The organism is Sphingopyxis sp. (genome assembly GCF_019459305.1).
GTDB lineage: Bacteria > Pseudomonadota > Alphaproteobacteria > Sphingomonadales > Sphingomonadaceae > Sphingopyxis.
Map to the genome: position 1 here is coordinate 1 of NZ_JAIBES010000153.1, position 57,671 is coordinate 57,671.

A 57,671-nucleotide genomic window follows, 5' to 3' on the forward strand; every position below is an offset into this window, starting at 1 on the left:
ACATGACCCTTGAGAGCGTCTCGGGATTAAGCGATAATGCCATCATCACGTTGCCCGCGATGGCAGCATGATCAACCCGGCTTGGCCGGAGATCGCTAAGGCTGCGCCGGCGAACCTACACCATCAAATGGGACACGACCCCGTGCAGATCAGTATTCCTATGAGGCAGGGACGGTCCTTTTGACCTCCATCGATGACACAAATTGCATTTCTCCTGAATTTCGAATTGGCGGACTGCGGGAGCAGCTCACCCGTCGATTCCGTTTTGGCGGCCCTGACACGAAAAGGTTCGTTGCCGACCGCGAGCGTATATATCTCGATCGCTCCTGGAATGGGCTCTCGGCCAAGCCATTGTGGAGCGCCGACCCGCTGCGCCAATGCGCGCCATAAAGGCTCTATGCGAAATTCCGCCTCCCGCCGAGTGTTCAACGCGTACCGCACGCACAGTCTCCGGAGCGTAATTTGACCGACCTGAAACTGCCGAAGCTGCCGTAGGGAACCCCGATCAAGGTTGCGATCAGCGCGATGCGGATCGTCGCCGCGCTCCTGATCGTCAGCGGTCTTGTGCTGAAATGGTCGTCACCGGCCTGAGCGGCCGAGCGTCGTGATCGTCGGCCAGGCACCGCCGGTTTCGACGCGCGCGTCGATGCCATAGACGGCCCGCAGCCGGTCTGCGGTGAGGACGGCGGCGGGTTCGCCGTCGGCCACCACACGACCTTGGTCGATCAGCAGCAGCCGGTCGCAATAGCGCGCCGCGAGCGTCAGGTCGTGGAGCACTGCGATCACCGTACCGCCCGCTGCAGCTTCGGCGCGGAGCAGGTCCATGACGTCGATCTGGTGGCCGGGGTCGAGGCTGGCGAGCGGTTCGTCGACGATCAGGGCCGGTGCCTCGACCGCGAGCGCGCGCGCGAACAGGGCGCGGGCGCGTTCGCCGCCCGACAATTCGGTCGCGATCCGGTCCCGCAGATCGAGCACATCGGCGCGCGTCATCGCGCGTTCGATTGCGGCGGTGTCGGCGGCACTGATCCGAGACATCGGCGAGAGGTGCGGCAGGCGGCCCAGCCCGACCAGCCGCTCGACGCTGAGGGGCCAGTGCAGCGTCTGGCCCTGCGGGACATAGGCGACGCGCCGCGCGAGTTCAGCGCGCGGCATCGCGGCGACGTCGGCGCCATCGATGCGGACGTGGCCGCAGATCGGGACGAGCGCGAGCAGCGCGCGCGCGAGGGTGGATTTGCCCGCGCCATTGGGGCCGACAATCGCCGTCAGCGTACCGGGCGCGAACGCCGCATCGACGTCGTGGAGCACGGAGCGTCGGCCCAGCGTCACGCCGACCTGTTGGGCGACGATCATCACCACAGTCGCCGCTCCCGCATCAGGTGGAGCAGGAAGACGGGGACGCCGAGAAAGGCGGTGACGACGCCGAGCTTAAGTTCGCTGGTGGTCGGGATCAGGCGCACGCCAAGGTCGGCGAGGGTCAGCAGCGCGGCGCCGCCAATTGCGGAGGGAAGAAGGATTGCCGAAGGACTGCGGTCGGTCAGCGGGCGGATCAGGTGCGGCACGATCAACCCGACAAAGCCGATCGCGCCCGCCACCGCCACCGCGCCGCCGACGCCGATGGCGGTGCCGAGCAGCAGGCGCAGCCGCGTGCGTTTCAGGTTGGTGCCGAGCGCCTGCGCGGCGTCCTCTCCCAGGGTTAGCGCGTCGAGCGCGCGGCCGTTCCATAGCAGCAGCGCACCGCCGACGACGATACAGGGCAGGGCGATCCACAGATGGTCGAACGAGCGGTTTTCCAGGCTGCCAAGCAGCCAGGTCATGATCTCCATGGCTGCAAACGGGTTGGGCGACAGGTTTAGCGCCAGACTGATCCCCGCGCCCGCCAGCGTTGCGACGGCAAGCCCGGCCAGGATGAGAGTGAGCGGGCTTTCGGCATCGCCGGTGAGCAGGAACAGCAGGCCAAGCGAGAGCAAGGCGCAGCCGATGGCAAGCAGCGGCAATACCGCCGGATGGATCTGCGCGAGGCCGAAATAAAGCGCTGCCACAGCTCCCAAGGCCGCGGCGTTCGATGTGCCGAGCACCGAGGGTTCGGCGAGCGGGTTGCGCAAATAGCCCTGCAATGCCGCGCCCGCGAGGCCGAGGATTGCACCGACGGCAAGGGCAAGCAGCGCGCGCGGCAGCCGCAGGTCGAACAGGATGATCGACGCAGTGCGGTCGCCGTCGCCGGTCGCGGCAGCGAATAGCCGTAAAAGCGACAGGTCGACGGAGCCGAACAACAGCGAAGCGATCGCTGCGATGAGTGCGAGCATCGCGAGGACGCCGATCAGCAGGGGGCGAGAGACCGGGCGATTCATCGTGCCGTCCCGTCGTGGCGCGCGATCTGCGCCGCGAGGCTGCGCGCCGCCTTGGTATAGGCAGGGCTGCCGCACACCGTCCAGGCTTCGGGGACCACAATCCGCGGGACGCCGGACAGGGCAGGGTGATGGAGCATTTCGCTCCCCTGATCGTCGATGATCGCGGTTGCGCGTTCGACGATCAGGAAATCGGGGCGGGCGGCGACCATTTCCTCGAGGCTCAATTGCGACAGCGGCGGCTTGCCAAGCTTGCCCGCCAGATTGACCAGCCCGACGCGCGTCATCATGTCGTCGACGAGCGTTCCGGTGCCGGTCATGTAGCCGCGCCGTTGATAATAAGCAGCGACGCGGCCACGGCCCGGCCGGGGCAAGTCGGCAATATCCTGTTTCATCCGCGCGATGAGCGCCGCGCCGCGCGCGGGATGGCCGACAGCGGCAGCGGTCTGGCCGATGGTGCGATAGATTTGGTCGAGCCGGTTCGCGTTTTCCAGATCGAGCAGCGGATAACGATCGGGAGCAACCGCCAGTGCCGCGCTGCCGCTGGCCGGCATGCCGACAATCAGATCGGGATCGATGCTCAATATCTGTTCGGCCGAGTTGCTGAGCAGGGGCAGGCCGCGCGCCGCTGGGGCTTCGTCAGACATCCCGGGATCGACCGCGTTGAGCGTCAGTCCCGCGATCTGCTGACGGTCGGCGAGCGCGAGCACGAGCTGGTCGGAGCAAAGGTTCATCGACACGATGCGCTGGGGCGTGGCGGGCGGCGCCGGCGTGCGGCTGGTCGAGGCAGCGGACAGCGCGCCTGCGACCGCCACCGACGCCGCCGCCGCACTGACAAAAAGGCGGGCCGACGCTATCAACGCGGCGCTGCCCGGGGGATCGCGCGGGAATCGATTTGCGTAACGGTCATGCCTTGCCTCCCGTCCAGACGGCGCTGCCGATCTGCACCGGCAGCGCCCCCGTCATTAGAAACGCGCCCGAACCCCGCCATAGGCGGCGCGGCCATAGGTGCCATAGTTGAATGCCGTGGCATAATCGGCGTCGAACAGATTATCGACGCGCCCGTACACTTCGACCCGCTCGGTTATGGCGAAGGACGCGCGCACCCCGGCGATGGCATAACCGTCTAGCCGCACCGTGTTCGCCGCATTGTCGAAACTGTCGCCGACCATCGTGATCGTCGCGCCGGTCGACAGCCCGAACGACCAGTCATAGTCTGCCGACAGGCTGACCGCCTGTTTGGCGCGGCGCGGCAGGCGCTTGCCGTCGAACGCCGGGCGGCCCGACCGGTCGCGCGCGTCGATATAGCTGTACGACGCGGTGACGTTCAGCGCATCGACGGGGCGCAGCGCCAGCGCCGCCTCGACCCCCTTGGCGCGGGTGCGGTCGATATTGCCATAGGTGAAGGTTGCATTGTCGTAATTGATCTGGTTGACGGTGTTGCGCAGAAACGCCGTTACCGAGATCAACGCCCGCCCGTCGGCGAGGCTCTGGTCGATGCCGACGTCATAGCTTTTCGACTCTTCGGGGCGCAGCGCCGCATTGCCGCTGAAGCTGTCGTAAAGCTGGTAGAGCGACGGCGCCTTGAAGCCTTCGCCATAGCTCAGCCGAACATTGGTCGCGCCGTTGTTGGGCGAATAATTGGCGTTGGCGCCCAGGGTGGTCGCGCCGCCAAACTGACTGTGGTCGTCATGGCGAACCCCGCCGGTCAGCGACAGCCCGGTCACCGGCTGGAGAAGAGCCAGTGCATAGACGCTGTCGATATTGGCGCGCTGGCTGTCGGTCGAACCAAAACCGAAGAAATCATAATCGGGGCGTTCATGCTCGTAGCCGAACACAAGCTTGGCGGTGTCGGCGGGGGCCACGACGCCCTGATATTCGAAGCGCAGGTTCGTACCCTTATAGCCATAGTCGGGGGCGGTCCCGCGCACGAAAAAATAGTCGCGCTCGTTGCGCATCCACGTCACCGCGGCGCGGCTGGTGAAACGGCCGTCGAACAGCCCGAGATTGAGTCCCGCATAGCCGACATATTGGTCGAGCTTTGCGACGTCTCCGCTGTCGGCCGGGGCGCCGAAAAAGCTGTCATAATCGAGGTCGGCGTTGATGTAGTAGCCGCGCAGGTCAAGGCTGAGCGCGTCGCTGAACGCGATCTTCAGCCGCGCATTGCCCGCGAAATTCTTGTAGCCGTCCTTCTCGGTGCCGATCGCCGCCGACGAAATGCCGTCGGTGCGGAAATAGGCGCCGCCGATGCCGCCCGACACGCCCCCGGCGGTGCCCGACAGATCGGCCTTGACGTTCACCGTATCGCTATAGCCATAGTCGGCCGACGCGCGGCCGGCAAAGCCCGCTTCGGGGGCTGCGGACATCACATTGACCACGCCGCCGATCGCCTGGCTACCATGGACGACCGAGTTCGATCCGCGCAGCACCTCGATGCGGCTGATGTTGCCGGTCAGCAAATGGCCGAAATCATAGCCGTCGCCGATGCCGCTCGGGTCGTTGACCTTGACCCCGTCGATCAGCACCAAAGTCTGCGTCGTTTCGGCGCCGCGGATTGAGATGCCCGCCACCGACCCGGTGCTGCCGGTGCGATTGAAGCGGATGCTGGGGGTGGTCGCGAGCAGGTCGACGACATCGGTCGCCTGGCGTTTTTCGATCGTGTCGGCATCGATGACGGTGATCGCCTGGCCAACCTCATCGCGCGATTGTTCGATGCCCGATGCGGTGACGACGATGTCGCCGAAACGGGAGTTTTCCTGCGCGGCGACGGGTGTCGCGGCGACAAGGGCGAGAAGAGAAATGCTCGAATATTTCAACATGGGAGACTCCCGCACGCCAGCAACGAAGGCGGAGCCTGCCGAAACGCGCACGCGATCGACCGATGCTGGTGTCGCAAGCGGCGTAAATGCCTGCGGCCCCGGCACCGAAGCGGTTCCACCGCTTGGTCGTCGCTCGACGGAATCGTCCGTGCCGCGGCCTTTCCCTGGGCCTTGGCAGTGAGCGACCCACGCCGGCAGGTCTCCTGGCTCGCGGGTCAAGGCTTGATGCACGCCTTCCCAGGTTGCCCCAGTGGCTGATCCGAAAGCTTCGGATCGGTGCATCTTGCTCGCCGCTTACAGTTGCAGGGACAGCCTCGGCTTCGGGGGTTCAGGACGAACTCCCTTACCGCGTTCCCATTTTAAGCCCTTTCGGGCACCGGCGCGATCTGCGCGGGGCAAGCCCCGCACGCGCCGCCCATAGCGGAGTGACGGTTTTGCGCAATCGGGATTTGTATCAATGATCCTCCCTGTCGCGAAGCGATGGGGAAGGGGACCGCGCCCGATGATCGTCGTGGAGGGGCGGCAACGTCGCGGCAAGGCCCCTCGCCAGCGCTTCGCGCTGCCTCCTCCCCACCGCTTCGCGGCAGGGAGAATTTTCAGGTGACCCGCTCGACCACCATCGCCGCGCCAACCCCCATCGCGCCGGTCAGCACGACCAGCCCGCACCGTCCACCACACGCATCGAGCGCGTCGAGCAAGGTCGAGGTCAGGATCGCACCGCTCGCCCCCATCGGATGCCCCTTGGCCAGATGCCCGCCCGATACATTGACCCGCGCCGGATCGACGTCGCGGTCGCGCAGGAATTTGGCGATGGTGACGGCGAACGCCTCCATGAACTCAATCCGATCGAAATCTGCGAGCGTCAGTCCGGTGCGCGCCAGAACCTTGTCCATCGCGGCGAAACCGGCGGTCAGCGATGCGGCGGGATCGCCGCCGCTTTCGGCAAAAGCCACCACGCGGGCGCGTGGGTGAGGGCCAAGATCTGCACCGCCGACGAGCGCCAAACCCGCGCCGTCGCATATCGGCGGGGCGTGCGCGATGCTGTGCAGCGGGGCAAAAGTCGCGCCTTCGAGCGCGCCCGCATATTGCTGTTGCAGTTCGCCGAACGCAGGCGAGGCGGCGGCGAGCGACTCTGCCGAGGTTTGCGGCCGGATGCATTCCTCGCCGGTGAGCGGTCCGGCGGCGATGCGCGATTGCTGGAGCGCGGCGTCGGCCTCCGTCGTCGCCGCCTTTTGCTGCGAGGCGAGAGCGACCGCGTCGAGTTCGGCGCGCGTGATTCCCTCGGCGTTGGCGAGCCGGTCGGCGGCGAGCACCGGCGGCACGAAGCGTGCGCGGGGCGGCAGTTCGTCATTGACATAGAACGCCGCGCCGTCGCCCAAAAAGGGCGTGCCGCTCATGGACTCGACGCCGCCCGCAAGAACACAGCTGGCTTCGCCGCTAGCGACCTTCGCTACCGCCTGTCCGATCGCGGACAGGCCCGAGGCGCAGTAATTGTTGATGCTGTGCGCGGCCATGGTGTCGGGCAGACCCGCATGCAGCTTGGCCAGCATCGCGATATGCCCGCCCTGCGCGCCGCTCTGCGTGACGCAGCCGAGCAACAGCGCATCGGGGATTGCGGCCATATCGCCGCATCGCGCCGCGAGCGCCGCCGCCTGCTGGCGCACCAATTCCTGCGGGCTCAGTCCGGCGAGCCCGCCGTCGGGCCGCGCCTTGCCGCGCGGGGTGCGAACGGCGTCGTAAAGATAGACGTCGGCCAAATCAGGTGCCGACGACGAAGCTGACCGCGGTCGTCGCGCTGCCGCCGACGTTGAAGGTCGCGAAATTCTTGGCGCCCTCGACCTGATAGTCACCCGCATTGCCGGTGACCTGCCGCCAGCTGTCGAGCAGCATCCGCACGCCCGTAGCGCCGACCGGATGACCGAGCCCGATCAGCCCGCCCGACGGATTGACCGGCAGCTTGCCGCCGAGCGCGATCGTGCCGTCTTCGATCGCGCGCCAGCTTTCGCCCGGCGGCGTGATGCCGAAATGGTCGATCGCCATATATTCGGTGATCGAGAAACAATCATGCACCTCGACCCCATCGCAGGCATAGACGTCGGGCATTTCCGCGCGGCGCAGCGCGTCCATCATCGCCGTGCGCACGCTGGGGAAGACATAGGGCTCGCCGCGGCTGCCCGCGACCTTGGTCGAATAGAGCAGGGGGGCGGTCGAATGGCCCCAACCCTTGATGCGCGGGATGGCGTCGAAAGGGATCCCGCGGCGTTTGGCATAAGCCTCGGCAACCTCGCGTGAGGCGAGGAAGATGGCCGCGGCGCCGTCGGTGACCTGTCCACAATCGGACTTGCGCAAGGAGCCTTCGATTCTAGGATTGACCTCGTCATTCTCGCCCAGATGGTCGTCGGTCACCGCCCAGGCGCGCGTCTGCGAATTGGGGTTTTTCTTTGCATTGGCGAAGTTGTTCGCCGAAATCGCGCGCAGATGCGCGCGATCGAGCCCGAAGCGTTCGTCATATTCTTCGGCAACGCGCGCAAACATCCACGGCCACAGATAGCGCGCTTCCTGCGCCTCGCGCCCCGCCCAGGCAGCGGCGCCGAGATATTCGGCGGCGCGCTGGCCGGGGACGTTGCGCATCAGCTCGATCCCGAGGACCAGCGCAAGTCCGTAGCGTTCGGCCTCGATTTCCGCCGCCGCCGCGAGAACAGCTATGCTGCCTGAGGCGCAGGCGGCTTCATGGCGCGAGGCGGGAACGCCCGCGAGGTCGGGGTGAACATGGCCAAAAAAGCCGCCGAGCTGGCCTTGTCCGGCAAATAATTCGCCGACGAAATTGCCGACATGCGCGGTCTCGACCTGTTTGGGTTCGATCCCGGTTGCTGCGAAAGCCGCTTCGGCAACATCACGGAACAGCTCGAACAGCCCGCCCCCCTCGCGCTCCATGTTGCGCGCAAAATCGCTCTGCGCGCCGCCGAGGATGAAGACGTCTTTCGCCATGTCAGGCTTCCTTTTCGAGAGTGGCGAGCGCCTGTTCGCGCACTTCGCTGCGCATCACCTTGTTGGTGACGTTGCGCGGCAAAGCGTCGAAGCGGAACAGGCGTTCGGGCAGTTTGAACACCGCGAGGTCGTGTCCGCGCAGATAATCGGCGACATCGGGCAAGCCGACATCTTCATTACCGCGAGGGACATAGGCCAGGCCGATGCGCTCGCCCATTGTCGGGTCGGGGAGCGAGAAAACGCACGCCTCGGCTAGCAGCGGGTGGCCGCCGAGAAGCTGGTCGATCTCTTCGGGCGAGATATTCACCCCGCCGCGAATGATGAGGTCTTTGCAGCGCCCGACAAAGCGGTAAAAGTCGCCGCCCTCGGCGATTTCGAACAGGTCGCCGGTGCGGAACCAGCCGTCGTCGGTGAAGGCGGCGGCGGTTTGTTCGGGAGCGTTGTGATAACCCTCGAACAGGCTCGGGCCGCGGATCTGCAATTCGCCTGACACGCCATCGGCTTCGATCGGATCGCCCCCGCCCGGCGACACGAGGCGGCTTTCGATATTGGGCGCGCGGCCCTCGCCATAGGGCGGCGGATACTGGCCGCGGCGCGGGAACAGGCTCGCGCGCTTGTCGGGGTCGGGCATGTCGCCCTCGCCGGTGATGAAACTCATTCCCTCGTTCGATCCGAAGACATTGACGATGATGATGCCGAGCTTTTCCTGAAAGCCCCTCACCATCGCGGGCGCGAGCGGCGCCGAGCCCGAGGCGATGACGCGCAGGCTGGAGATATCCACCGACGCCAGCAGCGCTTCGTTCTGGAGCAGCATGTTGAGCACCGCGGGCGGGGCGATCGTCAGGCTCGGCCGTTCGGTCGCGATCTGTTTCAAATAGATGCCGGGATCGAAGGGATGATGCAGCACCATCGTGCCCGCGCTGGTCAGCCAGCACATCGTGATACCGCCGATGCTTGCCATGTTGATCAGCGGGAAGGGGTTGAGCAGCACGTCGCCCGGCCCGACCTTCATCGCCTCGTAACCCGCGGCGGCGACCGCGATCCAGTGGTTGTGGCTGCGCGGAACGCCCTTCGGGACGCCGGTGGTGCCCGAGGTCCAGCAGATGGTGAAAATGTCGTCGGCATCGACCGGGTTCGCGGCGACGTGGGCAGCAAGAGCGTCGGCGTCTCCTGCTGCGATCGAGAGGTCGAGCGCATGGGCGGGAGCATCGGGGCCGAACGTCATCAGCGCGATGTCGCCCAGCAGGGGAGCCGCGACGCCGATATGGTCGCAGCCCTTGACCTTGGTCGCGCAGACAAAAGCCTTGGGTTCGACAACGCCGATCATGCCCTTCACTTCGTGGCTGCGATATTGCACCGCCGCGGGGCTGACGATGGCGCCGATCTTTGCCGCCGCGAAATAGAGTGCAACGAATTCGCTGAGGTTGGGAAGCTGGACCAGCAGCACATCGTCCTTGCCGATCCCGGCGGTGATGAGCGCGCCCGCGATGCGGTCGATCTCCGCCGCCAGTTCGGCATAGGTCAGCCGCTGCGGCTCGCCGAACGCGAAGTCGCTGCGGTTCGGGGCATCGACCAGTGCAAGCCGTTCGGGATGCGCTGCCGCATTGGCCGCGAACAGGTCGGCAAAGGTCTGGTCGCCCCACCAGCCGCTTGTCCGATGTTGCCGCCGCTTGCCCTCTCCCGCGACGATCATCTCAGGCGGCCAGCACGCTGTTGTCGCCCATCCCGATATCGTCGCCGCTTGCCCACACGCTGTGGGTGCCCGAACAGATGCGCTCGGGCAGGATGATCCGGCACACCGGCCCTGCGGCGATATTCTTGGCGTCGATCAGCACACATTCGGATTTGTCGGTTTCGAGGTCGGCGATGAACGAGACGAGATAGCCATCATCTTCGTCCTTCGCGTTGATCCGCGGCGCAAAGGGCGCCTCGCTGCCAAAGCGGCCGGGCCCGAACTCATATTGCTCGCTCGTCCGCGCATTGAGGTCGTGTTTGACCAGCCCGCGGAACAGGAACCATCCCGGCTCGGGGATCGCGCTATAGGCGTAGCGATAAGGTTTGCCCGCATAGCGCTGGTTAAACATGCCAAATTCGAGGTCACGCTCGTCGAGGCGCTCTTCCTTGGTCTCGCCCGTAACGAGATTGAAGCGCCAGCGGTGGAGACGCGGTTTGAGCAGCCCTTGGTCAAGATAGGCCATCATCCGCTCCAGCCCTTCGGGCGCATTGGGATAGGATTTGGGCATCGGCTCCTCCTGATAATAGCCGTCGAGAATGATCTCGTCGCCTTCCTCCCATGCGTTCAGCCAATGCAGCGTGTAGGTCGGTTCGGCCTCGAACCAGCGGATGTCCTCGGGCTGGCCGTGGCGCGGGATGATTGCAAAGCGCGTTTTCTGGTCGGGATGAAATTGCACGACATGCAGCCGCTTTTCGAGCAGCTCCTCGTTCCAATAGAGCGGCATATCGTTAAGGATCGTGTAGTTGTCGGTGAATGCCATGTCGTGCGGCAGCCGCGGTCCGGGCAGCGGCACGGGGATATAATGTTTGAGCTTATTGTCCGGCCCGACGACGCCATAATGCATATAAGGTGCGTGCTTCGAGTAATTGAAAAACATCAATTCTCCGGTCGCAAGATCGACCTTGCAATGCGCCGAAATGCCGTCGAGCGGCACCCAGCTTTCGGTGCCGAACTGTTCGAGCGTGAACGGGTCGAGCCGGTACGCTTCACCGCACTGATAGAAGGTCGAGATGATCTTGCCCGCGTGGATCGCGACATCTGTCGAGCTGCTATCCTTGAGCCACTCCTGCGCCCCCCACCCATGGCGCGTCGATTTGTGCGGCGGTTCCATGAGGCCCGCCCATAGCGAGCGGCCCGCTTCCTTTTCCGCCGCGAAGCCCTTCGTCCGCACGAAACGGCTGCGATAGCTCGCACGGCCGTCCTTGAACGAGATCGAATGGATAAAGCCGTCACCGTCAAACGGGTGATACCGCCCGATGGGTTCGTGGATCTGGTTCTCGCCGGTGCGGACGTAGACCCCGTCGATGTCGGTCGGGATATTACCGATCACTTCGGCATCGCCATTGGCGAAGATCGCGTTCCACTCGTTGTACGTGGGTCGCCACGCACCCTTCATATAGGGATGGTCGTTCGGCTGGATCGTCGTCTCGATCGTCTCGACAAGCTGGGCGGTCATGCGAAGGCTCCTTCGGTAGCAGCAAAGCGCGGGCGCGTTACGGCCGCATCATATTGTTTTACAAGGCGGTCGACGATCGTCGCCACCGGCTCGACGCCGCGTACCGCGCCGACGCCTTGTCCGGCGGACCAGACATTCTTCCACGCCTTCGCGTCGTCCTGCGCGTCGGAAAAATTGGGTCGCTTGTCCTCGGGCATGTTGGCGGGGTCGTAACCCGCGGCGATCAGGCTCGGTTTCAGCCAGTTGGCGGTGACCCCGGTGATGCCCTTCGACGGCACAATATCTTCGGCGCCTGCCGCGACGATCATGTCCTTGTAGCCCGGCACCGCCATGCTCTCGGCGCAGGCGATCAGCGACGTTCCGAGATACGCGAGGTCGGCGCCCAAAATCTCGGCAGCGCGCACTGCATGGCCGGTAGAGATCGCGCCGCCGAGCACCAGCGGCCCGTCCCAGAACTGCCGCACCTCCTCGACAAAAGCAAAGCCAGCGGTGGCGCCGGTATGCCCGCCCGCGCCCGCGGCGACGAGCACCAGCCCATCGACCCCCGCGGCGGCGGCCTTGCGGGCAAAGCCGACCGAATTGACGTCGGCGAACACCAGCCCGCCATAGCCATGGATTTCTTCGACCACCCTTGCCGGGCTGCCGAGCGCGGTGATCACCAGCGGCACCTTGTGGCGCACGACGCAGGCGACGTCCTCGGCAAGACGGCTGTTCGACGGATGGACGACTAGATTGACTGCCCATGCGGCAGCATCGGGATCGTGCGACAGCGCCGCGTCGATGCGGCTCACCCAATCCTCCAGATCGGCCGAGGTGCGCGCATTGGGGGCAGGGAAGCTGCCAATCACGCCCGCGCGCGATGCGGCAATCACCATCTCCGGTCCCGAAACAAGGAACATCGGCGCGGCAATCGCGGGCAGGCGCAAATTGCGCGTGAGCGCGGGGGGAAGGCCGTGTCCCGGCAACATCATTCCTCTCTCAAATTATCTGACTTGCATAACGATACTTAAAGCCGTTATGAGTCGCAAGGCAAGAAAAACATCGCGGGCGGTGGTCGCCAAGACGATGGTGCGTGGGAGGATCCTTATGAAGAGCTATTTTGTTGCGCTGCTCGCTGCATCGGCGCTTGCGAGCCCCGGTATGGCTTTTGCGCAGGACGCGGCCCCGGCTGACGATCAGGGCGGGCTCGAGGAAATCATCGTCACCGCGCAGAAGCGCGCCGAAGGGTTGTCGGACGTGCCGATTTCGATTTCGGCGATCAGCGGCAAGCAGGTCGAAAACTATGGCCAGACCAACCTCGAACAGATTTCATCGTCGGTCCCCAACCTGAAAATCACCCAGACCGCGATTGCCAACCGCATCGCGATCCGCGGCATCGCGTCGGGCGACAACAAGGGCTTCGAACAGTCGGTCGCGATGTTCGTCGACGGCGTCTATTATGGCCGCGACCAGCTGTCGCGCCTGCCGCTCGTCGACATGGAACGCGTCGAGGTGCTGCGTGGGCCGCAGCCGACGCTGTTCGGCAAAAATGCGATTGCGGGCGCGGTCAATATCACGACGCGTAGCCCGACCGATGAATTCGAAGGGTCGGTGAGCGGCCTCTATGAATTCAACCACAAGGAATTACAGCTGACCGGGGTGCTGTCCGGCCCGCTGAGCGAAGGCGTCGAGGCACGCGTTGTCGGCTATTATCGCAAGATGGACGGCTATTTTTACAACGCGAAGCTCGACCGCGACGAGCCGAACGTCGATGAGAAATATTTCCGCGGCAAGCTCGAGTTCGATCGCGGCGGGCCGTTCGCGGCCGAGCTCAAGCTCGAATATGCCGACTTCGAAATGAAGGGTCAGCCGCGCGACGTGTTCGGGGCGGTCGGCAATTACAACACGGTCTTCCAGGGCCCGTTTTTTGTCAGCACCGACCCCGATTATGTCCGCGAGGACAATGGCTATGAAAGCCGTAACAAGGTGTTCGGCGCGACGCTCAACGCCGATCTGGAAATTGGCGAGCATACGCTGACGTCGGTCAGCTCGCTGCTCGACTACAAGACGCGCGAGATTGTCGATGTCGATTTCTCGGGCATCAGCTTTCTCGACGGCACCAATTTGCAGGAAGATTATCGGCAGTTCTCGCAAGAGTTGCGGCTGGCGTCACCGGGCGGTGAGGCGTTCAACTATATCGCCGGTGCCTATTATCAGCACGCCAAGCTCGATGTTGATGATCAAGTCCTGTTCAACTCGACCTTTCTGGCCCTGGGGCCGCCGTTCAACGCGCTCGGCGACACCCGCAATGATCGCGTCTATTCGCAGAAATCGGACCTGATTTCTGTATTCGCGCAGGGCGAGCTGGCGTTGAGCGAGCGGTTCAGGATTACGGCTGGGGCGCGCTTCAACCATGAGAAGAAAAGCGGCAGCCGCGACCTGCGGATCGTCCAGGGCCCGCTAAACACCTTCAACCCGCTCGTCGTTGCCGGAACCTTCCGCGCGCTCAATATCGAAGCCCACAGCATATCGGGCAAGCTCAGCGAAGACAGCTTCAACCCGATGGTCAACGTCCAGTTCGACGCCACCGACGACCTGATGCTCTATGCTTCGTTCGCGCGCGGCACCAAGGCGGGCGGCTTCGACATCCGCTCGAACTCGCTGCCCGGATCGACCACCGTCGCAAAGCCCGGCGCTTTCGAGTTCGAGGACGAAAGCGCCGACAATTTCGAAGCAGGGCTCAAGTACAAGGGGCGCAATGTCGCGTTCAACCTGTCGCTCTATCGCACCACCTACAAGGATCTGCAGGTCAACATCTTTGACGGCACGCTGAACTTCAACGTCGCCAACGCTGCTGGTGCGCGCACGCAGGGGGTCGAGGCCGACTTCCGCGCTGCGATTGCCGACGGGCTGACGATCAGCGGTGCGGTCGCCTATCTCGACTTCAAATTCACCAACTTTACCTCGGGCCAATGCTATTATCTGCAAGCGCCGGGGCCGGGCGGGTTTTGCGACTATACCGGGCTGCGCAATGCGCTGTCGCCGAAATGGTCGGGTAACCTCAACCTCGATTATACGACGCCGATCAGCAGCGACATGAAGGTGGCGTTCAACATCAACGCCGACTTCTCCTCCTCCTATATCGCGGCGGCGAACCTCGATCCGCGCACGCATCAGGACGGCTATGTCAAGCTGGGGGCCAGGTTGGCGCTGGGGCAGATCGACAATCGCTGGGAAGTGGCGCTGATCGGGCGCAACCTGACCAACCAGCGCATCCTGCAAACCGCCAGCTCGATGCCGCTGGCGACGACGATCACGCGCAATGCCGGCAATGCGTATAACGGCATCGTCGATCGCCCGCGGACGATCGCGGTGCAATTGACCGGGCGCTTTTAGCGGCCTCTCCTCAGGGAAGAGGGAGCGCGGGCACCGCTCCCTCTCCCGACCTTGCCTTGTCGATGTCGGGTCGCTGGGGTAGGGCGGCGGCGGAGCAAGGAATGGCTTGGGCTTGAAACACGATCGCACCATCAGGGCCTGTTCGATCTGGCGCGCGCTCGACGTGGTCGGCGATGTGCCGGTGCTGTTGCTGATGGAACAGGCGCTGCTCGGCATCCACAGCTTTGACGAATTTGTCGCGCGCACCGGCCTCGCCCGCTCGGTGGTCAACGGGCGCCTCAAAAAGCTGGTCGAGGAAGATTGCCTGGCGAAAGTGCCGCGCAAGGCCGGACGCGGCTTTCATTATGTGCTGACCCAAAAGGGGCGCGACCAGTTTCCCAACGGCCTGATGATGCTACGCTGGCAGCACAAATGGGAAGCGGACAGCCGCGATTTTCAGGTTCATTTGCACCACGCTACGTGCGGCCATGCGACCGAACCGGTTCCGACCTGCGGCCATTGCCGCGCCGAGATCGACCCGCGCGACGTCGACTGGCGTGAAGGGCCGGGACTTGCGCAGGTCGTGCCGCATTATGAGCGTCGCCGTTTCAACGGCGACGTCGGCACCCGGCGTCCCGGTGGCCGCCCGCTGGTCGACACGATGATCGAGCTGTTCGGCGACCGCTGGGCGACGCTGGTCATCCGCGCGATGTTCACCCACATCAATCGCTTCGACGACATCCAGCGCGACACGCTGATGGCGACGAATATCCTGACGGGGCGATTGGAACGGTTGGTGCGGCAGGGGATCCTGCGCGCCGTCCCCTATTCCGACCGCGGCGACCGGTTTGAATATCGCCTGACCGCCAAGGGACGCGACCTTTATCCGGTGCTACTGGCGCTGCTGCAATGGGGCGACCGCTGGTTTTCGGACGAACGCGGCCCGCCGGTGCTGTTGACCCACCGCCCCTGCGGTCACGACCTGAATATGGTCGTCGCGTGCAGCCATTGCGGCGAGGAACTGCGGTTGGAGAACAGCCGTTTCACCGTCGAGCCGACAGAAACGCAGCCCACGAAATAATCATGCGCCGCCCACTGGCGCGCGCGGGGCCGACTGGTTACATGGGCCGCCACCAAACGAATCGCGCGTGCCGCCCCGAAATGCGGGACAGGCGCCGCCCGCACCAGAAAGTGGCCCGATGGAAATCACGACCGGTCTGACCTTTGACGATGTGCTGCTGGTGCCCGGCCCATCCGAAATCCTGCCCAGCGACGCGATCCTTTCGACGCAGCTGACCAGCGAGATCAGCCTGAACATCCCGATCCTGTCGTCGGCGATGGACACGGTGACCGAAGCCGACATGGCGATCCTGATGGCGCAGATCGGCGGCATCGGCGTTCTTCACCGCAACCTGACGATCGAAGAGCAAGCCGCCGCGGTGCGTCAAGTCAAACGCTTTGAAAGCGGGATGATCGTCAATCCGATCACCATCACCCCCGATGCGCCACTGTCCTATGCCACGGCGCTGATGGACCAGCACAAGATTTCGGGCATTCCGGTGGTTGAGACGGGTGGCAGGCTGGTTGGCATCCTGACCCACCGCGATGTGCGTTTTGCCGACAATCCGGGTCAGCCGGTGCGCGAGCTGATGACCGCGGAAAACCTTGCCACGGTGCGCCCCGGCGTCGGCCAGGACGAGGCGCGCAAACTGCTTCACCAGCGCCGCATCGAAAAGCTGTTGGTCGTTGACGACGATTATCGCTGCATCGGCCTGATCACTGTCAAGGATATGGAAAAGGCGGTCAATTTCCCCGATGCGACCAAGGATGGCAGCGGCCGCCTGCGCGTCGCCGCGGCGACGAACACCGGTCCGACGGGGATTGAGCGCGCCGAGGCGCTGCTCGAGGCCGAATGCGACCTGATCGTCGTCGACACCGCGCATGGCCACAGCAAGATGGTCGCGCAAACGGTCGAATCGATCAAGAAACTGTCGAACCGCGTCCAGATCCTCGCAGGCAATGTCGCGACGGGCGACGCGACCAAGGCGCTGATCGACGCAGGCGCGGACGGGGTGAAAGTCGGCATCGGCCCCGGATCGATCTGCACGACGCGGATCGTCGCGGGGGTCGGCGTGCCGCAGCTCACCGCGATCATCGACAGCGTCGAGCAGGCTGCCAAGCAGAATATCCCGGTGATTGCCGATGGCGGCCTGCGTACGTCGGGCGATATTGCCAAGGCGCTGGCTGCTGGCGCGTCGTGCGTGATGGTCGGCTCGCTGCTCGCTGGGACGGCCGAGGCGCCGGGCGAAACCTTCCTGTTCCAGGGCCGCACCTACAAAAGCTATCGGGGCATGGGCAGCGTCGGGGCGATGGCGCGCGGCTCGGCCGACCGTTATTTCCAGCAGGATATCAAGGACCAGATGAAGCTGGTTCCCGAGGGCATCGAGGGTCAGGTGCCGTTCAAGGGTCCGGCCAAGGATGTCATCCATCAGATGGTCGGCGGGGTGAAGGCCGCGATGGGCTATACGGGCAGCCGTACCCTTGCCGATTTCCGCGACCGCGCCAAATTTGTGCGGATCACCAATGCGGGTCTGCGCGAAAGCCATGTCCACGACGTGTCGATCACCCGCGAGGCGCCGAATTATCCGGCTGGGTAATCTGCCCAGTCGTCATTGCGAGCATAGCGAAGCGATCCGGAGCGGCTATCCACTGCCCTGGAACGCTTCGCCGCTTCGCTCCTCGCAATGACGGGGAAGAAAGGTTGAATCCATGACCCCCGCTGCCCGCGTTCAAACCGCTATCGAGATCCTCGACGTCATCGCCGCCTCAGCGCGCGATGGTGGCGCCCCCGCCGATGCGATCTTTGCCGAGGCGATGCGCGCCCGCCGTTATGCCGGTTCGAAGGACCGCCGCGCGATCCGCGGCCTCGTTTATGATGCGATCCGCCGCGTGCGTTCGGTGCCCGCGTCGGGCCGGGCCGCGATGCTCGCGCTCGCTGATAGCGACGCGCAGCTCGCCGCGCTGTTCGACGGTGCTTCCTATGGCCCCGCCGCGATCACCGCCGACGAGCCGCGCGCCGAGACCGGGCTCGCCACCCCCGCGCTGATTAAACTGTTCGACCCGCTGGTCGGCAAGGCGGAGCACGCCGCGATGCTCGCCCGCGCCCCGCTCGACCTGCGCGCCAACCGTCTGCGCTCGAGCCGCGAAGAACTGGCGTTGATTTTCCCCGACGGCGAAGCGATCAACGGCCTATCCGACGGCTGGCGCCTGCCGGGCGAAACCGCCGCGGTCCAGAACCCGGCCTATGCCGAGGGGCAATTCGAGGTGCAGGATGCGGCGAGTCAATATGCCGCCGCCGCGCTCGGCACCGAAGCCGGGCAGGTGGTGATCGATCTGTGCGCGGGCGCCGGCGGCAAGACGCTCGCCATCGCTTCGGCAACCAATGACGAAGCCAATATTCTCGCCTGCGACACCAATCGCGCACGGCTGCAGCAACTGGCGCCGCGCGCGCATCGCGCGGGCGCGACCAGCATTGAAACGCTGCTGCTCAACCCAGGACAGGAACGCGCGATGCTCGCCGACCGGATGGGCAAGGCCGACCGCGTCATCGTCGATGCCCCCTGTTCGGGCAGCGGCACCTGGCGGCGCAGCCCCGAACTTCGCTGGCGCTCGACCCCGGCGCGGCTCGACCGCCATGTCGCCGATCAGGCGAAACTGATGGACATAGGCGCGGCGCTGCTGGCGCCGGGCGGCAAACTCCTCTATGCTGTGTGCTCGATCATCGCTCGCGAGGGGCGCGCACAGGTGGATGATTTTCTGACCCGCCATCGCGGCTGGACCGCCGATACCGGTTATTTGCCAGGCGGCATTGGCCGCGCCGCGGGCCGTGGTTTTCTGCTCACCCCGAAGCACGACGGATGCGACGGATTTTTCCTCGCACGACTGACAGCGCCATGTTAGCATCCCTGCAATGAAGCGATGGGAGAATGCGATGCGCGTCAGTTTTCTGGCTCTATCTGCGGGTTTGATCCTTGCCAGCCTGCCCACGGCATCCGACGCCCAGCGAGCCGATGACGACATTTTCCCACGCTCGATCGCGCTCCAGCAGCAGGGCCAGGCGGCGCAGGAAGCCGGCGATCTGAACCTTGCGGTCGACTTCTATGAATCGGCCCTCGCCGCCGACCCCCGCAACCGCTCGGCGATCATCGCACTGGCGCAGGTCGCGCGCGCGCAGGGCCTGCCGGGCAAGGCGATCGGCCTCTATCGTGAAGCCCTCGTGCTCGAACCCAACGACATCTTGGCGCTGACCGGGCAGGGCGAAGCCTTGGCCGACAAGGGCGCGCTGGAACTGGCGCGTCAGAAACTCGCCGAAGCGCAGCGGGTTTGCAGCGACAGATGCCCGCAAGTGGCGGCGCTGGAAAAAACGATCTCATCGAGCGCGTCGAAGCGCGTCGTTGCGGCGGAGGCTTTGGTGCCGAAGCCGGTGGTGGCGACGGTAGGTACGACGAGCAAGAATTGACCGTCACCCCCCGCGAAGGCAGGGGCCGATTGTTGGCCCGCTATTGAGCCAGCGCCCGCGCCAACGCCGCCCATTCAGCAACACTGACCGTCTCGGCTCTGCGCGTCGGATCGATGCCGAGCGCCTCCGCCGCGGCGACCGCACCTTCCAGGCCCTTCAGGCTCTGGCGCAGCATCTTGCGCCGCTGCCCGAAGCCCTTTTCGGTCAGTTTCGACAGCAATTTCGGATTGACGCCGTCGGGCTGCTCGGCCGGCACGACATGGACAATCGCCGACATCACCTTGGGCGGCGGGGTGAAGGCTGAGCGGTGGACTTTCATGGCGATCTTCGCGGTCGATCGCCACTGTGCCAGCACCGCGAGCCGCCCATAGGCGTTACTTCCGACCGGCGCGACGATGCGTTCGGCGACTTCCTGCTGAAACATCAAGGTCAGCGATAACCAGCGCGGCGGCCAACCCGCGGGCTCCAGCCAGCGCGTGAACAGCGCGGTGCCGACATTGTACGGCAGGTTGGCGACGATATGATAGGGTGCGCCGCCGGTCAGCGCATCGACGTCGACTGCCATCGCGTCGTCGGCGATCACCGTCAGCTGGCCGGGAAACGCTTCGCTGAGCTCGCCGAGCAGCGGCAGACAGCGGTCGTCGCGTTCGACCGCGATCACCTTTGCCCCGGCGCGGAGCAGCGCGCGGGTCAGTCCACCGGGGCCGGGGCCTACCTCGAACACCGTGGCGCCGTTCAGATCGCCGGGAATCGCAGCGATGCGATCGAGCAATTGTTCGTCGAACAGGAAATTCTGGCCCAGCGCCTTGCTCGCCTGCAATCCATGCGCGCGCACCGTCTCGCGCAGCGGCGGCAGATGCGGAACGGCCCGCGCCGTCACTTCGCTGGCGCGCAGTGGCGCTCGCGCGCCATCGCCAGCTGGGCGGCCATTGCGATCGCCGCGATGGTCGGGCCGGGGTCGGCTACCCCGCTACCGGCGATGTTGAACGCGGTGCCATGGTCGGGCGAGGTGCGGATGATCGGCAGGCCGAGGGTCAGATTGACCCCGTCGTGGAAATGCAGCGCCTTGAACGGGGTCAGGGCCTGATCATGATAGGCGCAGAGCAGCGCGTCATAACGCACGCGCACGGCGGGCGCGAACAGGCTGTCGGCGGCGAGCGGGCCATCGACGATAATGCCCTCTTCGGCGAGCTGGGCGACCGCGGGCGCCATGATCTGCTCTTCTTCGCTGCCAAGCTGGCCGCTTTCGCCGGCATGGGGGTTCAGCCCCGCCAGCGCGATGCGCGGGTTTTCGATGCCGAAATCGCGCTTCAGCCCGCGCACCACGATCCGCGTCTTGGCCACGATCAGTTCGACCGTCAGCCGCTCGGACACTTGGATCAGCGGGATATGCACGGTCAGCGGTACGACGCGCAGCGACGGTCCGGCCAGCATCATGACGGCGTTGGTCGCAGTGACTCCGCAGCGTTCGGCAATAAACTCGGTCTGGCCCGGATGGGTGTAACCAATGCTGTGCAGCGCGAATTTCGACACCGATCCGGTGACCAGCGCTGAACTCGCCTGGTTGCGGGTCAGCCCGATGCCGGTTTCGAGCGCATGGAGCGCGCAGGCCGCGCCCGCCGCGGTGGGTATGCCGGGCGTCAGCGGCCCGCTGTCCTCCAGATGCCAGACGGGCAGGGCATCGTTGAACGTCCGCTGGACCTCGTCCATATCGCCGACCCGGGCGATCGGGCCGTCCCAAACTGCGGCGATCGCCGCGGCGTCACCGATCGCGACGAAGGGGGGCAGGTGGCTTTCGCGGCGCGCCGCCCAGGCTCGCGCGGTGACTTCGGGTCCGACGCCGGCCGGGTCACCCATGGTGACCGCTACCGGCTGTCGAAGATCGGGATACGGCATTAGCTATATTCGATCACGGCATCCCGGCGGAGATCGCGCAGATAACGCTGAGCCCGCTTGTTGACCTTTTCTTCGAGCAGACGCGCCTCGATCTGCTCAAGGTTCGGCGCGGTCGCGGTCTGTGGCATGTCGCGACCGCAAAGCACCAACACGCTAACGCCCTCATTCGCCGCACCAAAGGGCTGGGTTGTTTGGCCAATCTGCAAATTGATCAACGTATTTTGCAGCGGTGCGGGCAACACCCGCATTTCGATATTGTCACGCGAGACGACATTGGCGCCAAGCTGCGCCGCAACCGCATCGGCGCCTCCGCAACCTGCGATATTGCGCGTCGCTTCGGCGAATTGACCGGCAAGCTCGGATGCCCGCGCCTGCGTCGTCCCGGCCGGGAAATCGAGCGAGATCTGCTTGAGGCTGAGCACCGCATCGCGCGGGTCGGCGGTCAGCACCTGGCGCCGGTCGATCATCAGCATGATCGACACGCCGCCGGGAACCTGGATCGGCCCGACCAACTGGCCCGGCTGCATCGTCGTTGCCACCTCGGCCATCGATGCCGGTAACTGGCCAGCCTTCACCCAGCCCAGGTCGCCACCGACGACTGCAGTCGATGCTTCCGAGAACTGGCGAGCATAAGCGGCGAAGCTGCCACCCGCCTGCAACGCCTGAATAATTTTCTGGGCATTTTCGGTGACCGCAGCGACATTTTCGGGCGGCGCCGACAGATAGATCTCACCAAGATGAAACTCATCCTGGCCCTTGGAATCGTTCATCCGCTGGACCACCGACTCCACTTCGTCGGTTGATACATTGGTTGTCGACTGAATGTTGCGCGACAGCAGGCGATCCCAGGCGAATTCGCCACGGATCTGTTGCTTGACCGCCGCTGCAGACGAGCCCTTGCTGGCAAGATAGGTCGTAAACTGTTCGGGCGTCTGCTTGAAGCGAAGCGCGAGCCTTGCGAACTGGTCGTTGACGACATTCTCGTCGATCGTGATGTCGGCGGCCTTAGCCTCTTGAATCTGCAACTTTTCGTCGATCAGGTTGCTGAAAACCTGCTGCCGCAGCCGCTGCAGTTCTTCGGGAGGCAGGGCGACATCGTTGTTGGCGATACGGATCAGCGCCATCCGCTGCTCAATATCGGTCGCGGTGATGATCTCGCCGTTTACGGTCGCCGACGGGCGATAGACATTCCTGTTGGCATCGCCGAAAATCTGGACATTGCCCGGAATGTTGAGGCTGGTCGTCGGAACTTCGTCGTCGCCGACAGTCTGCGCCAGCACAGGCGTCATTCCGGCGGCGGTCACGGCGATCAGGCCAATCATGGTCGAAAATTTGGTCATCTTTACCCTATTCGAGAACGTCCGGACGCTCCGTATCAGCGGAGACGCCCGATGGTCCAGTGCAATCCACCATCCGGACCTGTTTGAAGTCTGCCGGTAGCCAAGCGACGCTGAACCTAGGCTGAGCGATACGTTCAGAACCCCAGGTTGCGAAAGGCGACGCGGAACGAGAAACTGTTGCCGCGACGCGCATCGCCAGTGTCGGCATAATCGCGGCGCCAGGTCAGCGCGATCGACAGGCAGTCGTCGTCATAGGCAACGCCCAGACGGTGACGAATCGGTTCGAACCCGTCGGCGGTGCTCAAGGGGTCATCCCGCTGTTTGGTCAGGTCGACGATCGCCGAGCCGAAGACCGACCAATATTGCGCCACCTTTACCCGCCCGCCGACGCGCGCCTCCTCGCGGTCCTGCAGGTCTTCGCCAAGCAGCAGGATGTCGCGGTTGAGCCGTGAATAGCCGAGCACGGCATAGGTCGAGCGGCTGCCGATCGTCGCGTCGAACTCGTTGCGGCGGATCGCGAAATCATCCTTGTCGAGCCGGTAGCGGTGGGTCAGGCGCAGGAAGTCGCGGTAGGCGATCGTCGTCCGCCCGACGATGTCCGACGTGCGGTCGGTGAGCCCGGTGCCGTCGGGAAACAGGCTCGGTTTGTCCGACAGGCGATAGCTTTGGCCGATGCTGCTGCTGATATTGAAGCCGGGGCGGCTGTAATTCCATTCGACGCCGTAAGTGATGCGCGCGCCATCCTCGAACCGGTCGTATCCGTTGAAGCGGTTGATCGCGAACAGGTTGCTGTCTTCCAGATCAAAGGCGCGCGAATCTTCGTTCGGGATGTCGATGTTCTTGAGCGGCGGAGTGGCGACGATCTGGACGCGCGGGGTCAGCGTCTGGGTGCCGCCCGCAAATTCACCGACAAATGGCCAGCGCAGGTCGGCGGCGACCGCGGCGATGCCGCGCGCCTGCCAGCCCGACTTGCCGCGATAACCGGGGATCGGGGTAAGCAGGTTTTCGTCGCTGTGATAGACGTCACCTCGCACGAGCGCGGTCAGGGTCACCTCCTGCCCCAGCCGCGTCAGCCCACGCAAATCCCAGCGCGCGCCGGCAAAGGCGCGCTGGGTGTCCTGTCCCGCGGTGCGGCCGATCGCGAGCGTGTTGAGTTGCAATTCGACCTGGCCACCGAGCACCGGGTCGGCGAAGCGTTGGCGATAATCGATGATCGGCAGCGCGATCGGCTGCTGGCCCTGTTCATCGTTGCGGCGCAGCGTCTGTGTCGCCCAGCCGGCGATCGAGAGGTAGGAACTGCCGCCGATCCGCTCCAGCTCGAATGTCGAACGCAGGCGGTCGTCGCGACTGATGTCATAGCGGCGCATGAACGTCCGGTCGGTCGCGATGCGGCCCGAATAGGTAAAGCTCCAGCGCGGGTCGAACTGGAATTTGCCCGCGCTTTCCAGATAGCCGCGAAAGCGCTTGCGGCTGTCGGGGTCTTCGCCGGTCAATGGCACCAGCGAGCCATAGGTCGCATAACCGTTGATTCGGAACGAACCGATGTCGGTCAGCGCGCGGAACTCACCCTCCAGCATCGGCGCGGCGCCGGTGTAGAGGTGCGGGGTGATCGTGATATCGCGGTCGGGCGCGAGGCGCAGATAATAGGGCACCGCGATTTCGAAGCCGTTGCTACGGTCGAGGCGGATTTCGGGAACCAAAATGCCGCTGCCCGCTTCACTGTTCGCCGGATGGCTGAGTCCAGGCAGGGGGATCAGCGGCAGGCCGAAGATCTCGACCCGAGCGCCTTTGTAACGGATCTTGTTCTTTGCCCGGTCATAGGTGACGCGAACCGCGCGAATCTGCCAGCTGGGGTTTTGGGGGCAGCCTTCGGCGTCCTCGACCGGGCAGGCGGTATAAGCGGCGTTTTCCAGCTCGATATTGCCGTTCTCGAACCGCGTGCCCTTGATCGCGGCGAGGCGCGAGCCATTGTCGAGCACGACCAGCAGATTTTCAACCACCCCGTCACGCAGGCTGTCGGTCAGTTCGATGCGGTCGCCATAAGCGGTGTCGCCTTCGGGACTTTTGATCGCGACATTGCCCTCGGCAAAGACCTCGCCCGTCTGACGGTTCCAGGTGACCTTGTCGGCGCGCATCGAGATCGCCTCGCGGTTCATCGCGACATTGCCCTCGGCAACAACGATTTCGCTGTCGCTGTCGTAATTGAGGTTGTCGGCGGCGAAGCCGACCTGGTCTTCGGCGGCGACTGCGGGGGCATCGATGGTGACCGGCGCGACGTCGGGGGTCTGGAGATCGGGTTCGCCAGAAATTTCCTGGGGGGGGAGCGACTCGCCTGTCTGCTGCGCAATCGCGGGGCTCGCGATCAGTGCAAAACCGCTCGCCGTCGCGAGCCACAAGGGCTGCGATTGGCGCGCCTGTCGGAACAAAGCCCAGCTCATTTAATCACTTTGTCCCACATATTTGTCGCGTCCGCCCGGGTTGGACCGGCTGCTTTGTTTTTGCAACTCGCAAGCGAAACCCCTATCGGTCCCGCACGCTGCAATCAATCATCGCATGAGAGAGTTACCGAATGGACATTCACTTTGTCGCGCAAATCGATGCGTCTGCCGACGTCGTCGCGTTTCCGGTCCGCAAGGGCGAGCTGAACGCCTTTGTCCAGGCGCTGGGTGAGCCGCATGGCGCACTGCTGAACGGCGCCGCGGCGCAGGCACGCTTTGAGGGTGCGGCAGGCGGTATCGCCGAAACCACAGCGGTCGACGGCGGGCGCGTCCTGCGCCTGCTGCTCGTCGGAATCGGCGAAGGCACGCTGCATGACCTCGAGCGCGCCGGCGGTGCGCTGACCGGGCGGCTGCAAACAAGCGGCGCCACCGCGGTGCATGTCGATTTCGCCAGCGCAGGCGCGGTCGATGAAGAGGATGTGCTGGCCTTTGCAATGGGCGCGAAACTGCGCAACTGGCGCATCGATACCTATCGCACCAAGCTTGCCGATAATGCCAAACCGACGCTCAAGACGCTGACCATCGCGTCGCCGCACCGCGACCTGTTGGCGCGCTGGGCCGTGAATGAAGCGATCGCTGACGGCGTCGCGCTGACCCAGACCCTCGTCGCGGAGCCGCCGAACATCCTCTATCCCGAAAGCTTCGTCGAACGCTGCCAGCATCTCGCTGACCTCGGCGTCGAAATCGAAGTGCTCGACGAAAGGCAGATGAAGGCGCTTGGCATGGGCGCGCTACTCGGCGTCGCGCAGGGCTCGACCCGCCCGCCGCGCCTGCTCGCGATGCGCTGGAACGGCGGCAAGGACGGCGACAAGCCGGTGGTGTTCATCGGCAAGGGCGTCACCTTCGACACCGGCGGTATCAGCATCAAGCCTGCCGCGGGCATGGACATGATGAAATGGGACATGGGCGGTGCGGGCGCCGTCGCGGGCGCGATGAAGGCGATCGCCGGGCGCAAGGCGAAGGCGAACGTGGTCGGCGTCGTCGGCCTCGTCGAAAATATGCCCGACGGCAATGCGATGCGCCCCGGCGACATCGTCACCACCATGTCGGGCCAGACGGTCGAAGTGCTCAACACCGATGCCGAGGGACGGCTGGTGCTGTGCGACGCGATCACCTGGGCGCAGAAAACATATTCGCCGAAAGTCATCGTCGATCTGGCGACCCTGACCGGCGCGATGGTGATCTCGCTCGGCCATGAATATGCCGGCATTTTCGCCAATGACGAAAACCTCGCGGCCCAACTGATCGCAGCGGGCGAAACCAGCAACAACAAGCTGTGGCGTTTCCCGCTGTCGGCGGCTTACGACAAGCTGATCGACAGCCCGATCGCCGACATGAAGAATATCGGCCCGCGCGAAGGCGGCTCGATCACCGCGGCGCAGTTCCTGAAACGCTATGTCGACGACGGCGTCGCCTGGGCGCATCTCGACATCGCGGGCGTGGCGTGGGCCGCCAAGGGCGGCCCGGTGTGGGCAAAGGGCGCGACAGGCTATGGCGTGCGCCTGCTCGACCGCTACATCGCCGAAAACCACGAGGGTTAAGGGCAGGGGAGCATGGCGCGCGTCGACTTTTACCGGCTGACCCGCGATCCCGTCGAACGGGTGCTCCCCGCGATCGCGACGCGCATATTGGGCGCGGGCGACCGCCTGCTGATCGTCGCCGCCCCGGCGATGCAGCGGCAGGCGATCGACGAGGCGCTGTGGACGCTGACCCCCGCCAGCTTCCTGCCGCACGGAGCCGCGGGCTCGCCCGACGAAGAGATCGAACCGATCCTGATTTCTGGCACGCTCGACGTTGCACCCCCCAACCGCGCCCGACTGGTCGCGCTCGCCGATGGCGAATGGCGCGATGAAGCTTTGGGGTTCGACCGCATCTTCCTGCTGTTCGACAACAGCCGTATCGACGACGCCCGCGCGACCTGGCGCAAGCTGAGCGCCGCCGAAGACGTCGAAACCCATTTCTGGAAACAAGATGACCGCGGCCGCTGGTCGGAGGGGCCGTGAGTGTGACGACCGTCACCGCGGCACAGGTCGGGCTGTGGCACTGATCAGGATGAGCAGCAACAGGAGATGATCATGACCAGAATTTCCCTTATCGCTTTGTCAGCCAGCGCGCTGCTCCTTTCCGCCTGCGGTTCCAAATCGGAATCCGAAGTGGCCAGTGGTACCTATACCGACCCCGAAACCGGCAAGACTGCGGACTATAAAGTTACCGCCAGCGACGACGGCGAGATGAGCAATGTCAGCATCAAAACCGAAGACGGCGAAATGCAGTTCGGCGGCGGCGCCGCGAATGCCAAGCTCCCTGCGGGTTTTACCGCCTATCCCGGGTCGAAGCTGACCGGCGGGTTCGCTGCCAGCGGTACCGACGGCACCGGCGGCATGGCGAGTTTTGAAGTGAACGCCAAGGCCGCTGACGTCATTGCCCATTTCCGCAAACAGGCCGAGGCGGCGGGCATGAAGGTGACGAGCGAGATCAAGACCGGCGACAGCGCGATCATCGGCGCCGAAAAACCCGGCGATACCAAAACGGGCGTCCAGATTACCGCGACGCAACAGGGCGCGCAGGTCATCGGTACGATCACTTACGGCAGCGGCAGCTGACCGGCCGCACCGCCAGTCTACGCTCCCGCCTTGCAGTGCAGCAAAAGCGCGGCTAGAGGCGCGCGCATTGCAAACCATAACAAAGCAGGAGCTTCCCCCATGGCGGTCACTCGCACTTTTTCGATCATCAAGCCCGACGCCACGCGCCGCAACATCACCGGCGCCGTCACCAAGATGCTGGAAGACGCCGGCCTGCGCGTCGTCGCGTCGAAGCGCATTCATATGAGCCGCGAACAGGCCGAAGGCTTCTACGCGGTCCACAAGGAACGCCCCTTCTTCGGCGAACTCGTTGATTTCATGATCAGTGGCCCCGTCGTCGTCCAGGTGCTGGAAGGCGAAAACGCCATGCAGGCGAACCGCGACATCATGGGCGCCACCAACCCCAAGGACGCCGCCCCCGGCACGATCCGCAAGGAACTGGCCGAAAGCATCGAAGCGAACACGGTTCACGGTTCGGATAGCGATGAAAATGCCGCAATCGAAATCGCCTATTTCTTCAAGCCCGAAGAAATCGTCGGCTAAAAATTGATCCTCGCCCCCGCGCAGGCGGGGGGCGCCATCGTTGTGCGCATCGCCGCTGGTTTGAATGGCCAGCGGCCCTCGCCTCTGCGGGGGCGACGATATCAAAAGGCCGCCGGAGCAATCCGGCGGCCTTTTTCATGCCGCCGCGGCGATGAGCGCGTCGAGATCGGATGTTTCGCCGCCCTTGCGCGAATCCTTTGCGACCGACTGACGGCGGCCGATCTCCGACTGGACATGCGCGACGAAGGATTTGCGCTGGCTGACCAGCACCGCATGGAGTGGCGCCGCCGCCTCCTCTGGTCGGAGCAGCAACCGTGCCGCCGCCTTGTGCGCGATCACCAGCGGGTCGAGCAGCTTCGGCCGCCTGCCCGCATAAGTGCCGTCGGCGCGGGTTCCGTCGCGCATGCCGATATTGACGAAAAACAATCGTCCTTGTTCGGTCAAGGCGCTCAGCGTGAAATAGGCATCGTTCAGCCGCTTGCGTTTTTCGTCCGTGGCGATCGGCGAGTCCGCCCTGGCGCACAGCTCGACGGTCAGCAGCACCGCGATCGCCTTGTCGGCCCAGGCGGCGACATCGCGGCTACGCAGGCTGTCCGACTGAAAACGCCGCCACCCCATGTAAAAGCCCGCCGCGGTGATGAAAACCGATAGAGCGGTGCCCGCCCACGCCAGCCACTGGTCCATTTGTCTCCCCTTAAAACTCTTCGGCAACCCCCATCAGGGCTGCCAGCTTCTTCGGCGCCACCGCGAGCCAGCTCTTGCGCAGCCATTCACCAATCGCGTCCCAGTCGGTATCGCCCAGGTCGAGCCGGATGCCGACCCAACCGTCGCCGAAATAGGCGGGGCGGTAGTAGCGGTCTTCGTCCATCTCGATCAGCGCCGCCTGCTCATCGGCGCCGCTGATCTTGACCAGCAGCGCGATCTTGCCGTCGCCATGATGGTCCTCGGTGAAATAGGCGAATTTCTTGCCCTTCACGATGCCGAAGCACGGCATGCCGTGCGAGGTCACTTCGTCGGCTTCGGGCAACGCCATCGCGAGTTCGCGGACACGGCCGATCAGGTAATCCGGCGACCGCTCGCGGGTGACAAAAGCTGCAAGCGTCGGCGGATACAGCTGATGCTCGGCAATCCGCACCCGCCCGCTCAGCGTGAGGGTCGTGTCGCCGGGCAGGATCGCGACCGGCGTCTGCGCCAGCACCGGGCCGTCATCGACGCCGGGGGTGACGATATGGACGCTGCACCCGCCAAATTTGTCGCCCGCGTCGATCGCCCGCTGGTGGGTGTCGAGCCCCTTGTAGAGCGGCAGCAAGCTGGGGTGGATGTTCAGCATCTTGCCCGTCCAGCGCGCAACGAAATCGTCGCTCAGGATCCGCATATAGCCCGCAAGCGCGACGAAATCGGCTTTGGCGTCGCGCAGCGTAGCATCAACCAGCGCATCGAACGCGTCGCGGCTCATGCCTTTGTGCGAGGCGCTCCACGTCGCGATGCCTTCGGCGGCGGCGAGCTTCAGCCCTGGCGCCTCGGGATTGTTGCTCGCGACCAGAACGATCTCATAGGGGCAATCGGCGGCTTTCGCGGCGTACAGCAGCGCCGCCATATTGGTTCCGGCACCGGAGATCAGGACGGCGACCTTCGCTTTCATGTCTCCCCTCCCGCTTGTGGGAGGGGTCGGGGGAGGGCGTGTTCAAAAGGAGTGCCCTGACACAGGCTCTCGCCAAACCCCTCCCGCAAGCGGGAGGGGGACTTAATGGCGTCAGCCATTATGCGTCGCGCTCCACGCGCCCATCGCGCTCCACGTCTCGATGCTGCCCGTCACGGTGCAGCCCTTGGCGCCCTCGGCGATATGCCCGATGCGAAACACCGTCTCACCCGCCGCTTCGAGCGCCGCGGTCACATCAGCGACATCATCCTCGGCCACGACAACGGCCATCCCGATCCCGCAATTGAACGTCCGCGCCATTTCCTCGGGCTCGATATTACCCTGCGCCTGCAAGAACGCCATCAACCGCGGCTGCTCCCACCCGTCAGCATCAACAAATGCATGTAAGGTCTTGGGCAGGATGCGCGGGATATTTTCCAGCAGCCCGCCGCCCGTGATGTGCGCCAGCGCGTGAATCTTGCCGGTTTTCACCAGCGGCAACAGGCTCTTCACATAAATGCGCGTCGGCGCCATCAGCGCGTCAATCAGCAGGACATTCTGGTCGAACAGTGCCGGTCGGTCGAGTTTCCACCCCTTGTCGGCGGCCAGCCGCCGCACGAGCGAGAAGCCATTCGAATGCACCCCGGAAGAGGCTAGGCCAAGGATGACGTCGCCATCCGCAACCTTGTCAGCGGTCAGGACCTGGTCGCGTTCGACCGCGCCGACGCAGAAGCCCGCGAGATCATAATCGCCGTCCGAATACATCCCCGGCATCTCGGCGGTCTCGCCGCCGATCAGCGCGCAGCCGGCCTGCTTGCAGCCTTCGGCGATGCTCGCTACCACTTGCGTCGCGACGTCGTTGTCGAGCTTGGCGGTGGCGTAATAGTCGAGGAAGAACAGCGGCTCGGCGCCTTGCACAATCAGGTCGTTGACGCACATCGCGACCAGATCGATGCCGACGCCGTCATGGCGCCCCGATTCGATCGCAAGTTTCAGCTTGGTGCCGACCCCATCGTTCGCCGCGACGAGCAGGGGATCATTGAACCCCGCCGCCTTCAGATCGAAAAAGCCGCCGAAACCGCCGAGGTCAGCGTCGGCGCCGGGGCGCCGTGTCGCTCGCGCCAGCGGGGCGATGGCACGGACCAGCGCATTGCCGGCGTCGATCGACACGCCCGACTGGGCATAAGTGTAAGCGGCGGGCTGGTTGTGCTTGGAATCCATGGCACGCGCGACTAACGGTTCCAGCCGACAAATGCCATGATTTCCTTGTCGGGGTCCGACAGATTTCCTTGTCGGGATCCAACAGATTTCCTTGTCCGCGCGTGCGCTTTTGGGCAGAGCATAGAGAAGAGATGAATTCCACCGCTCCCCTTCCGTTCGTCCACCGGTTCAAAATCGTCGCGTTGCCGCGCGACGGTCGCTGGCTCGCGCTGTTCGGCTTGTTCTTCGCGATCCTGCTCGTTGGGGTTGTCGAGGGGCAGATCAGCCGCGGCAATCGCGGCATCACCCCGATCAACAGCAGCGGCGATTTCCTGGCCAGCGGCATCCTGGTCGACGTCACGGGCGATAATGCCGACGACGCGCGGAGCAAGGGCTGGCGCGAGGCGCAGCGCAAGGGCTGGACCCAGCTCTACCGCAAATTGAACGGCAGCGACGGCCCCGCGCTTGGCGATTCGGTGCTCGACGGCATCGTCACCGCGATCATCGTCGAGGAAGAACAGATCGGCCCGCGCCGCTATGTCGCGCGGCTCGGCGTTCAGTTCGACCGTGTTCGCGCCGGACAGATATTGGGTGTCAGCGGCCGGACGCTCCGCTCGCCGCCCTTGCTCGTCATCCCCGTCTATTCGATCGACGGCATCCCGCAGGTGTTCGAACAGCGCAGCGCGTGGCAACGCGCCTGGGCGGAATATAACACCGGGCAAAGCGCGATCGATTACGTCCGCACCGCAGGCACCGGCGCCGACACGCTGCTGCTCAACGTGGGGCAAACCGGGCGGCGCGGGCGCATCTGGTGGCGCGTCATCCTCGATCAATATGGCGCCGCCGACGTGCTCACCCCAATCGCGCGCGTCGAATATTCCTGGCCCGGTGGTCCGATCAAAGGCCATTTTACCGCGCGCTTCGGCCCCGACAGCAAGCTGATTTCCAGCTTCACGATGACCGGTCCCAGTCCCGCGGCGCTGCCCGACATGATGGAAAAGGCCGTCGCGCGCATGGACCGCATCTATATCGATGCGCTGGCGGCGGGCGTGCTGAAAACCGATACCTATCTTGTCCTCGAAAAGCCCGTCGAGCGCGAAGACCTGCCCGAGGAAGCCGCGACCACCGACGAGGACGCGCTGCCCAGCGAAACCGACAGCAGCGTGCCGACCACCGCGCCCGCGGGGGTGCAGAGCTTCACCGTCCAATACAGCTCGCCCGATGTCGAATCGGTCACGGCGACCGAACGTGCCGTGGGCGGGGTCGCGGGGGTTGAGTCGGCATCGACCACCAGCCTGGCGCTTGGCGGCACATCGGTGATGCGCGTGACCTTCCGCGGCGACATCGCAGCGCTCAGCGCGGCGCTCGCGGCGCGGGGGTACAAGGTGCAGGAAGGCGGCAGCACGCTGCGGATCAGCCGCTGATGGCACGACCTACCAGCCAGATTGCGCTGCCGCTCGACTGGAGCGCCGGGGGCAGCAATGACGCTCCGCTGGTGGTCGGGACCAGCAATGCCGATACGATCCGCTATCTGCGTCATGTCGCGACCTGGCCGGTGCGGACGGCGGTGCTCACCGGTCCACGCGGGTCGGGACGCAGCCTGATCGGACGGCTGTTCGCCGCCGAAACCGGCGGCCGCGTCATCGACGGACAAGATAGCGTGTCCGAGGAAGAGATTTTCCATGCCTGGAACGCCGCGCAATCGTCGAACGTACCGCTGCTGATCATCGCCGACGCGCCGCCCTCCGAATGGGGCATTGTGCTGCCCGATCTCGCTTCGCGACTTCGCGCTGTGCCGGTGCTGACGATCGCCGAACCCGATGATTGCCTCGCCCGCGATCTGATCGAGGCGCTGTTCGCGCAGCGCGGGATCGCGCTGGCACCCGAGGTGGCTGCTTATATCGTGCCGCGGATGGAGCGCAGCTATGCGATGATCCACCGCGTCGTCGCGGCGCTCGACGCCGCGTCGCTCGAACAGGGGCGGCGGGTCGGGATTCGTCTTACGCGTGAAACATTACTGTCACAGGGGCTAATCGATCCCGATCTGCTCGAACGACAGGACCATGATGCATGACGCTCTCCGGACAGCCCCTTCGCGCCGACAATGACGCCAACACGGGGCTTTCGACGTTCGGACCCGAACGCTTTTTCAACCGCGAGCTCAGCTGGTTGGCATTCAACCGCCGGGTGATGGAGGAGGCGCGCAACCCCGCGCATCCTTTGCTCGAACGCCTCCGTTTCCTGTCGATTTCGGGTAGCAACCTCGACGAATTCTTCATGGTTCGCGTTGCGGGGCTGAAGGGCCAGCAGCTGCAGGGAATCGACGATCCCTCCGCCGACGGCCGCTCGCCCAGCCAGCAGCTCGCCGAAATCGAGGCCGAGGTGAACCGGCTGGTCGATCAGCAGCAGAGCGAATGGCAGCGGCTCCACAAGCTGCTTGGCGAACAGGGCATCGTCGTCCACGGCACTGGGTCCGACCGCGAACCGCTGCGCGCCGCGCTGCGCCAGTATTTCATCGACCAGATTTTCCCGATCCTGACCCCGCAGGTGCTCGACCCGGCGCACCCCTTTCCCTTCATCCCTAATCGCGGGCTGGGGATCATCTTCGACCTGCAGCGCAAGGCGACGGGCGAGACGGTGCGCGAACTGGTCCTGATCCCCGCGGCGCTGCCGCGCTTCGTGGCCGTGCCCGGGCAGGCGCAGGCCTTTGTGCCGATCGAATATCTGATCGAGATTTTCGGCGACCTGCTGTTCCCCGGTTTCACGATCCGCTCGCTCGGGGTGTTCCGCATCATCCGTGACAGCGATATCGAGCTCGAGGAAGAAGCCGAAGATCTGGTGCGCCTGTTCCGCACCGCGATCCGCCGCCGCCGCCGCGGCCGCGTCATCCTGCTCGAACTCGAAGCCGATATGCCCGGCGAGATTGCCGAAGTGCTCAACGCCGATATTCAGGGGCATGAAGCGATCGTTGCCAAGATTGGCGGCTTCGTCGGGCTCGCAGCCCTGTCGGCGCTGGTCGATGTCGATCGCCCCGACCTGAAATTCCCGGCCTATTCGGCGCGCTTCCCCGAACGCATCCGCGAACATGGCGGCGATTGTTTTGCCGCGATCCGCAGCAAGGACATTCTGGTCCACCACCCCTATGAAAGCTTCGAGGTCGTCCTCGCTTTCCTGCGGCAGGCGGCGGCCGATCCCGATGTGGTAGCAATCAAGCAGACGCTGTATCGCGCCGGCGACCAGTCGCCGGTGATCCGCGCGCTGATCGAAGCGGCCGAGGCAGGCAAGTCGGTGACCGCGGTGGTCGAACTCAAGGCACGCTTCGATGAAGAGCAGAATCTGCTGTGGGCGAACCAGCTCGAACGCGCCGGGGTGCAGGTCGTTTACGGCTTCATCGAGTGGAAAACGCACGCCAAGATTTCGATGGTCGTGCGCCGCGAAGGGCAGGGGTATCGCACCTATTGCCACTTCGGAACGGGCAATTACCATCCGGTCACCGCGCGCATCTATACCGATCTCAGTTTCTTTACCGCCGATCCCCGCGCCGGGCGCGATGCGGCGCAGCTGTTCAACTATATCACCGGCTATGTCGAACCCGAACGGCTCGACATGATCACCATGTCGCCGCTCAACATGCGCGCGCATCTGAGCGACCTGATTGATGCCGAAATCGCGGCGGCAAAAACGGGGCAGCCGTCGGGTGTGTGGGCCAAGATGAACAGCCTCGTCGATCCCGACATCATCGACAAATTGTACGAAGCAAGCATCGCTGGCGTGCCGATCGAGCTGATCGTCCGCGGCATCTGCTGCCTCCGCCCCGACGTCCCCGGCCTGTCGGAAACGATCCGCGTCAAATCGGTGGTCGGGCGTTTCCTCGAGCACAGCCGCGTCTGGGCATTTGCCAACGGCGCGTCGCTGCCGCATCAGCGTGCAAAGCTGTACATCAGCAGCGCCGACTGGATGCCCCGCAACTTCGACCGCCGCGTCGAATATATGATCCCGATCGAAAATCCGACGGTGCATGACCAGATTCTGGACCAGGTGCTGGTCGCAAACCTGATCGACAATGAACAAAGCTGGGTGCTGCAATCCGACGGCACCTATGTCCGCACAAGCCCGGGCGATAAGCCATTCAACCTCCATCATTATTTCATGAACAACCCGTCGTTGTCGGGCCGCGGGACGGCGCTGCACAAGCGCCAGGACGTCCCGACACTCGCCTTCAACATGCGCGATGATTGAAACTTTGGGACTGTCGCGAACCTCAAAACAGGCGGTTCACCGCTCCGCAGTCATCGACATCGGATCAAACTCGGTTCGCCTCGTCGTTTATGAAGGACCGGCGCGCGCGCCCGCGGTGATCTTTAACGAAAAGGTCGCAGCCGGGCTGGGCCGCGGCCTCGCAATCGATGGCCGCATCGCCGACGAGGATGCCAAGCGCGGCCTTACCGCGCTGCGCCGCTACGCGCTGCTCGCCAAACATATGGAGGTCAAGAACCTGCAATGTGTCGCGACCGCGGCCGTGCGTGACGCCAAAAACGGTCCCGAATTCATTGCCGCTGCGGCCGAGGCGGGGCTCAAAATTCGCCTGTTGTCGGGCGAGGAAGAAGCCGAAGCCGCGGGATACGGCGTGTTGTCGGCGATCCCCGACGCGCATGGCATCGCGGTCGACCTCGGCGGTGGCAGCCTTGAACTGGCCGAGGTGGCCAATGGTCAGGTCGGACGCCGCGCGTCCTTCCCGCTCGGGGTGTTGAGGCTGCCCGCGCTGCGTAAGGATGGGCAACAGACGTTCGAGCGCGCGGTCCGCAAGATGCTCCGGACGGCAGGTTGGCCAAACGGCATGACCGGCCTGCCGCTCTATCTGGTCGGCGGATCGTGGCGCGCGCTATCGCGTCTCGACCTTGAATTGACGCAGGATCCGCTCGCGGTGCTCGACCAGCACAGCCTGCCGCGGGCTGCCCTACGGCGCCTCGTTCGCGCTACCAATCGGCTGACGTTCGAAGAGTTGCGCTCGATCCCCGGCATGGCATCGAACCGTGCCGCTGCCTTGCCCGACGCGGCGGCGCTGCTCGCGGCGTTGGTCAATATCCTCGATGTCCCCGAAATGACGGTGTCATCGTCGGGCCTGCGCGAAGGGCTGCTCTATCAGGCGCTCGACGCTGAAACGCGCGCGCAGGATCCGCTGATCGTCGCCGCGGAGTTTGAGGGGCGCCGGCTCGCACGCTTTGCCCCGCATGGCCGCGCGATCACCGAATGGATTGCGCCGCTGTTCACCGGCGAGGCACCCGCCGACAGCCGCGTCCGGCTCGCCGCCAGCCTGCTCAGCGATGTCGCCTGGTCTGCCAACCCCGACTTCCGTGCCGAACGCGGGACCGAGATCGGATTGCACGGGAACTGGCGCGGCATCGATATTCCGGGGCGCATCCTGCTCGCGCGGGCGCTTCATGCTGGCTTCGGCGGTGCCGACAGCGATTTTCCCGACATGGGGCCGCTGGTGGCGCCCGAACGGCTGGCGCGGGCGCGGCAATGGGGCCTCGCGATCCGGCTGGCGCAGCGGCTGACCGGCGGGGTCGAGGCGCCGCTGAAAGCCAGCCATATCGCGCTGGTGGATGGGAAGCTGCGGCTCAGCCTCGACAAGGGATGGCACCATCTGGCGGGTGAATCGGTCGAGCGCCGACTGCGGTCGTTGGCGCAGGCGCTGGATACCAAGCCGGACATGATGCTGCTTTAGTCTCGTCGCCCTCGCGAAGGGGGGCGCTTTCGTTTTGCGCAGTGACGCAGGAGAAGTCTGCGATCGGCCGCGATCAGAGGCACGCGACTCTGAATGACCCTTCGCGGGGCGATGTCAGGTTAAGCCTCGGCTGCCGTTGCGGCGTCGATTTCGCTCATCACCAGCTTGCCGTGCTTGACCGCAAAGCCCATCCGGCCTTCAACCAGGTTGAGCGCGGCAAAGCCGAACACGTCGTAACGCCAGCCTTGCAACATCGCGATGCCCTCACGGCCGCCTGCCGCGAGCGCTTCCAGATCGTCGCTGCGCGCGATCAGGCGCGATGCGACGTTGAGTTCACGGGCGCGGATTTTCAGCAGCAGCTTCAGCAGGTCGGCAACCAGCGCGCCTTCCTTGCCCAGCCCCGGGCCGCGCGGGGCGCGGTCGGGCATGTCGTCCTTGTCCATCGGCTTGGCGCTGGCGATCGCGTCCATCAGCCGCGCACCGATATCGTTGCCGCGCCAGGTGGCCGACAGACCGCGGACGCGGCCTAGCCCGTCCTGATCCTTCGGCGGATGCGCCGCGATGTCGGCGAGCGTCTCGTCCTTGACGATGCGCCCACGCGGCAGGTTCTTCGACCGCGCCTCGCGTTCACGCCATGCAGCGAGCGCCTGCAACCGGCCCAGCACATCAGGCTTGCGCGAAGGTATTTTGATTCGCTGCCAAGCGTTTTCGGGATCTAGATTATAGTTCGACGGATCGGCCAGCTTTTCCATCTCCTCGTCGAGCCAGTGACCCCGACCGGTCTTGACCAGCTTGTCGAGCATCATCGGGAAAATCTTGGCGAGATGGGTGACGTCGCCGATGGCATAGTCGATCTGGCGCTTGTCGAGCGGGCGGCGGCTCCAGTCGGTAAAGCGCGCGCCCTTGTCGAGTTGCAGCCCGATCCACGCCTCGACCAGGTTCGAATAACCGACTTGCTCGGCCTGGCCGATCGCCATCTGGCCGATCTGGGTGTCGAAAATCGGATGCGGTGTCTTGCCGGTCAGGTTGAAGATAATTTCGACGTCCTGCCCGCCGGCGTGAAAGACCTTCAGCATATCCTTATTGTCGACCAGCAGGTCGAGCAAAGGCTTCAGGTCCATGCCCGGCGCCAGCGGATCGATCGCCGCGGCATGCTCGCGGTCGGCGACCTGAATCAGGCACAGCTCTGGCCAAAACGTGTTTTCACGCATGAATTCGGTATCGACGGCGATGAAATCGCTGCGACCGATCAGGGCGCAGAATTCGACGAGAGCGGCGTTGGTTTCGATCAACGGATGGACTTGCATAGCGCGCCTATACAGCTAGTTGAAAAGAACGGGCAGGAAAAATTGTCCGTACTCTTCGGGTCGCGGAACCGGAATACCGGTCAGAGGAAAAACGAAGGGATTTGGGGCATGATGTGGGTCGGTTGGGCGCTGGCCGCGCTGGGTTTTGCGCTGCTGGTCGGGCAATATGCGGCGGGGCAGGCGGATATTTTCGTCTCGATCGCCAATCCGCGGCCGCTTGATGAAGAATCGATGGTGGTGATGCTGAAAGGCTGGGGGTTTGCGGTGCAGGCGGTGCAGCCGTTCCTGACGCCGGAATCCGATCAGGGCCTGTGCGATGTACGCATATTCGCGACGCGGCGACAGATGTTGATGGCGATAGCGAGTTTCGGCTTCCTGCGCCCGGTCACCGTCGCTTGGCGCGCCCACGCCGGCGTGCTGCCGCTGGGAGACGCCTGATGCCGATCGTGCGACTGGGCGACGAAGGACGCTGGACCAATTATCACGGTACCGGAACTTGCGAAGCGGCGACGCGCTTTGCGCTGCGCAGCGGCGATGCGGAGCGCGGCCGCGACGAGATCGCGATTGCTTCCGGATCGGTGCAAGACTGGCTGGTTGATGCGGTGGCGGCGCAGCGCCGCGTCCGGCCGCTTGGCGCGGGTTGGTCACCGTCAAACATCAATATTGCCTCTCAATGCTGGTTGCTCCACACGCGGCGTTTCAACCGCTGTTTCGGCATCGACGCCGCCGACGTCCGGCCCGGTGTCGACGCCAGCGGGCTGATGCTGGTCGAGGCGGGAGCGCTGGTTGACGAAGTGTCGGACAAGCTGGAGGCACAGGGGCGTTCGCTGTGGACGAGCGGCGCGGGCAATGGTCAGACCTTCGCGGGTGCGTGTGCCACCGGCACCCACGGGTCGATGATCGCCAGCGGCGGCATCCAGGATCATATTCGCGCGGTGCAGATTGTGACGCCTGCGGGCATTCACTGGATCGAACCCGCGGCAGGGTTGATGAACGATGCCTTCGTCGCTGCTACGGGTTCGGTGCCGATGCGCGACGACGATCTGTTCGCCGCGTCGCAGTTGCCGGTCGGGTCGCTGGGGATCATCACGGCGCTGGTCGTGGATAGCGTGCCAAAATTCCTCGTCCGTCCGATCCAGAATCTGCGCAAGGTCGATCGCGCGGCGCTCGACTGGCTGGCGGCGGGCGATTTCCGCCGCTTCTCGGCGGCCTATGCACTCGATCGGTATCCCGATTTTGTTCAGATGATCGTGAATCCCTATAAACCGTTCAAGCGCCCCGCGATGCTGAGGTTCCTTTATCGCGAGCCGTGGCGCGACGATTATCCACGCGCGACACCGGGACAATTGGGGGCAGGCTATGACGCGCTCAGCCTGCTCGGACGGCTCCTCGACGATTATCCCTGGGCGCGGGGCGCGTTGCTGCAATTCGCGATGAAGCAGGGCTATGCGAGCGGCCCTGACGTCGATGTGCCGCCGGTGTATGGCAGTTGGGGGGAGGGGCTGGATACGCACCGTCCGCTCGCCGACCTGTTCAACGCCTCGGTGACAATTGACCGCGCCGATCTGGCGCATGCATTCGAGCTGATCTGCGATGTCTATGCGCGGCACGGCGGCTCGACCGTGGTCACCGTGCGTTTCATGGCGCGCGCCGAGGGTTTGCTGGCGCCAGCGCGCTTCCCGCACAATGCGGTGATCGATTTCGACGGTCCGCGTAGCGCGCGCACCGCCGATGCCTACGCCCGCGTCGTCGAACGGCTCGATGCCGAGGGGATCGCCTTCACGCGCCATTGGGCCAAAAGCTGTCGCCTCGACGCGGCGCGCGTCGCCGCCGACTATGGCGAGGATTTCCGCCGCTGGCGCGCCGCCCGCGACCGGCTTCTGCCTGATCCGTCACACCGGGCGCTGTTCGGCAGCGAGATACTCGACGGGCTGGGGCTGACCTGCTGACTGGCCTTCAACCCTTGACAAATGGCGCGCCGCGCTGCCTTAGGCGCGGCCATATTGGCGTGTTTTCTACGCGCGCTCCCAAACATTGAAAGACGATCCCATGCACGCCTATCGCACCCATAATTGCGGCCAGCTTCGCGCCGAACAGGTCGGCCAGTCGGTCCGCGTCTCGGGCTGGGTGCATCGCAAGCGCGATCATGGCGGGCTGTTGTTCGTTGACCTGCGCGACCATTATGGCCTGACCCAGATCGTCGCCGACAGCAGCGATGCGGCGTTCGCGATCCTCGACGGCCTGCGCGCCGAAAGCGTCGTGACGATCACCGGCGACGTCGTCGCGCGCTCGCCCGAAACGGTCAACGCGAACCTGCCCACCGGCGCGATTGAAGTGCGCGCGCGCGATGTTGTCGTCCAGTCGGCAGCAATCGAGCTGCCGATGCCGGTCGCGGGCGAACAGGATTATCCCGAGGATATCCGCCTGAAATACCGTTTCCTCGACTTGCGCCGCGAACGCCTCCACGCCAACATCATGCTGCGCTCGAACGTGATCGCGTCCTTGCGCCGCCGCATGGTCGATCAGGGCTTCACCGAATTCCAGACCCCGATCCTGACCGCGTCGTCGCCCGAAGGCGCGCGCGACTATCTGGTGCCGAGCCGCGTCCATCCCGGCAAATTCTATGCGCTGCCGCAGGCGCCGCAGATGTTCAAACAGCTGCTGATGGTCGCGGGCTTCGATCGCTATTTCCAGATCGCGCCCTGCTTCCGCGACGAAGACGCCCGCGCCGACCGTTCGCCCGGAGAATTTTACCAGCTCGATTTCGAAATGAGCTTTGTTACGCAGGACGATGTGTTTGGCGCGATCGAACCTGTGCTCGCCGGCGTGTTCGAAGAGTTTGCGAACGGCAAGTCGGTGACCCCGGCGGGTTCGTTCCCGCGCATTCCGTACCGGGAATCAATGCTGAAATATGGCAATGACAAGCCGGACCTGCGCAACCCGCTGATCATTACCGACGTGTCGTCGCATTTCACCGGCTCGGGCTTCGGCCGCTTCGCCGATATTGTCGCTGCGGGCGACGTCGTGCGCGCGATCCCGGCGCCTGCGACCGCCGAGAAGAGCCGCAAATTCTTCGATGACATGAACAGCTGGGCACAGGGCGAAGGCTTTGCGGGCCTCGGCTATGCGACGCGCAAGGGCGGTGAGTGGGGCGGCCCGATCGCCAAGAATCATGGACCGGAGAAGATGGACGCGCTTGCCGCCGAGCTTGGCATCGGTCCCAACGATGGCTTGTTCTTTGCCGCGGGCAAGGAGGCCATGGCGGCGAAGCTCGCGGGCCTCGCGCGCACCCGCGTTGCCGAGCAGCTCGAGTTGATCGATCCGAACAAGTTCGAAATGTGCTGGATCGTCGACTTCCCGATGTTCGAGGCCGACGAAGACACCGGCAAGATCGATTTCAGCCACAACCCTTTCTCGATGCCGCAGGGCGAGCTCGAAGCGCTCGAAACCAAAGACCCGCTCGACATCTTGGCCTGGCAATATGACATCGTCTGCAACGGTGTCGAACTGTCGTCGGGCGCGATCCGAAACCATCGCCCGGACATCATGTACAAGGCGTTCGAGATCGCGGGCTACAGTCAAGCCGATGTCGACGCGAACTTCAGCGGCATGATCAACGCCTTCAAATTCGGCGCGCCGCCGCATGGCGGTTCGGCCCCCGGCGTCGATCGCATTGTAATGCTGCTCGCCGACGAGCCGAACATCCGCGAGGTCGTCGTCTTCCCGATGAACCAGAAGGCCGAGGATCTGATGATGAATGCCCCGGCACCGGTCAGCGACAAGCAGCTCAAGGAACTCGGCATCCGCATCGTGGATGGACCAAAGGGCTGAGCGTGAGCGAAGCGCCGCGCGAGCACCGGCTGGACACGCCGGCGGGCGAGATTTGCTGGTTCGAATGGGGTGAGCCGTCGGATCGGCCTTCGCTGCTGCTGCTCCACGCGACGGGATTTCACGCACGGTTATGGGATCAGGTCGTCGCGGGATTGCCATTGGGTGCCCACGTCATCGCACCCGATCAACTCGGCCATGGTCGCAGCGCCAAACCTGGGTCGCTGTCCGACTGGGCTGCGACTGCCGACGCGCTGCTGCCGCTGATCGACCGCTTCGCAGGAACTCCGCTCATTGCCTGTGGTCACAGCATGGGCGGCTACGTCCTGACCCGGCTCGCAGCCGAGCGGCGAGATGCCTTTGCGCATATCTTTCTGATCGATCCGGTAATCATGCCGCCCGAATTTTACATCGGAGCGGCCGATGCACCGGTACCCGATCCGGCGGAGCATCCCGTGGCGCGGCGGCGCAGCCGTTGGGACGGCTGGGAGGCGATGAACGCGCATTTTGCCTCGCGTCCACCCTACGCGCATTGGCAGCCGGAAGCGCTCGCGGACTATTGCCGGTTCGGCCTGCTCGCTGCCCCGGATGGTGAGGGCTGGGAGCTTGCCTGTCCGCCCGCGCTGGAAGCGTCCGTCTATCAGAACGCGCTGCGCACCAATCCGCACGACTGGCTGCCGTGCATCACCGTACCGGTAACTGTCATTCGCGCCAGGACCGGCGAGCGCGCGGGCACTCTCGATTTCTCGGTCAGCCCGACCTGGCCTGGCCTTGGCGCCGCGCTGGACGCCGTGCGCGACGAGCAATGGGCCGATCAAAGCCATTTCATCCCGATGGAGGCGCCGCAGCGCCTCGCCGACCTGATCGCTACCGAATTCTGACCCCGGTGCCTGCGCTGTTTTGACAGCGCCGCCGGGCTGCGATAGCCCGCCACGGGGTGGATGATGGGGGCAATGATGATTGACGCACGATTGCTGTTTGGCACCTCCTTGCTGGCGTTGGCGGTGCCCGCGGCCGCCGAAACATTACCGATCAACGCCGCCGATCCCGCCGCCGCCGACGTTATTGATTTGATCCGCATTTCGGTCGAGCGGTTCGAGGGGGAGGATGGCGCGGCGTTCGCGCAGGCACTCGAGGCCGAACTCGCCGATGCGAACTTTCGCGGCGGTCCTTTCTATCATGTGGTGGCGCCCGAATCGGGGGCGCCGACCGATGCGCTGGTCACCGGCACGATACGCAGCAGCGTCGAAGACGTACCGGTGATTGAAAAGCGCCAGCGCTGCACCGAATATGACCCCGCCGACAAAAAGAAGTGCCTGCAGGAAATCGATGTCGACATTCGCTGCCGTCGGCGCACCGCGACCGTTGCCACAACGGTGCGGCTGGTGGTCATAAACGACGGTTCGATCCGCTACACCCGACCGCTCAACGCCCGCGATCAGGTCACCTACTGCCCCGACCGCAGCGCGCCGCAATCGGTTGAGGATTATTTCACCGCGACCTTCCGCAACCAGGTGCGCGCAATCCGCAGCGACCTTGCCCCGCGAGATTATACGCTCGACGTTCGGGTCGACGAAAGCACCAAGGGGCTGACGAAGCCCGTGCAGGCGGCGTTCAAGGCGGCGGTGCGACAGACCAAGACCGATCCGTTCGGCGCGTGTAGCGCGTGGAACCTGATGTCCCGTGATACCGAACCCACGCCTGCGCTCGCGTTCAACATGGGACTTTGCGCCGAAATGGAGGGCGAGCTCGATGCCGCCGTCGCTTGGTACGCCAACGCGCAGCGGCAGGGGTCGCGGAGCGGTGCGATACCGCAGGCACTGGCGCGCATCGATCGCCATCGCAGGGCGCTCGGCGCGTGGGTCGCGCGCAAGGTCTCGCTGGGGCGCGAGTAATGGAAACCAGCCGCCGCTGTGCCATAAATCGACAGCGCTGCTTCGGGCTTGGTCTGGCTGCATGGGTTGGGCTAGGGATAGCGTCATGACCATTTCCCTTTTCGATCACGAAGCCGGCAGCAAATATGACGGCGACTACGACGACGCCATGGAAGCGCTGCAGGAGCGGCTTGAGCGTGTGCAGGCGGCACACATCACCCATGGCCAGCGCAGCGTCCTCATGTTCGAGGGCTGGGACGCAGCGGGGAAGGGCGGGATCATCAAGCGGATGACCGCGCTGCTCGACCCGCGCTATTTCGACGTTTGGCCGATCAGCGCGCCAACCGAGGAGGAAAGGGCGCGCCATTTCCTGTGGCGCTTCTGGAAACGCCTGCCCGGCAACCGCGAAATCGCGATCTTTGACCGCAGCTGGTACGGCCGCGTCCTTGTCGAGCGGGTCGAGGGATTTGCGACGGAGGCCGAGTGGCGCAAGGGCTATGACGAGATCAACGAGTTCGAGGCGCAGCTGACTGGCAGCCGCACCAACCTGGTCAAGCTGTTCGTCCACGTGACGCAGGAAGAGCAGGACAAGCGTTTTGCTGACCGCCTCGACACCCCTTGGAAGCGTTGGAAGACCGGCACCGAAGACTATCGCAACCGCGCCAAGCGCAAGGACTATCTCGCCGCGATGGACGAGATGTTCGCGCAGACGAACACGCGCTGGGCGCCGTGGAAGGTGATCGATGGTAACAACAAGAAAGCGGCGCGCATCGCCGCGCTGACCCATATCGCCGATGCGCTGGAGGCGATCGTGCCGATGACGCCGCCTGATCTGGACCCGGCGGTGGTCAAACTGGCTGCCAAAGCCTTTGGCTACAAGCCCAAAGTCTAGGTTTTTCGCGGCCTACGGGTAGCCATAACCGGCCTTGCTCGCTACATGGGGGTGATGAGCCGCGCCAAAAGATCCGACGATTGGGGATTTCCCCGCTGGCGCCCCTATGGCTCGGGCAACGAAGCGCAAAAGGTTCGCCTGTGCGACCGGCACGGCTGCACCAATCCCGGCAACTGCCCCGCGCCGAAATCGCCGAACAGCCCCGAACGCTGGTATTTCTGCGAAACCCATGCCGCCGAATATAATCGCGGCTGGGACTATTTCGAAGGCCTGAGCGCCGAAGATGCCGCCGCGCGCGCCGCCGACGAGACGCGCGATGCCGGGGCTTACGCCAAGGCGCAGCATTATGCCTGGGGCGGATCGGGCGACGGCAGCCGCAGCGCCGACGAAATGCGTGCGCTGGAGATACTCGATCTGGAACCCGACGCCGATTTCGAGACGACGAAAAAGGCGTGGCGCGCGCTCGCCAAGGAAACGCACCCCGACGTCAAGCCGGGCGATGCCGCCGCCGCCAAGCGCTTCGCGGCAGGGCAGGCGGCGTTCGAGGTTCTGAAACAGGCTGAAGACCGGAAAAGCTGGAAACCGGCTTAAGTTATGCGGTCGGCCGCGACCGATTGCGGACGTGAAGCCCTCTCCGCTTGGCAGAGGGGAATGGCAGCCGCCCACCCCAAAGCGGCGACCGGCAAGCCGTGGCGAAACCGCCCCTCACTGCACGCGCGTAACCGTCATGCCGTCGGCTTCCAGTATCGCCGGTACCCCATCGGCGCCCAGCAGATGTCCCGCGCCAACCGCCATCATCACCGTGCCGGGCTCAGCCATCCGTCGTTTCGCCCATGCGGCCCAGCGGCGGTTGCGGTCGGTGACGATCGCCAGGCGGGCGGCCGGCACCGCGTCGACATCTTCGTTGACCATCTTTTCCATCGCCGCGACATCGCCGCGGCTCCACACGGCGGTCAGTTTGATAACGTCATCGACCGCGTCATTCGCGCCGACGGCGGCGCGGGTCAACAATGTGCGCTGGGTCCGCGCGTCAAGATTTTCGAACAGCATCAGCTGGCCTCGCGCCGATTCCAGCCCGCGGATTGGTTTGCCCGCCGCGCGGAATTTATCGGTCAGTGCGCGTTCGACGCCTGCTGCCGGCGACAGATCAGCATCGCGCGCGGCACGCTGCCCGATCAGAATCACGATTGCCCAATCGTCGAGCTGGGCCGCGTCCAATTTGCCACCGCTCGCCTCGAAGGCGCGAAAGCGGGCCAACGGGTTTCCGGACAGCCGCGCCTCGATCGGTAGCGGCGCCGCGCGTGTCGCCAGTTCCCGGAATATCCGTCCTGCGGCACCGGCTTGCTGCGGTGACAATTCCATCATCAGTTCGTCGGCGGCGGCGATCGCCTGCCCTACTGCGCCGCCATCCCAATCGGTTCCGGGCGGCAACGCGTGCATTGTGCCGAACAGGTAAATCTTGGTGTCGTCGTCGGTGACCAGCCACATCGCCGGCTTTGCCTGCGGTGCGGGTTCGGGCGTGCCGCATCCCGCGAGCAACAACGGCAAAAGGGCCGCCGCAAAGCGGCGACCCCAATGGCCGGCGGAATGCGTCGCGGTCGTCAATAGTCGATGCGCGTCGCAGTCAGGCCGCGGTCCTTCAGATAATCCTGCACGCTCTTTTCGCCCGCCAAATGCCCGGCGCCGACCGCGATGAACACCGTGCCCGGCTTGTCCATCCGCGTTTTGATCTGGTCGGCCCAGCGCTCGTTGCGCTCATACAGCAGCTTGGCGGCAAGTTCGGGCGTCGCCGCCAGACTGTCGTTCATCACGACGGCCAGCCCGTCGGGATCGCCCTTCGCCCACAGCCCGACCATCTTGTCGAGCGTCGGGCCGAGCTTGTCGAGATCCTTGACCACCGAATTGAGGAAGGCGACCTGCTGCGTATGGGGCAACTGGTCGAAGAAGCCGAGCTGTTCTTCGAGCGTCTCAAGCCCTGCGACCGGCTTGCCACCGGCTTTGGCGAATTTGGTCAGCAGCTTCTCTGCGCCCTGTTCCGGATCATAGCCCAGCTTGGTCAGCGGCAGCACCGACAGCGTCATCGCCGGAAACCAGGGCTCGAAACTGTCGAATGCATTGGCCGGCAGCCCGACGCTGACCATCGCGGCCTGATAGGCCTCGAGCTGCTCAGGGGTCAGGCGCGAGGGGATGGTCTTGCCGGTGGTGTCCATCGCGAGCGGCATCATCGTTTTGGCCACCGCGGCCTGATCTTCGGGCATGACGATTTCGAGCATCATCTCGTCCGATTTGTCGAACGCGGTCTTCACCGCCTCGTCGAACCAGCTGAGGCCGGGTTTCAGCACATGAACAGTACCGAACAGATAGATCGTCGTGTCATCGTCCTTGACCACCCACAGTGCCGGATCGGCGTCGGTCGTCGCAGCGGCCGCGGCAACCGGTGCGGGTTCAGTGGCTGAAGCGACATTGCTGCCGGGCAGCACGGCGCATTGCGCAAAGGGGATGACCGCGCAGCTGGTGGCGAGGATTTTGAACCATTTTTTCATCGGAAGAATGTCCTTTTATCTATGGCGCTTATGGCCGGAGGGGAGTGGGAAGGGGAGAGGGAAACTGTTCAGCGGAACTTGAACCAGAAATAGACGATCCCGTTGACGATCAGCGACAGGGCAAACAGCTGCATCGCGTCGACCGGCGGCGCCAGATCGGCGCGCCACAGAACCCACCAAGCGGGGCAGGGCATGACAAAGGCGTAAAAGCCCGCAAGCGCGCCCAGATGATAAGCCTGCCGCTCATGATCGTCGATCGTGCGGTGATAGAGGAACAGCGCGACGATCACCCCGACGATCCAGAGCAATGACAGGCCAATGGCAATATTCGGCGTCATCGCGCTGTTGCTGAACAGGCCGTCGGCGCCTTGCGGTCCGGTCTGTAACACCAGCGCGGAGACGAAACCGAGCGCGCCCGACAGGATGACGCTGATCCAATAGAGCCGCTTGCGCGGCGACCAGCTGCGGAACGAGTCAGCGTGGCGGCGAACATAGAGCGCCAGCGCAATGCCGCCGAGCGCGACAGCGAACAGCGGCCCTACCCATGGTGCTATCGCAGCCTCGCCCGATTCCGCAGCAGACTGATTATAGCCAGTAAAACCGCCCGCCAGCATCGCGGTGCCAAGGCCGATTGCGACCGGCACCCACATCGAGGGGGCGCGGCGCGGTTTGGGATCAACGTCCATCGTCATGTCCTTCATGGCCATCGTCGAAAATCTCCTCGATCGGCATCGCGAACAATCGCGCTAGTTTGAATGCGAGCGGCAGCGACGGGTCGTATTTCCCCGTTTCGATCGCGTTCACCGCTTGGCGCGACACGTCGAGCCGGTCGGCCAGTTCGGCCTGGCTCCAGTTTCGCATCGCGCGCAGCACCTTCAGCTGGTTGTTCATCGTCGATCCCGTTGTCAGGCAACGCTGACCGTATGTCAGGTGTTATTGACTAAATGACATGATTCGCTGACTGTGTCAACAAGACCTTACATCGCCCCGAAATGACGCGCCGCGCGACACTTTCGCCAACATCCGCGCCGCGCGCGCCTTGACCCTGCGCGCGCCCTGCGCCAAGGGCAGCGACACTTGTTGCACCTGCGAAAGAGCGGACAGTGGCCGACGCGGCGGAGACGAAATCCTTAAGCTTTCAGGACATGATCCTGACGCTGCACGCCTATTGGGCGGCGCGCGGTTGTGCGATCCTGCAACCCTATGACATGCGCGTCGGTGCCGGGACATTTCACCCCGCAACCACGCTGCGCAGCCTCGGCCCCGAGCCGTGGAACGTCGCTTATGTCCAGCCGAGCCGCCGCCCGACCGACGGCCGCTATGGCGAGAACCCGAACCGACTCCAGCATTATTACCAGTATCAGGTGATCCTGAAGCCATCGCCCGCTGACTTGCAGGAACAATATCTGGGCAGTCTCGCCGCGATCGGTATCGACCCGCTGCTCCACGACATCCGCTTTGTCGAGGACGACTGGGAAAGCCCGACGCTTGGCGCGTGGGGGCTGGGCTGGGAAGTCTGGTGCGACGGCATGGAAGTCACCCAGTTCACCTATTTCCAGCAAATGGGCGGCTTCGACTGCAAACCCGTCGCGGGGGAGCTCACCTATGGGCTCGAACGCCTCGCCATGTATATCCAGAATGTCGACAATGTGTACGACCTGCGCTTTTCCGACCCCGTCGGCGACGTGCCGGGGTTGAGCTATGGCGACGTGTTCCTCGAGAATGAAAAGCAGTTCTCGAAATGGAATTTCGAGGTTGCCGACACCGACGGCCTGTTTGCGGGGTTCAAGGCGGCCGAGGCCGAATGCCAGCGCGCGATCGAAGCGAACGTCCCGCTCGCCGCCTATGATCAGGCGATCGAGGCGAGCCATTTGTTCAACCTCCTGCAAGCGCGCGGCGTGATCAGCGTCCAGGAACGCACCAACTACATGGCGCGCGTGCGCGACCTTGCCAAGGGCAGCTGCAAGGCATGGATCGACAGCCAGTCGGACGCATGGACCGCGAAATATCCGGGGTGGACGCTGTGACCGACTTCCTCCTTGAACTGCGCAGCGAGGAAATTCCGGCTCGCATGCAGGCCGGTGCGCGCGCCGAACTCGATAAGCTGTTCCGCGCCCAGATGTCTGCCGCGGGCATCGAGGTCGGCGATCTCAGCATCTGGTCGACGCCGCGGCGCCTCGCGCTGATTGCGCGCGATCTGCCGGACGCAACCGCCGCGGTCAGCGAAGAACTCAAAGGCCCGCGCAGTAGCGCGCCGCTGCAGGCACTCGAAGGTTTCCTGCGCAAGACCGGGCTGACGCCGGAGCAACTCGAAGACCGCGACGGCGTCTATTTCGCTGTCATCGACAAGCCCGGCCGCGCGACCGTCGAGGTGCTGGCAGAGGCGATCCCCACGATCATTCGCGCCTTTGCCTGGCCCAAGTCGATGCGCTGGGGCAAGGACAGCGCGAGCAGCGAAAGCCTGCGCTGGGTTCGCCCGCTGTCGGGCATCGTTGCTATCTTCGGCGAAGAGCTGGTGCCGTGCGAGATCGGCGGGATTGCCGCAGGTTTTGCGACGCGCGGCCACCGTTTCCACTGCCCGGGCGAAATCACGATCGGCTCGGCGTTGGACTATGTCGAAAAGCTGCGGGCGTGCCATGTCATCGTCGATCATGAGGAACGGCAGGCAATCATCCGCGATGGCGCCGCCAAGGCTGCCGCCGACGCGGGGCTGACGCTGGTCGCGGACGAGGGGCTGGTGATCGAAAACGCCGGCCTGACCGAATGGCCGGTGCCGTTGCTCGGCCGTTTCGACGAAGCGTTTCTGGAAGTGCCCCCCGAGGTTATCCAGTTGACGGCGCGCGTGAACCAGAAATATTTTGTCGTGAATGACGCGGCGGGCAAGCTGGCGAACGGCTTTGTCTGCACAGCGAACATTGCGGCGCAGGATGGCGGCGCGGAGATCGTTGCGGGTAACCGCAAGGTGCTCGCGGCGCGGCTTTCGGATGCACGTTTCTTTTGGGAGCAGGATCGCAAGACCAAGCTGGAAGACCTCGCAAAGAAGCTGGATCGCATCACCTTCCACGAAAAGCTCGGCACCGTCGCCGACAAGGTCGAGCGCGTCGCAAACCTGGCCGAATGGCTGGCAAGCGGAGGCATCGTCCCGAACTGCAACCCCGCCTTCGCGCGGCAGGCGGCGGAACTGGCGAAAGCCGACCTCGTCACCGAAATGGTCGGCGAATTCCCCGAACTGCAAGGCCTGATGGGCGGTTACTACGCCCGCGCCGAGGGCTTGCCCGATGCGGTCGCCGATGCGATCCGCGATCACTACAAGCCGGTCGGGCAGGGCGATGACGTCCCGACTGCGCCGGTGACGGTGGCTGTGGCGTTGGCGGATAAGCTGGATACGGTGGTTGGCTTTTTTGGCTACGGCCTGAAACCGACGGGGTCCAAAGATCCGTTTGCTTTGAGGCGGGCTGCCATTTCAATTCTTCAATTGATCGAGCACGGTGGCATTCGCGTGCATCTCAGGCCGCTCCTATTTCGTCTGTCTTTGGCCTGCTACCAGCAAGCAATTGCTCGCGCATATTTTGAACGGTTTGGCAAAGTTGCGGATGTCTTTGGCGCAGAGTCGAATGACGAGAAATATGATCTTCTCATACGCCTTCAGGGCATTGAGCCCAGGCTGGAGACGGATGCGCTAAATCCCAAAACTGCCGCTTCCCAGCTGCTCGAATTTCTGATTGACCGTCTCAAGGTCCAGCAACGCGACGCCGGTGTTCGTCATGACCTGATCGACGCGGTGTTTGGGCTCGGCGGTGAGGATGATCTGGTTCGGTTGCTCGCGCGGGTGAAGGCCTTGCAGGCGTTTATGGCGAGTGATGACGGGGCGAATTTGCTGGCAGGGTATAAGCGCGCCGCGAATATTTTGAAGCAGGCGGGCAAAGATATCGTCTTCCCAGCGAAAGCTGGGATCGCTGGCGATGGTGAGCCGACGATAGCGGCCCCGGCTTTCGCTGGGGCGACGGATATGGACAAGACGCTCCTTACCGCCCTCGACCGCGCCGAACCCGCCGCTTCCACCGCCGTCGCCGGCGAACGCTTCACCGACGCCATGGCGGCGCTCGCCTCGCTCCGCGCGCCGATCGATGCGTTTTTCGACGGCGTGATGGTCAATGACCCCGACGAAGCGGTGCGCGCCTATCGGCTCGGCCTGCTCGCCCGATTTACCGGCGCGGTGCATGGCGTTGCCGATTTCTCGAAGATCGAGGGCTGACGCATCGCTATGCGCCGCTTCTTATAACGAACGAAGTAAATCTGAATCGACGATAGACATTCCCCACCCTATCCAGCCGCAACCTCCTCCCCGGGGCAGCAGGAGCATATGATGACGAAGATGGTGCATTTGTTCGGCGGCGCGGCCACGACGGCCGAGCGCTCGAAGGAATTGCTGGGCGGCAAGGGATCGAACCTCGCCGAAATGGCCTCGATCGGCCTGCCGGTGCCCCCGGGCTTTACGATCACCACCGACGTCTGCACCGCTTATTATGCCAATGGCGAACAATTCCCCGCGGGGCTGATCGAACAGGTGACCAGCGGAATTACCCATATCGAAGGCATCACCGGCAAAAAATTTGGCAACCCTGCCGACCCGCTGCTCGTGTCGGTGCGCTCGGGCGCGCGGGTGTCGATGCCGGGAATGATGGACACGGTTCTTAACCTGGGGCTCAACGACAAAACCGTCGTCGGCCTTTCCGAAGCGTCGGGCGACCCGCGTTTCGCGTGGGACAGCTATCGCCGTTTCGTCCAGATGTACGCAGACGTCGTCATGGGGCTCGATCATGCCGAGTTCGAGGAAGCGCTGGAAATCGCGAAGGAAGACAGGGGTTTCTACCTCGACACCGAGATGTCGGCTGAAGACTGGCAGGCGCTGGTCAAGGAATATCAGGCGATCGTCGAACGCGAGACCGGCGCGCCATTCCCGCAGGAACCGAACGATCAGCTATGGGGCGCGGTTGGCGCCGTATTCGCCAGCTGGGAAAGCGACCGCGCTAAAGTCTATCGCCGCCTGAACTCGATCCCCGCCGAATGGGGCACTGCGGTGAATGTGCAGGCGATGGTGTTCGGCAATATGGGCGACACCTCGGCGACGGGCGTCGCCTTCACCCGCGACCCCGCGACCGGCGAGCGCGCCTGGTACGGCGAATGGCTGATCAACGCACAGGGCGAGGACGTCGTCGCGGGCATCCGCACCCCGCAATATCTGACCACCGCAGCGCGCGAGCGGGCGGGCGCCAAGCCGCTTTCGATGGAAGAGGCAATGCCGGATACGTTTGGCGAGCTGGGCCGCGTCTTCGATACGCTCGAAACCCATTACCGCGACATGCAGGACATCGAATTCACCGTCGAGCGCGGCACTTTGTGGATGCTCCAGACGCGGTCAGGCAAGCGCACCGCCAAGGCAGCGCTGAAGATCGCGGTCGATATGGCGGCCGAGGGGCTGATCACCGAGGAGGAAGCCGTTGGCCGCGTCGACCCGGGCGCGCTCGATCAGCTGCTCCACCCGACGCTCGATCCCGACGCGCCGCGCGATGTGCTGACAAAGGGGCTGCCCGCCAGCCCCGGCGCCGCGTCGGGCAAGATCATGTTCACCGCCGATGCGGCCGAAAAAGCCGCGGAGATGGGCGAGGCGGTCATTCTGGTGCGCGTCGAGACGTCGCCCGAAGACATCCACGGCATGCACGCTGCCAAGGGCATCCTCACCGCGCGCGGCGGGATGACCAGCCACGCCGCGGTCGTCGCACGCGGTATGGGGCGTCCGTGCGTGTCGGGCGCGGGCGGGCTGTCGATCGACGGCAATGCGCGCGTGCTGCGCGTCGCCGGGCGAGAACTGCGCGAGGGCGATATCATCACCCTCGACGGATCGACCGGCGAAGTGATGGCGGGCGAGGTCAAGACCCTGCTGCCCGAACTGGTCGGTGATTTCGGTACGCTGATGGTGTGGGCCGACAAGGTCCGCCGCATGAAGGTGCGCGCCAACGCCGAAACACCTCAGGACGCGCAGGTCGCACGGGACTTCGGCGCCGAAGGCATCGGGCTTTGCCGCACCGAGCATATGTTCTTCGACGCCGCGCGTATCACCGCGGTGCGCGAGATGATTTTGGCCGAAAATGAGGCGGGTCGCCGCGTAGCGCTCGCCAAATTGCTGCCCGAACAGCGGGCGGATTTCGCAGGGATTTTCGAGGTCATGGCGGGGCTGCCAGTGACCATCCGCCTGCTCGATCCGCCGCTCCACGAATTCCTGCCGACGCGCGAAGAGGATTTCGCCGACGTCGCCGCGGCGGCGGGTGTGGGAATCGAGGCGCTCAAGGCGCGTGCCAACGAACTGCATGAATTCAACCCGATGTTGGGCCATCGCGGTTGCCGCCTCGGCGTCACCTACCCCGAAATCTATGAGATGCAGGCGCGCGCGATTTTCGAGGCGGCATGCGACGTGGCCGCTGCCACCGGCGCCGCGCCGATCCCGGAGGTGATGATCCCGCTCGTGGCAACGCGCCGCGAGTTCGACTTGATGAAGGCGGTCGTCGACGCGCAGGCGAAGGCGGTGTTTGCCGAAAAGGGCCGCGAGATCGCCTATCTGGTCGGCACGATGATCGAACTGCCGCGCGCCGCGCTGATGGCGGGCGAGATTGCCGAGACGGCGGAATTTTTCAGCTTTGGTACCAATGATTTGACCCAGACGACGATCGGCATCAGCCGCGACGATGCGGGACGCTTCCTGACCCAATATGTCGATAAGGGCATCTTCCTGACCGACCCGTTCGTCAGCCTGGATGTCGAGGGCGTCGGGCAGCTGATCGAACTGGCGGCGGAGCGCGGGCGCAAGACGCGTCCCGACGTGAAGCTTGGCATCTGCGGCGAGCACGGCGGCGACGCACCGAGCATCCATTTCTGCGAAAAAACCGGCCTCGACTATGTCAGCGCCTCGCCGTACCGTGTGCCGATTGCACGGCTGGCGGCAGCACAGGCGGCGTTGAAGGCGAAATAGTCGTCGCCCCCGCGAAGGTGGCGACAGGGGGAGCACGTCATGAAGAGCTGGCACCGCTATGCGATCGCCCTTGTCGGCGGCCTGACCGTCGGCCTCGGTGCCGCTTGGGCGTTCACCAACGGAGGGCTCAGCAATGGCGCGATTGCCAACGGGCCATGGACGACCTCGCTGGGCTTTGGCACCAAGGCGACAGATCCCGTCACCCGCGCGCTGGTCGCCCGCGCCGGCCTGCTCGCACTGCCCGCGAAGGAAACTGTCTATTGGTCGGCAACGACCGATGCCGCTGGCGCGCCGCTCGATGGCAAGTGCCGCTACCGCCTTTCGGGCAAACCGCTCGATGCGCGCTGGTGGAGCGTCACCATCTATGATGCCAAAGGCTATCTGGTTGCCAATCCGGCGGATATCTGGTCGGTCAACGGCGCCAATGTTGCGCTGGACGCCAAGGGCGAATGGGGCGTAACGATCGCGCCCACAAAGCCCGCCGATGGCGCATGGCTGCCGGGCACCAGGGACCAGCCGTTCCACCTGACGCTCCGCATGTACAATCCGGGAACCGCATTCCGGGCCGACCCAGCGAAGGCGGTGCTGCCGCAAATCGTGAAGGAGGGCTGCTGACATGCGTAACTGGCTCGGCCCGCTCCTCTTCGGTCTCCTTGTCGCTGCCGCAGCCACCTGGGCGGCGATTGGCGCGATTCCCTATGGGCTGATGAAAATCGCATCGGACCGGCTGGGGCAAAGCGGCGTCAACACCATGTCGCATGGCAATCTAGCCAATCCCGATCGCCAGCCGGTGGTGCGGCCCAGCCCCGATCTTGCATATTCCAGCTGCCCTTATGATCTGTCGGCGGGGCCGCTGGCGATCGACGTGATGCCTGTTCCGGGCCGCTACAGCTCGCTCAGCGTCTTCGATGCCGCGACCGACGTGATCTTTGTCCGCAACGATGTCGAGGCGGCGGGCAAGCCGTTCCGAATCATCCTGGCGCGCGAAGGGCAGGCGGTCCCCGCGGGCGTCGAAGTGGTTCGCACGAACCATGATCGCGGCATCGCGCTGATCCGCCTGCTTTTGAAAGACCCCAAGGAAATCGGCGGCCTTGATGCGATGCGCCGCCAATCATCCTGTGCCACGGTCACAAAGCTGAAATAGGGGGTTGCGCCCCCACGCGACGCCCCTTAAAGGCGCCTCTCCACGCACCCGTAGCTCAGCTGGATAGAGCATCAGACTACGAATCTGAGGGTCGGGCGTTCGAATCGCTCCGGGTGCACCATTTCTTTCAATAGCTTGGTAAATTTGCTCCGCCGTCCGGCGCTGAGCTAGCAATCACCGTGACAGGTATCAGCGCAGTTCTGCCGAAGGGTGGCAATGTCGGCGCTTTCATCGATGAGGATGTTGAATTGTCATTCGCGAATGTCGGCCCTGCGCCTTTGCAGGTTCCCGCTCCGTCCGCTCCGATGACTGTGCCCGTTTCCGCAGCGCCGACAAGCATTGCGCCCTTGGCGCCTGCCGCCACGACAACTCCATCTGGCGGCTGACTATTCAGCTGTCCGTTAGAGGCCCGACCCTCGCAATGGTAGCCCGGGCCGGGTCAGGCATCTGGCGCTCACTCGGATGGGATTTTGATGCCACCGATAATGATTCCTGCCACCACCATCGTGAGCATCCAATATTCGATTGCGAACGCTCTCGCTCGCCATTTCGGATCGTTCAAACTGAGACACTACCGCTTGCCATGCTGTCTAAACAAAGAACGGAGTTTCTGACAAATGCCTACCAGCAGGCTCTACGCCGGCCCCTTCGTCTAGCGGACAGGACGCGGCCCTCTCACCGCTGAAACATCGGTTCGATTCCCGTAGGGGTCACCAGCAATATCAAGCAATCAGCTATGATAGGCTCAGGACCATCGACATATGGCAGATATCTGCCAAGGGACGTTGGTGCAAGGGCGTCTAGCTTCGTAGGAAGCTGACGAGTCTAAATGTTGCCGTGCAGCAAAAAGGCCGCGCCAGTGGAACGCGGCCTTTCCGGCATATCACATGCACCCCCCTCAGCTTCTCCGGGTCGCAGGAGTCGCCAAAGTTGCAGCAATTATATCCAGAATGGCTCTATCGTCAATTCGCGCAAAAGAGCGCATTTCCCGCGGTGGGACAGCTCTAACCCTTGCCGTTCGGTCAGCGCATCCTCGAACGACCTACCTGGCGACCCACCAACCAACCGACGATGAGCCCGGCAGACATGATTAAGTAGCGCACGATCGTCCCCGCTTCTGATGCAAAGGCAATCGCAATAACGCCAGCGACAAACATACCAACGAAAATGCCAATAATGCTGCCAATATCTTCGGGTGTCCGATTTGAAGCCATAGCAAGACCCTCCCCGGTTGCTGCGGAAGGCAGCGTGACACGATTATTGTAGCAAGTCGAATCGAGCAATCGGAGGAAGCGACAATGGTCGTCTTCGAAGTGCTCGGCCCCCACGACGGAGGCACCTCTTAAGCTCGTGGCCGAGATCAGGCTTGTGGGCGATTGAGCGGAGGCGCCAGCGCGCGCATTAAGGCGCCCCGGTCATCTCGTTATGCGCGCCGCTGACCAGATACGCGCTGCGCGACAGGTTGCGCCGCTTCGCCGCAGCATCGATCGCAGCCAGCGTGGCGGCGTCGACCGTGAAGTTTACGCGCACCGTCCGCCCGCCCGACCGCACGAAGGGGATCGCAATCAGCATGGCATCCCGATCATCAGTGTCCAGCTCCGCGCGGACCGCGGTCATATCGCTGGCCGGAAACTTCTCGATATCCTCGCCGTCGAGAAACAATTCGATGGCTTCAACCGAATTGCGCTCAAGCTCGACCAGATCCTCAGTCGAAGGCTGGCTATCGTACCCTCTCGCTCGGCGATGCGGTGATTGCCGAGTTCAAGAAACGGAAGCTTCGCTGCCCGAATGGCGGGTTGGTCTTCGCAGCCAGCAATGGGGAAGTACAGGACTATGGGAATCTGCTGCGGCGCAAATTCTATCCCCTGCAGATCAAGGCCGGCGTTTGCGACCCGCTGATCAAGAATGGCGAGCCGCTGTTCGATGCCAAGGGCGCCGCAGCCATGGACTCGCCATAGCTGGATAAATTGCCGCTTATGCGGCGCGATTGCGTGCGGTCACGATCCATGCGGCGCCGTCGATCAACACCGACGTCTCGCCGGGCAGCGCAGCAAAGGCGGCGCGCACCGCATCTGCTGCACGGGCGCGAACGTCGTCGGCTTGATCGGCCAGCGCGCGCGACAAGGGGCCGACCTGAAATGCCATATCGAGCGCATCGTCGATTGCCGCCGCACGCGTATCACTGCGACCGTAGGCGAGGCGGGTATCGAAGGGCGTGATTTTAATGTCGGCGAAGCCCGCCACCGTCAGAATATCGGATAGCCGGTCGGGATTGCCAAAGGCAAACGGACCGGGCGTATCGGGGTCGGTGGGAGCTATCGGAACAAAGTCGCGGATCGCCGTCATCGGCAAACGGACCCAATCATTCTCTGCCGCGCCGCGCCAGCACACGAAAGCGATGCGTCCGCCAGGTT

At 64.3% G+C, this 57,671-nt stretch carries 50 protein-coding genes, 1 tRNA gene and 1 riboswitch (1 of these 52 running past the window's edge); of the genes, 27 read left to right on the forward strand and 24 right to left on the reverse strand.

All coding sequences use genetic code 11. From position 1 onward, the window contains the following. Positions 1 to 579 precede the first annotated feature (579 nt). The 9 genes from K0M74_RS19160 to K0M74_RS19200 form a co-directional block, all read right to left on the reverse strand. The gene (locus K0M74_RS19160; RefSeq protein WP_293976057.1) at positions 580 to 1,356 is read right to left on the reverse strand and encodes an ABC transporter ATP-binding protein; all 777 of its coding nucleotides are present in this window, start codon (positions 1,354 to 1,356) and stop codon (positions 580 to 582) included. After that, the gene (locus K0M74_RS19165) at positions 1,350 to 2,348 is read right to left on the reverse strand and encodes an iron ABC transporter permease (protein WP_293976059.1); all 999 of its coding nucleotides are present in this window, start codon (positions 2,346 to 2,348) and stop codon (positions 1,350 to 1,352) included. The genes K0M74_RS19160 and K0M74_RS19165 overlap by 7 nt, the downstream gene beginning before the upstream one ends. After that, entirely contained in the window at positions 2,345 to 3,205 is an 861-nt protein-coding gene (locus K0M74_RS19170) for an ABC transporter substrate-binding protein (protein WP_293976061.1), read from the reverse strand. Before K0M74_RS19170 ends, K0M74_RS19165 begins: the two co-directional genes overlap by 4 nt. 105 nt (positions 3,206 to 3,310) lie before the next feature. Beyond that, the gene (locus K0M74_RS19175; RefSeq protein ID WP_293976063.1) at positions 3,311 to 5,164 is read right to left on the reverse strand and encodes a TonB-dependent siderophore receptor; all 1,854 of its coding nucleotides are present in this window, start codon (positions 5,162 to 5,164) and stop codon (positions 3,311 to 3,313) included. A 175-nt stretch (positions 5,165 to 5,339) separates the two neighbouring features. Beyond that, a riboswitch (cobalamin riboswitch) is annotated at positions 5,340 to 5,560 on the reverse strand. A gap of 200 nt (positions 5,561 to 5,760) precedes the next feature. After that, positions 5,761 to 6,921, reverse strand: a complete 1,161-nt coding sequence (locus tag K0M74_RS19180) for an acetyl-CoA C-acyltransferase (RefSeq protein WP_293976065.1) — start codon at positions 6,919 to 6,921, stop codon at positions 5,761 to 5,763. Between the two features lies 1 nt (position 6,922). Then, positions 6,923 to 8,152, reverse strand: coding sequence for an acetyl-CoA acetyltransferase (locus tag K0M74_RS19185; RefSeq protein ID WP_293976067.1), 1,230 nt, complete (start codon positions 8,150 to 8,152; stop codon positions 6,923 to 6,925). A gap of 1 nt (position 8,153) precedes the next feature. Beyond that, positions 8,154 to 9,845 carry a class I adenylate-forming enzyme family protein gene (locus K0M74_RS19190; RefSeq protein ID WP_293976069.1) on the reverse strand — a complete coding sequence of 564 codons (1,692 nt, stop codon included), beginning with the start codon at positions 9,843 to 9,845 and terminating at the stop codon, positions 8,154 to 8,156. A 1-nt stretch (position 9,846) separates the two neighbouring features. Then, positions 9,847 to 11,343: a carotenoid oxygenase family protein gene (locus tag K0M74_RS19195; RefSeq protein WP_293976071.1), complete on the reverse strand. Its 1,497-nt coding sequence runs from the start codon at positions 11,341 to 11,343 to the stop codon at positions 9,847 to 9,849. Further along, complete coding sequence (locus K0M74_RS19200) at positions 11,340 to 12,314, reverse strand: nitronate monooxygenase (RefSeq protein WP_366932709.1); 975 nt, start codon at positions 12,312 to 12,314, stop codon at positions 11,340 to 11,342. The genes K0M74_RS19195 and K0M74_RS19200 overlap by 4 nt, the downstream gene beginning before the upstream one ends. A gap of 115 nt (positions 12,315 to 12,429) precedes the next feature. On the opposite strand from K0M74_RS19200, the gene K0M74_RS19205 reads away from it, so the two are divergent. The 5 genes from K0M74_RS19205 to K0M74_RS19225 all read left to right on the forward strand — a co-directional run bounded on the left by K0M74_RS19205 (position 12,430) and on the right by K0M74_RS19225 (position 19,216). Next, entirely contained in the window at positions 12,430 to 14,718 is a 2,289-nt protein-coding gene (locus K0M74_RS19205) for a TonB-dependent receptor (RefSeq protein WP_293976073.1), read from the forward strand. Between the two features lie 112 nt (positions 14,719 to 14,830). Then, a complete protein-coding gene (locus tag K0M74_RS19210; protein ID WP_293976075.1) occupies positions 14,831 to 15,778 on the forward strand; it encodes a winged helix-turn-helix transcriptional regulator in 948 nt (315 codons plus the stop codon). Between the two features lie 118 nt (positions 15,779 to 15,896). Next, the gene (gene guaB / locus K0M74_RS19215) at positions 15,897 to 17,354 is read left to right on the forward strand and encodes an IMP dehydrogenase (RefSeq protein WP_293976077.1); all 1,458 of its coding nucleotides are present in this window, start codon (positions 15,897 to 15,899) and stop codon (positions 17,352 to 17,354) included. A 112-nt stretch (positions 17,355 to 17,466) separates the two neighbouring features. Beyond that, positions 17,467 to 18,657, forward strand: a complete 1,191-nt coding sequence (locus tag K0M74_RS19220) for an RsmB/NOP family class I SAM-dependent RNA methyltransferase (protein ID WP_293976079.1) — start codon at positions 17,467 to 17,469, stop codon at positions 18,655 to 18,657. 31 nt (positions 18,658 to 18,688) lie between these two features. Then, entirely contained in the window at positions 18,689 to 19,216 is a 528-nt protein-coding gene (locus tag K0M74_RS19225; protein WP_293976081.1) for a tetratricopeptide repeat protein, read from the forward strand. Between the two features lie 40 nt (positions 19,217 to 19,256). Here the strand turns inward: K0M74_RS19225 and rsmA are convergent, their stop codons facing one another. The 4 genes from rsmA to lptD form a co-directional block, all read right to left on the reverse strand. Beyond that, positions 19,257 to 20,096 (reverse strand): 16S rRNA (adenine(1518)-N(6)/adenine(1519)-N(6))-dimethyltransferase RsmA, encoded by an 840-nt coding sequence (gene rsmA, locus K0M74_RS19230; protein ID WP_293976083.1) that lies wholly within the window; start codon positions 20,094 to 20,096, stop codon positions 19,257 to 19,259. Further along, on the reverse strand, positions 20,093 to 21,112 hold the full coding sequence (pdxA, locus tag K0M74_RS19235) for a 4-hydroxythreonine-4-phosphate dehydrogenase PdxA (RefSeq protein ID WP_293976085.1): 1,020 nt from the start codon (positions 21,110 to 21,112) through the stop codon (positions 20,093 to 20,095). The genes rsmA and pdxA overlap by 4 nt, the downstream gene beginning before the upstream one ends. Continuing rightward, a complete protein-coding gene (locus K0M74_RS19240; protein WP_293976087.1) occupies positions 21,112 to 22,452 on the reverse strand; it encodes a peptidylprolyl isomerase in 1,341 nt (446 codons plus the stop codon). Before K0M74_RS19240 ends, pdxA begins: the two co-directional genes overlap by 1 nt. A 134-nt stretch (positions 22,453 to 22,586) precedes the next feature. After that, the gene (gene lptD, locus K0M74_RS19245) at positions 22,587 to 24,890 is read right to left on the reverse strand and encodes an LPS assembly protein LptD (RefSeq protein ID WP_293976089.1); all 2,304 of its coding nucleotides are present in this window, start codon (positions 24,888 to 24,890) and stop codon (positions 22,587 to 22,589) included. Between the two features lie 131 nt (positions 24,891 to 25,021). On the opposite strand from lptD, the gene K0M74_RS19250 reads away from it, so the two are divergent. The 4 genes from K0M74_RS19250 (at position 25,022) to ndk (ending at position 28,075) form a co-directional block, all read left to right on the forward strand. Next, positions 25,022 to 26,491 (forward strand): leucyl aminopeptidase, encoded by a 1,470-nt coding sequence (locus K0M74_RS19250; RefSeq protein ID WP_293976091.1) that lies wholly within the window; start codon positions 25,022 to 25,024, stop codon positions 26,489 to 26,491. A 12-nt stretch (positions 26,492 to 26,503) separates the two neighbouring features. Continuing rightward, a complete protein-coding gene (locus tag K0M74_RS19255; protein ID WP_293976093.1) occupies positions 26,504 to 26,953 on the forward strand; it encodes a DNA polymerase III subunit chi in 450 nt (149 codons plus the stop codon). 72 nt (positions 26,954 to 27,025) lie between these two features. Next, positions 27,026 to 27,553: a hypothetical protein gene (locus K0M74_RS19260; protein ID WP_293976095.1), complete on the forward strand. Its 528-nt coding sequence runs from the start codon at positions 27,026 to 27,028 to the stop codon at positions 27,551 to 27,553. A gap of 99 nt (positions 27,554 to 27,652) precedes the next feature. Beyond that, on the forward strand, positions 27,653 to 28,075 hold the full coding sequence (gene ndk, locus K0M74_RS19265; protein WP_037518700.1) for a nucleoside-diphosphate kinase: 423 nt from the start codon (positions 27,653 to 27,655) through the stop codon (positions 28,073 to 28,075). 135 nt (positions 28,076 to 28,210) lie between these two features. On the opposite strand, the gene K0M74_RS19270 is transcribed toward ndk, so the two are convergent. From K0M74_RS19270 to purM, 3 genes are all read right to left on the reverse strand, one after another. Beyond that, on the reverse strand, positions 28,211 to 28,759 hold the full coding sequence (locus K0M74_RS19270; RefSeq protein ID WP_293976102.1) for a hypothetical protein: 549 nt from the start codon (positions 28,757 to 28,759) through the stop codon (positions 28,211 to 28,213). A gap of 10 nt (positions 28,760 to 28,769) precedes the next feature. After that, positions 28,770 to 29,717, reverse strand: a complete 948-nt coding sequence (purN, locus tag K0M74_RS19275) for a phosphoribosylglycinamide formyltransferase (RefSeq protein ID WP_293976104.1) — start codon at positions 29,715 to 29,717, stop codon at positions 28,770 to 28,772. A 111-nt stretch (positions 29,718 to 29,828) separates the two neighbouring features. Beyond that, positions 29,829 to 30,935, reverse strand: a complete 1,107-nt coding sequence (purM, locus tag K0M74_RS19280) for a phosphoribosylformylglycinamidine cyclo-ligase (protein WP_293976106.1) — start codon at positions 30,933 to 30,935, stop codon at positions 29,829 to 29,831. Positions 30,936 to 31,066: 131 nt separating this feature from the next. On the opposite strand from purM, the gene K0M74_RS19285 reads away from it, so the two are divergent. The 4 genes from K0M74_RS19285 to K0M74_RS19300 are packed head-to-tail and all read left to right on the forward strand — an operon-like array spanning position 31,067 to position 36,642. Continuing rightward, positions 31,067 to 32,338, forward strand: coding sequence for a heavy-metal-associated domain-containing protein (locus K0M74_RS19285; protein ID WP_293976108.1), 1,272 nt, complete (start codon positions 31,067 to 31,069; stop codon positions 32,336 to 32,338). Beyond that, entirely contained in the window at positions 32,338 to 32,988 is a 651-nt protein-coding gene (locus K0M74_RS19290; RefSeq protein WP_293976110.1) for a DnaA/Hda family protein, read from the forward strand. The genes K0M74_RS19285 and K0M74_RS19290 overlap by 1 nt, the downstream gene beginning before the upstream one ends. Then, positions 32,985 to 35,153 carry an RNA degradosome polyphosphate kinase gene (locus K0M74_RS19295; protein ID WP_293976112.1) on the forward strand — a complete coding sequence of 723 codons (2,169 nt, stop codon included), beginning with the start codon at positions 32,985 to 32,987 and terminating at the stop codon, positions 35,151 to 35,153. Before K0M74_RS19290 ends, K0M74_RS19295 begins: the two co-directional genes overlap by 4 nt. Beyond that, on the forward strand, positions 35,146 to 36,642 hold the full coding sequence (locus K0M74_RS19300; protein ID WP_293976114.1) for a Ppx/GppA family phosphatase: 1,497 nt from the start codon (positions 35,146 to 35,148) through the stop codon (positions 36,640 to 36,642). The genes K0M74_RS19295 and K0M74_RS19300 overlap by 8 nt, the downstream gene beginning before the upstream one ends. A gap of 119 nt (positions 36,643 to 36,761) precedes the next feature. On the opposite strand, the gene rnd is transcribed toward K0M74_RS19300, so the two are convergent. Then, positions 36,762 to 37,895, reverse strand: a complete 1,134-nt coding sequence (gene rnd, locus K0M74_RS19305; RefSeq protein ID WP_293976170.1) for a ribonuclease D — start codon at positions 37,893 to 37,895, stop codon at positions 36,762 to 36,764. Here rnd and K0M74_RS19310 point away from each other — a divergent pair. From K0M74_RS19310 to K0M74_RS19340, 7 genes are all read left to right on the forward strand, one after another. After that, entirely contained in the window at positions 37,794 to 38,387 is a 594-nt protein-coding gene (locus K0M74_RS19310) for a hypothetical protein (protein ID WP_293976180.1), read from the forward strand. The genes rnd and K0M74_RS19310 overlap by 102 nt on opposite strands. Continuing rightward, the gene (locus K0M74_RS19315) at positions 38,387 to 39,898 is read left to right on the forward strand and encodes an FAD-binding protein (protein ID WP_293976116.1); all 1,512 of its coding nucleotides are present in this window, start codon (positions 38,387 to 38,389) and stop codon (positions 39,896 to 39,898) included. The genes K0M74_RS19310 and K0M74_RS19315 overlap by 1 nt, the downstream gene beginning before the upstream one ends. 100 nt (positions 39,899 to 39,998) lie before the next feature. Then, positions 39,999 to 41,780, forward strand: a complete 1,782-nt coding sequence (aspS, locus tag K0M74_RS19320; RefSeq protein ID WP_293976172.1) for an aspartate--tRNA ligase — start codon at positions 39,999 to 40,001, stop codon at positions 41,778 to 41,780. Positions 41,781 to 41,782: 2 nt separating this feature from the next. After that, the gene (locus K0M74_RS19325) at positions 41,783 to 42,658 is read left to right on the forward strand and encodes an alpha/beta hydrolase (RefSeq protein ID WP_293976118.1); all 876 of its coding nucleotides are present in this window, start codon (positions 41,783 to 41,785) and stop codon (positions 42,656 to 42,658) included. A 72-nt stretch (positions 42,659 to 42,730) separates the two neighbouring features. Next, a complete protein-coding gene (locus K0M74_RS19330; RefSeq protein ID WP_293976120.1) occupies positions 42,731 to 43,672 on the forward strand; it encodes a hypothetical protein in 942 nt (313 codons plus the stop codon). A gap of 85 nt (positions 43,673 to 43,757) precedes the next feature. Further along, positions 43,758 to 44,543 (forward strand): polyphosphate kinase, encoded by a 786-nt coding sequence (locus K0M74_RS19335; RefSeq protein WP_293976122.1) that lies wholly within the window; start codon positions 43,758 to 43,760, stop codon positions 44,541 to 44,543. A 54-nt stretch (positions 44,544 to 44,597) separates the two neighbouring features. Beyond that, positions 44,598 to 45,134, forward strand: coding sequence for a DnaJ domain-containing protein (locus K0M74_RS19340; RefSeq protein WP_293976124.1), 537 nt, complete (start codon positions 44,598 to 44,600; stop codon positions 45,132 to 45,134). A gap of 114 nt (positions 45,135 to 45,248) precedes the next feature. Here the strand turns inward: K0M74_RS19340 and K0M74_RS19345 are convergent, their stop codons facing one another. The 4 genes from K0M74_RS19345 to K0M74_RS19360 form a co-directional block, all read right to left on the reverse strand. Next, positions 45,249 to 46,091 (reverse strand): TraB/GumN family protein, encoded by an 843-nt coding sequence (locus K0M74_RS19345; RefSeq protein WP_293976126.1) that lies wholly within the window; start codon positions 46,089 to 46,091, stop codon positions 45,249 to 45,251. A gap of 53 nt (positions 46,092 to 46,144) precedes the next feature. Then, the gene (locus K0M74_RS19350) at positions 46,145 to 47,086 is read right to left on the reverse strand and encodes a TraB/GumN family protein (RefSeq protein WP_293976128.1); all 942 of its coding nucleotides are present in this window, start codon (positions 47,084 to 47,086) and stop codon (positions 46,145 to 46,147) included. 68 nt (positions 47,087 to 47,154) lie between these two features. Continuing rightward, positions 47,155 to 47,793 carry a hypothetical protein gene (locus K0M74_RS19355; protein WP_293976130.1) on the reverse strand — a complete coding sequence of 213 codons (639 nt, stop codon included), beginning with the start codon at positions 47,791 to 47,793 and terminating at the stop codon, positions 47,155 to 47,157. Continuing rightward, positions 47,762 to 47,977, reverse strand: coding sequence for a helix-turn-helix transcriptional regulator (locus K0M74_RS19360; protein ID WP_293976132.1), 216 nt, complete (start codon positions 47,975 to 47,977; stop codon positions 47,762 to 47,764). Before K0M74_RS19360 ends, K0M74_RS19355 begins: the two co-directional genes overlap by 32 nt. A 254-nt stretch (positions 47,978 to 48,231) precedes the next feature. On the opposite strand from K0M74_RS19360, the gene K0M74_RS19365 reads away from it, so the two are divergent. From K0M74_RS19365 to K0M74_RS19390, 6 genes are all read left to right on the forward strand, one after another. Next, a complete protein-coding gene (locus tag K0M74_RS19365) occupies positions 48,232 to 49,113 on the forward strand; it encodes a glycine--tRNA ligase subunit alpha (RefSeq protein ID WP_293976174.1) in 882 nt (293 codons plus the stop codon). Then, entirely contained in the window at positions 49,110 to 51,341 is a 2,232-nt protein-coding gene (gene glyS, locus K0M74_RS19370) for a glycine--tRNA ligase subunit beta (protein WP_293976176.1), read from the forward strand. The genes K0M74_RS19365 and glyS overlap by 4 nt, the downstream gene beginning before the upstream one ends. 111 nt (positions 51,342 to 51,452) lie before the next feature. Next, positions 51,453 to 54,113: a pyruvate, phosphate dikinase gene (ppdK, locus tag K0M74_RS19375; protein ID WP_293976134.1), complete on the forward strand. Its 2,661-nt coding sequence runs from the start codon at positions 51,453 to 51,455 to the stop codon at positions 54,111 to 54,113. A 39-nt stretch (positions 54,114 to 54,152) separates the two neighbouring features. Next, positions 54,153 to 54,728, forward strand: coding sequence for a DUF1214 domain-containing protein (locus K0M74_RS19380; RefSeq protein WP_293976136.1), 576 nt, complete (start codon positions 54,153 to 54,155; stop codon positions 54,726 to 54,728). Between the two features lies 1 nt (position 54,729). Then, complete coding sequence (locus K0M74_RS19385) at positions 54,730 to 55,257, forward strand: DUF1254 domain-containing protein (protein ID WP_293976138.1); 528 nt, start codon at positions 54,730 to 54,732, stop codon at positions 55,255 to 55,257. 44 nt (positions 55,258 to 55,301) lie between these two features. Next, positions 55,302 to 55,378, forward strand: a tRNA-Arg gene (locus K0M74_RS19390). A 901-nt stretch (positions 55,379 to 56,279) separates the two neighbouring features. On the opposite strand, the gene K0M74_RS19395 is transcribed toward K0M74_RS19390, so the two are convergent. Together K0M74_RS19395 and K0M74_RS19400 are read right to left on the reverse strand one after the other, a co-directional pair. After that, positions 56,280 to 56,540 carry a hypothetical protein gene (locus tag K0M74_RS19395; protein WP_293976140.1) on the reverse strand — a complete coding sequence of 87 codons (261 nt, stop codon included), beginning with the start codon at positions 56,538 to 56,540 and terminating at the stop codon, positions 56,280 to 56,282. 118 nt (positions 56,541 to 56,658) lie between these two features. After that, a complete protein-coding gene (locus K0M74_RS19400) occupies positions 56,659 to 56,958 on the reverse strand; it encodes a type II toxin-antitoxin system HicB family antitoxin (RefSeq protein WP_293976178.1) in 300 nt (99 codons plus the stop codon). Between the two features lie 47 nt (positions 56,959 to 57,005). Here K0M74_RS19400 and K0M74_RS19405 point away from each other — a divergent pair, with 47 nt between their 5' ends. Next, positions 57,006 to 57,215, forward strand: coding sequence for a hypothetical protein (locus K0M74_RS19405; RefSeq protein WP_293976142.1), 210 nt, complete (start codon positions 57,006 to 57,008; stop codon positions 57,213 to 57,215). Positions 57,216 to 57,231: 16 nt separating this feature from the next. Here K0M74_RS19405 and K0M74_RS19410 read toward each other — a convergent pair whose 3' ends face one another. Further along, a protein-coding gene (locus tag K0M74_RS19410; protein WP_293976144.1) for a class I SAM-dependent methyltransferase crosses the window boundary here: on the reverse strand, positions 57,232 to 57,671 show its 3' portion. It continues 421 nt past the right edge of the window; the window shows 440 of its 861 coding nt (coding positions 422-861); its start codon lies off the right edge, out of view; the stop codon is at positions 57,232 to 57,234.

What these genes read in the sequence shown, in the direction of transcription:
- K0M74_RS19340 (WP_293976124.1), top strand. Translation starts at nt 44,598, where the DNA reads ATGAGCCGCGCCAAAAGATCCGACGATTGGGGATTTCCCCGCTGGCGC.
- K0M74_RS19295 (WP_293976112.1), top strand. Translation starts at nt 32,985, where the DNA reads ATGACGCTCTCCGGACAGCCCCTTCGCGCCGACAATGACGCCAACACG.
- K0M74_RS19360 (WP_293976132.1), bottom strand. Translation starts at nt 47,977, where the DNA reads ATGAACAACCAGCTGAAGGTGCTGCGCGCGATGCGAAACTGGAGCCAG.
- K0M74_RS19240 (WP_293976087.1), bottom strand. Translation starts at nt 22,452, where the DNA reads ATGACCAAATTTTCGACCATGATTGGCCTGATCGCCGTGACCGCCGCC.
- K0M74_RS19220 (WP_293976079.1), top strand. Translation starts at nt 17,467, where the DNA reads ATGACCCCCGCTGCCCGCGTTCAAACCGCTATCGAGATCCTCGACGTC.
- K0M74_RS19300 (WP_293976114.1), top strand. Translation starts at nt 35,146, where the DNA reads ATGATTGAAACTTTGGGACTGTCGCGAACCTCAAAACAGGCGGTTCAC.
- K0M74_RS19310 (WP_293976180.1), top strand. Translation starts at nt 37,794, where the DNA reads ATGCTCGCGGTCGGCGACCTGAATCAGGCACAGCTCTGGCCAAAACGT.
- K0M74_RS19225 (WP_293976081.1), top strand. Translation starts at nt 18,689, where the DNA reads ATGCGCGTCAGTTTTCTGGCTCTATCTGCGGGTTTGATCCTTGCCAGC.
- K0M74_RS19315 (WP_293976116.1), top strand. Translation starts at nt 38,387, where the DNA reads ATGCCGATCGTGCGACTGGGCGACGAAGGACGCTGGACCAATTATCAC.
- K0M74_RS19255 (WP_293976093.1), top strand. Translation starts at nt 26,504, where the DNA reads ATGGCGCGCGTCGACTTTTACCGGCTGACCCGCGATCCCGTCGAACGG.
- K0M74_RS19195 (WP_293976071.1), bottom strand. Translation starts at nt 11,343, where the DNA reads ATGACCGCCCAGCTTGTCGAGACGATCGAGACGACGATCCAGCCGAAC.
- K0M74_RS19185 (WP_293976067.1), bottom strand. Translation starts at nt 8,152, where the DNA reads ATGGCGAAAGACGTCTTCATCCTCGGCGGCGCGCAGAGCGATTTTGCG.
- K0M74_RS19250 (WP_293976091.1), top strand. Translation starts at nt 25,022, where the DNA reads ATGGACATTCACTTTGTCGCGCAAATCGATGCGTCTGCCGACGTCGTC.
- K0M74_RS19190 (WP_293976069.1), bottom strand. Translation starts at nt 9,845, where the DNA reads ATGATCGTCGCGGGAGAGGGCAAGCGGCGGCAACATCGGACAAGCGGC.
- K0M74_RS19270 (WP_293976102.1), bottom strand. Translation starts at nt 28,759, where the DNA reads ATGGACCAGTGGCTGGCGTGGGCGGGCACCGCTCTATCGGTTTTCATC.
- K0M74_RS19285 (WP_293976108.1), top strand. Translation starts at nt 31,067, where the DNA reads ATGAATTCCACCGCTCCCCTTCCGTTCGTCCACCGGTTCAAAATCGTC.
- purM (WP_293976106.1), bottom strand. Translation starts at nt 30,935, where the DNA reads ATGGATTCCAAGCACAACCAGCCCGCCGCTTACACTTATGCCCAGTCG.
- guaB (WP_293976077.1), top strand. Translation starts at nt 15,897, where the DNA reads ATGGAAATCACGACCGGTCTGACCTTTGACGATGTGCTGCTGGTGCCC.
- K0M74_RS19165 (WP_293976059.1), bottom strand. Translation starts at nt 2,348, where the DNA reads ATGAATCGCCCGGTCTCTCGCCCCCTGCTGATCGGCGTCCTCGCGATG.
- K0M74_RS19385 (WP_293976138.1), top strand. Translation starts at nt 54,730, where the DNA reads ATGCGTAACTGGCTCGGCCCGCTCCTCTTCGGTCTCCTTGTCGCTGCC.
- K0M74_RS19175 (WP_293976063.1), bottom strand. Translation starts at nt 5,164, where the DNA reads ATGTTGAAATATTCGAGCATTTCTCTTCTCGCCCTTGTCGCCGCGACA.
- K0M74_RS19335 (WP_293976122.1), top strand. Translation starts at nt 43,758, where the DNA reads ATGACCATTTCCCTTTTCGATCACGAAGCCGGCAGCAAATATGACGGC.
- lptD (WP_293976089.1), bottom strand. Translation starts at nt 24,890, where the DNA reads ATGAGCTGGGCTTTGTTCCGACAGGCGCGCCAATCGCAGCCCTTGTGG.
- K0M74_RS19330 (WP_293976120.1), top strand. Translation starts at nt 42,731, where the DNA reads ATGATGATTGACGCACGATTGCTGTTTGGCACCTCCTTGCTGGCGTTG.
- K0M74_RS19205 (WP_293976073.1), top strand. Translation starts at nt 12,430, where the DNA reads ATGAAGAGCTATTTTGTTGCGCTGCTCGCTGCATCGGCGCTTGCGAGC.
- K0M74_RS19355 (WP_293976130.1), bottom strand. Translation starts at nt 47,793, where the DNA reads ATGGCCATGAAGGACATGACGATGGACGTTGATCCCAAACCGCGCCGC.
- ndk (WP_037518700.1), top strand. Translation starts at nt 27,653, where the DNA reads ATGGCGGTCACTCGCACTTTTTCGATCATCAAGCCCGACGCCACGCGC.
- purN (WP_293976104.1), bottom strand. Translation starts at nt 29,717, where the DNA reads ATGAAAGCGAAGGTCGCCGTCCTGATCTCCGGTGCCGGAACCAATATG.
- K0M74_RS19350 (WP_293976128.1), bottom strand. Translation starts at nt 47,086, where the DNA reads ATGAAAAAATGGTTCAAAATCCTCGCCACCAGCTGCGCGGTCATCCCC.
- K0M74_RS19380 (WP_293976136.1), top strand. Translation starts at nt 54,153, where the DNA reads ATGAAGAGCTGGCACCGCTATGCGATCGCCCTTGTCGGCGGCCTGACC.
- ppdK (WP_293976134.1), top strand. Translation starts at nt 51,453, where the DNA reads ATGACGAAGATGGTGCATTTGTTCGGCGGCGCGGCCACGACGGCCGAG.
- K0M74_RS19200 (WP_366932709.1), bottom strand. Translation starts at nt 12,314, where the DNA reads ATGATGTTGCCGGGACACGGCCTTCCCCCCGCGCTCACGCGCAATTTG.
- K0M74_RS19290 (WP_293976110.1), top strand. Translation starts at nt 32,338, where the DNA reads ATGGCACGACCTACCAGCCAGATTGCGCTGCCGCTCGACTGGAGCGCC.
- K0M74_RS19365 (WP_293976174.1), top strand. Translation starts at nt 48,232, where the DNA reads ATGATCCTGACGCTGCACGCCTATTGGGCGGCGCGCGGTTGTGCGATC.
- K0M74_RS19260 (WP_293976095.1), top strand. Translation starts at nt 27,026, where the DNA reads ATGACCAGAATTTCCCTTATCGCTTTGTCAGCCAGCGCGCTGCTCCTT.
- pdxA (WP_293976085.1), bottom strand. Translation starts at nt 21,112, where the DNA reads ATGCCGTATCCCGATCTTCGACAGCCGGTAGCGGTCACCATGGGTGAC.
- aspS (WP_293976172.1), top strand. Translation starts at nt 39,999, where the DNA reads ATGCACGCCTATCGCACCCATAATTGCGGCCAGCTTCGCGCCGAACAG.